Annotated in this window: 36 protein-coding genes, 1 tRNA gene, 1 other RNA gene and 1 pseudogene; 15 read left to right on the top strand and 24 right to left on the bottom strand. The window is 61.4% G+C overall.

Features of this window, described 5'->3' with window-relative positions:
• Window positions 1-240: 240 nt before the first annotated feature.
• A complete protein-coding gene (locus ACWXWJ_RS08485; RefSeq protein ID WP_473964131.1) occupies window positions 241-2,910 on the top strand; it encodes an MMPL family transporter in 2,670 nt (889 codons plus the stop codon).
• 58 nt (window positions 2,911-2,968) lie between these two features.
• Here the strand turns inward: ACWXWJ_RS08485 and tgt are convergent, their stop codons facing one another.
• Both tgt and ACWXWJ_RS08475 read right to left on the bottom strand, forming a co-directional pair.
• Entirely contained in the window at window positions 2,969-4,549 is a 1,581-nt protein-coding gene (gene tgt / locus ACWXWJ_RS08480; protein WP_473964130.1) for a tRNA guanosine(34) transglycosylase Tgt, read from the bottom strand.
• Between the two features lie 460 nt (window positions 4,550-5,009).
• The gene (locus ACWXWJ_RS08475; protein WP_473964129.1) at window positions 5,010-6,119 is read right to left on the bottom strand and encodes a hypothetical protein; all 1,110 of its coding nucleotides are present in this window, start codon (window positions 6,117-6,119) and stop codon (window positions 5,010-5,012) included.
• 95 nt (window positions 6,120-6,214) lie between these two features.
• Between ACWXWJ_RS08475 and gluQRS the strand changes: the two genes are divergently transcribed.
• The gene (gene gluQRS, locus ACWXWJ_RS08470; protein WP_448307742.1) at window positions 6,215-7,219 is read left to right on the top strand and encodes a tRNA glutamyl-Q(34) synthetase GluQRS; all 1,005 of its coding nucleotides are present in this window, start codon (window positions 6,215-6,217) and stop codon (window positions 7,217-7,219) included.
• On the opposite strand, the gene ACWXWJ_RS08465 is transcribed toward gluQRS, so the two are convergent.
• Together ACWXWJ_RS08465 and ACWXWJ_RS08460 are read right to left on the bottom strand one after the other, a co-directional pair.
• Window positions 7,216-8,061 (bottom strand): crotonase/enoyl-CoA hydratase family protein, encoded by an 846-nt coding sequence (locus ACWXWJ_RS08465; protein ID WP_473964128.1) that lies wholly within the window; start codon window positions 8,059-8,061, stop codon window positions 7,216-7,218. The genes gluQRS and ACWXWJ_RS08465 overlap by 4 nt on opposite strands.
• 106 nt (window positions 8,062-8,167) lie before the next feature.
• Window positions 8,168-8,256: transfer RNA gene (locus ACWXWJ_RS08460), tRNA-Ser, on the bottom strand.
• A gap of 164 nt (window positions 8,257-8,420) precedes the next feature.
• Here ACWXWJ_RS08460 and ffs point away from each other — a divergent pair.
• Window positions 8,421-8,515: signal recognition particle sRNA small type (gene ffs, locus ACWXWJ_RS08455), an RNA gene on the top strand.
• A gap of 36 nt (window positions 8,516-8,551) precedes the next feature.
• On the opposite strand, the gene ACWXWJ_RS08450 is transcribed toward ffs, so the two are convergent.
• Complete coding sequence (locus ACWXWJ_RS08450; protein ID WP_011274287.1) at window positions 8,552-9,595, bottom strand: magnesium and cobalt transport protein CorA; 1,044 nt, start codon at window positions 9,593-9,595, stop codon at window positions 8,552-8,554.
• Window positions 9,596-9,839: 244 nt separating this feature from the next.
• Between ACWXWJ_RS08450 and ACWXWJ_RS08445 the strand changes: the two genes are divergently transcribed.
• The 6 genes from ACWXWJ_RS08445 (at window position 9,840) to ACWXWJ_RS08420 (ending at window position 16,208) form a co-directional block, all read left to right on the top strand.
• A complete protein-coding gene (locus ACWXWJ_RS08445; RefSeq protein WP_473964133.1) occupies window positions 9,840-11,084 on the top strand; it encodes an aspartate aminotransferase type Ic in 1,245 nt (414 codons plus the stop codon).
• A gap of 62 nt (window positions 11,085-11,146) precedes the next feature.
• Window positions 11,147-11,833, top strand: coding sequence for a hypothetical protein (locus ACWXWJ_RS08440; RefSeq protein ID WP_473964132.1), 687 nt, complete (start codon window positions 11,147-11,149; stop codon window positions 11,831-11,833).
• Between the two features lie 44 nt (window positions 11,834-11,877).
• A complete protein-coding gene (locus tag ACWXWJ_RS08435) occupies window positions 11,878-14,520 on the top strand; it encodes a DNA polymerase III subunit gamma and tau (protein WP_473964127.1) in 2,643 nt (880 codons plus the stop codon).
• A 132-nt stretch (window positions 14,521-14,652) separates the two neighbouring features.
• Window positions 14,653-14,967 (top strand): YbaB/EbfC family nucleoid-associated protein, encoded by a 315-nt coding sequence (locus tag ACWXWJ_RS08430; protein WP_293790906.1) that lies wholly within the window; start codon window positions 14,653-14,655, stop codon window positions 14,965-14,967.
• A gap of 30 nt (window positions 14,968-14,997) precedes the next feature.
• Window positions 14,998-15,717 (top strand): recombination mediator RecR, encoded by a 720-nt coding sequence (recR, locus tag ACWXWJ_RS08425; protein WP_293790905.1) that lies wholly within the window; start codon window positions 14,998-15,000, stop codon window positions 15,715-15,717.
• A gap of 59 nt (window positions 15,718-15,776) precedes the next feature.
• Entirely contained in the window at window positions 15,777-16,208 is a 432-nt protein-coding gene (locus ACWXWJ_RS08420) for a DoxX family protein (protein WP_473964126.1), read from the top strand.
• On the opposite strand, the gene ACWXWJ_RS08415 is transcribed toward ACWXWJ_RS08420, so the two are convergent.
• The 3 genes from ACWXWJ_RS08415 to ACWXWJ_RS08405 all read right to left on the bottom strand — a co-directional run bounded on the left by ACWXWJ_RS08415 (window position 16,205) and on the right by ACWXWJ_RS08405 (window position 18,838).
• Window positions 16,205-17,014: a type 1 glutamine amidotransferase gene (locus tag ACWXWJ_RS08415; protein WP_448307745.1), complete on the bottom strand. Its 810-nt coding sequence runs from the start codon at window positions 17,012-17,014 to the stop codon at window positions 16,205-16,207. The two genes, ACWXWJ_RS08420 and ACWXWJ_RS08415, sit on opposite strands and share 4 nt — an antisense overlap.
• The gene (locus ACWXWJ_RS08410) at window positions 17,015-18,424 is read right to left on the bottom strand and encodes a MurT ligase domain-containing protein (RefSeq protein WP_448307746.1); all 1,410 of its coding nucleotides are present in this window, start codon (window positions 18,422-18,424) and stop codon (window positions 17,015-17,017) included.
• Window positions 18,425-18,490: 66 nt separating this feature from the next.
• On the bottom strand, window positions 18,491-18,838 hold the full coding sequence (locus ACWXWJ_RS08405; protein ID WP_005292343.1) for an ArsR/SmtB family transcription factor: 348 nt from the start codon (window positions 18,836-18,838) through the stop codon (window positions 18,491-18,493).
• A 105-nt stretch (window positions 18,839-18,943) separates the two neighbouring features.
• On the opposite strand from ACWXWJ_RS08405, the gene arsB reads away from it, so the two are divergent.
• Window positions 18,944-20,050: an ACR3 family arsenite efflux transporter gene (gene arsB / locus ACWXWJ_RS08400; RefSeq protein WP_293790902.1), complete on the top strand. Its 1,107-nt coding sequence runs from the start codon at window positions 18,944-18,946 to the stop codon at window positions 20,048-20,050.
• A gap of 3 nt (window positions 20,051-20,053) precedes the next feature.
• On the top strand, window positions 20,054-20,473 hold the full coding sequence (locus ACWXWJ_RS08395) for an arsenate-mycothiol transferase ArsC (RefSeq protein ID WP_473964125.1): 420 nt from the start codon (window positions 20,054-20,056) through the stop codon (window positions 20,471-20,473).
• A 200-nt stretch (window positions 20,474-20,673) separates the two neighbouring features.
• On the opposite strand, the gene ACWXWJ_RS08390 is transcribed toward ACWXWJ_RS08395, so the two are convergent.
• The 3 genes and pseudogenes from ACWXWJ_RS08390 to ACWXWJ_RS08380 all read right to left on the bottom strand — a co-directional run.
• A complete protein-coding gene (locus ACWXWJ_RS08390; RefSeq protein ID WP_473964124.1) occupies window positions 20,674-22,413 on the bottom strand; it encodes a DNA polymerase III subunit epsilon in 1,740 nt (579 codons plus the stop codon).
• 66 nt (window positions 22,414-22,479) lie between these two features.
• Entirely contained in the window at window positions 22,480-24,267 is a 1,788-nt protein-coding gene (leuA, locus tag ACWXWJ_RS08385; protein ID WP_473964123.1) for a 2-isopropylmalate synthase, read from the bottom strand.
• Window positions 24,268-24,660: 393 nt separating this feature from the next.
• A pseudogene (locus tag ACWXWJ_RS08380) lies at window positions 24,661-25,506 on the bottom strand (DMT family transporter); the annotation flags it as partial.
• Between the two features lie 285 nt (window positions 25,507-25,791).
• Here ACWXWJ_RS08380 and ACWXWJ_RS08375 point away from each other — a divergent pair.
• A complete protein-coding gene (locus tag ACWXWJ_RS08375) occupies window positions 25,792-27,057 on the top strand; it encodes an aspartate kinase (RefSeq protein ID WP_293790898.1) in 1,266 nt (421 codons plus the stop codon).
• Window positions 27,058-27,146: 89 nt separating this feature from the next.
• Window positions 27,147-28,226 (top strand): aspartate-semialdehyde dehydrogenase, encoded by a 1,080-nt coding sequence (locus ACWXWJ_RS08370; RefSeq protein ID WP_473964122.1) that lies wholly within the window; start codon window positions 27,147-27,149, stop codon window positions 28,224-28,226.
• 3 nt (window positions 28,227-28,229) lie between these two features.
• Here the strand turns inward: ACWXWJ_RS08370 and ACWXWJ_RS08365 are convergent, their stop codons facing one another.
• The 3 genes from ACWXWJ_RS08365 to ACWXWJ_RS08355 are packed head-to-tail and all read right to left on the bottom strand — an operon-like array spanning window position 28,230 to window position 31,595.
• Window positions 28,230-29,504 (bottom strand): ferrochelatase, encoded by a 1,275-nt coding sequence (locus ACWXWJ_RS08365; RefSeq protein ID WP_473964121.1) that lies wholly within the window; start codon window positions 29,502-29,504, stop codon window positions 28,230-28,232.
• 34 nt (window positions 29,505-29,538) lie between these two features.
• Window positions 29,539-30,948 (bottom strand): TIGR01777 family oxidoreductase, encoded by a 1,410-nt coding sequence (locus tag ACWXWJ_RS08360; protein ID WP_473964120.1) that lies wholly within the window; start codon window positions 30,946-30,948, stop codon window positions 29,539-29,541.
• Window positions 30,949-30,968: 20 nt separating this feature from the next.
• Window positions 30,969-31,595, bottom strand: a complete 627-nt coding sequence (locus tag ACWXWJ_RS08355) for an RNA polymerase sigma factor (RefSeq protein ID WP_473964119.1) — start codon at window positions 31,593-31,595, stop codon at window positions 30,969-30,971.
• Between the two features lie 77 nt (window positions 31,596-31,672).
• On the opposite strand from ACWXWJ_RS08355, the gene ACWXWJ_RS08350 reads away from it, so the two are divergent.
• Together ACWXWJ_RS08350 and ACWXWJ_RS08345 are read left to right on the top strand one after the other, a co-directional pair.
• Window positions 31,673-33,304, top strand: coding sequence for a catalase (locus ACWXWJ_RS08350; protein WP_473964118.1), 1,632 nt, complete (start codon window positions 31,673-31,675; stop codon window positions 33,302-33,304).
• A gap of 161 nt (window positions 33,305-33,465) precedes the next feature.
• Window positions 33,466-33,891 carry an organic hydroperoxide resistance protein gene (locus ACWXWJ_RS08345; RefSeq protein ID WP_473964117.1) on the top strand — a complete coding sequence of 142 codons (426 nt, stop codon included), beginning with the start codon at window positions 33,466-33,468 and terminating at the stop codon, window positions 33,889-33,891.
• Between the two features lie 128 nt (window positions 33,892-34,019).
• On the opposite strand, the gene ACWXWJ_RS08340 is transcribed toward ACWXWJ_RS08345, so the two are convergent.
• The 10 genes from ACWXWJ_RS08340 to ACWXWJ_RS08295 all read right to left on the bottom strand — a co-directional run bounded on the left by ACWXWJ_RS08340 (window position 34,020) and on the right by ACWXWJ_RS08295 (window position 45,834).
• Window positions 34,020-34,421 carry a Na+/H+ antiporter subunit G gene (locus ACWXWJ_RS08340; protein ID WP_293790891.1) on the bottom strand — a complete coding sequence of 134 codons (402 nt, stop codon included), beginning with the start codon at window positions 34,419-34,421 and terminating at the stop codon, window positions 34,020-34,022.
• A complete protein-coding gene (locus ACWXWJ_RS08335) occupies window positions 34,422-34,700 on the bottom strand; it encodes a monovalent cation/H+ antiporter complex subunit F (RefSeq protein ID WP_473964116.1) in 279 nt (92 codons plus the stop codon).
• Complete coding sequence (locus tag ACWXWJ_RS08330) at window positions 34,701-35,582, bottom strand: Na+/H+ antiporter subunit E (protein ID WP_473964115.1); 882 nt, start codon at window positions 35,580-35,582, stop codon at window positions 34,701-34,703.
• A gap of 3 nt (window positions 35,583-35,585) precedes the next feature.
• On the bottom strand, window positions 35,586-37,268 hold the full coding sequence (locus ACWXWJ_RS08325; protein ID WP_473964114.1) for a monovalent cation/H+ antiporter subunit D family protein: 1,683 nt from the start codon (window positions 37,266-37,268) through the stop codon (window positions 35,586-35,588).
• Window positions 37,268-37,756 carry a cation:proton antiporter subunit C gene (locus ACWXWJ_RS08320; RefSeq protein WP_293790887.1) on the bottom strand — a complete coding sequence of 163 codons (489 nt, stop codon included), beginning with the start codon at window positions 37,754-37,756 and terminating at the stop codon, window positions 37,268-37,270. The genes ACWXWJ_RS08325 and ACWXWJ_RS08320 overlap by 1 nt, the downstream gene beginning before the upstream one ends.
• The gene (locus tag ACWXWJ_RS08315) at window positions 37,753-40,989 is read right to left on the bottom strand and encodes a DUF4040 family protein (protein ID WP_473964113.1); all 3,237 of its coding nucleotides are present in this window, start codon (window positions 40,987-40,989) and stop codon (window positions 37,753-37,755) included. Before ACWXWJ_RS08315 ends, ACWXWJ_RS08320 begins: the two co-directional genes overlap by 4 nt.
• A 215-nt stretch (window positions 40,990-41,204) precedes the next feature.
• Window positions 41,205-41,975, bottom strand: a complete 771-nt coding sequence (locus tag ACWXWJ_RS08310; protein ID WP_473964112.1) for an ABC transporter ATP-binding protein — start codon at window positions 41,973-41,975, stop codon at window positions 41,205-41,207.
• Between the two features lie 65 nt (window positions 41,976-42,040).
• Window positions 42,041-43,165 (bottom strand): FecCD family ABC transporter permease, encoded by a 1,125-nt coding sequence (locus tag ACWXWJ_RS08305; protein ID WP_293790884.1) that lies wholly within the window; start codon window positions 43,163-43,165, stop codon window positions 42,041-42,043.
• A complete protein-coding gene (locus tag ACWXWJ_RS08300; protein ID WP_448307760.1) occupies window positions 43,162-44,379 on the bottom strand; it encodes an ABC transporter substrate-binding protein in 1,218 nt (405 codons plus the stop codon). The genes ACWXWJ_RS08305 and ACWXWJ_RS08300 overlap by 4 nt, the downstream gene beginning before the upstream one ends.
• 102 nt (window positions 44,380-44,481) lie before the next feature.
• Entirely contained in the window at window positions 44,482-45,834 is a 1,353-nt protein-coding gene (locus ACWXWJ_RS08295; RefSeq protein WP_473964111.1) for an MATE family efflux transporter, read from the bottom strand.
• Window positions 45,835-46,328: the final 494 nt, after the last annotated feature.

Below are 46,328 nucleotides of genomic sequence, written 5' to 3'. Positions count from 1 at the left end.
GTGGTGTGTGGTCTGGGGTTATGGTGGCATGCGGACACACTTTTCTTTACTTAACCCGTTTTCTTTTAGTTGTGGGGCGCTGCAGAGCCCGCCAGCCTGGTTGGAAACTTCTGCAACACGCGTAACATTGGTAACATTCCACCTGCGGATTTAGCTACGGTAGGATGTATATTTCGAGAACTATCTGCGAATGTTGCGCAGCTCAACTACACACCTCACAAGCCGGCGGAAGGTCAACCAGTGGCGAAAATCCTGTTTAACCTTGGGCGATGGTCCTACCTACACAAAAAGCGGGTGATCGCCGCCTGGCTACTGCTCCTCGTCGGCATCGCCGCAGCCGCCCTCGGGTTCCAAAAGGGCTTCAACGACGTTTTTGAAATCAAAGACGTCCCCTCCACACATGCCACCGAGATGCTGCAGGAGAAATTCCCAGGCACCAAGAACCCGGCTGAATCCACCGACGTCAACGTAGTCTTTGAAGCCCCCGACGGGAAGAAACTCGAAGACCCAGAGCTGATGGCGGCGATGGATGAGACTGTGGCGTCGCTGAAGAACAACGTGCCCGACTTCAAAGAGGGCATGCAGTTCGGCAACCCCGTAACCCTCAACAAGAAGCTCGGCACGATGCTGGTCGAGCAGATGACGAAGCAAGGGCTGCCCGAAGCTACCGCGAAGTCCGACGCCGAGAATCTGCGGATGTACTCCGCCGACGGGCGCTACGGCACCATGTCTTTCAGCTACGATGTGCCCCTGCCTGCCGACGTGACCAAAGAAGACCGCCAGGCGGTGTACGACGCTATCCAGGTCTCGCGCGACGCGGGCATGACCGTGGAGGTCGGCGGCCCCGGCTTCGGCGATCCGATCGCTGTCGAACCGATCTCCGAGATCGCGGGCGTGGTGGTCGCGCTCGTTATTCTGGCCTTTACATTTGGCTCGCTGCTGGCGGCGGGATTGCCGCTGATTACCGCGATTGTGGGTGTGGGTATCGGCGCACTCGTGACGGTGGGGGCGACGGCATTCCTGCCGTTGAACTCCATCACCCCGACGCTGGGGCTGATGATTGGCCTGGCCGTTGGCATCGACTACGCGCTGTTCATCATGTCGCGCTACCGCGACGAACTGCGGCAGGGGCGCTCGCGCCCGGATGCGATTGGTTTGGCCTCAGGCACCGCGGGTTCGGCAGTGGTGTTCGCCGGGCTGACCGTGACCGTCGCGCTGCTGGGCCTGCGCCTGGCGAACATCCCATTCCTGTCGTACATGGGATACTTCGCGGCCGTTAGCGTGGTTGTCGCCGTGGTCGTGGCGCTGACGTTCCTGCCTGCTGTGCTTGGTGCGTGCGGCTCGCGGGTCTTTCGTAAGGACGCCACGTTCGGGTCGCAGTACGCCTCCGCCCTCGCGGGGGAGGATGCGGCGCACGGGTACTTCACCGGTGGTCCAGCGGGGCTGGGCAACCGAAGCGGGCGTGCTGTACGCGCTGATGCAGAGGGCGACGGGGCTGGCGCAACCGCGGCGGCTACGGCGCGCGCGGTGCGCGGCGAGCGCCAGCGCGTGGACGACAATAAGCGCAAGCACGGCTTGGCGAGCCGGTGGATCAGGATGGTGTACAACTTCCCTGGCATTTCCATTGCAGTGGTCATGCTGGCGTTGGCAGCGCTGACCCTGCCCGCGCTGAATCTGCAGCTTTCGCTGCCGAATGACAAGACGTCCAACGTGGACTCCACCCAGCGCAAGGCCGCCGAGATGACAGAGGCCGGCTTTGGGCCAGGGCGCAACGCCCCGTTCCTGGTGGTAGTCAACGGCGAGAATGCAAACCCGGATTCGCCCGCACTTGCCACCTACATCACCGGCCAGGCGGACATGCAGGCCAACAAGCCGGCTGAGGGCGAGGCTGGGCAGGGCGAGGCAAGTCAGAGCGCGGCTGAACAGGGCGAGGCTGGGCAGGGTGCTGGCGACTTGCGCAAGGCCGCCGCGCAGGCGTCATTCATGTACACGATGGAGAACCTCGGCAGCAACATCCATGTGAAGCATGCACAGCTGATCGGCCAGAGTGAAGACGGGCTGACCGCGCAACTGCTGATCACGCCCGAGGGCGGGCCGACCGACGAAGGCACCGCCGCATTGATCCATGCGTTGCGTAGCCAACAGAGCGTGATCGAGAACGAAACCGGCGTGGACATGGGCATCACCGGCCTGATCCCCATTCAGCAGGACGTTACGACACAACTTTCAAACGCCATGCCGGTGTACTTGGCGCTGGTTGTCGGCTTGGCGCTGGTTCTGCTGCTGATGATTTTCCGCAGCATCACCGTGCCGATCATGGCCGCACTCGGGTTCCTGCTCTCCGTCGGTGGCGCCTTCGGCCTGACCGTGCTGGTGTGGCAGGAAGGCTGGGGCGGCCTGTGGGACTCGCCGGGACCACTGATCAGCTTTATGCCGATCTTCCTCATCGGCGTGACCTTTGGTCTGGCGATGGATTACCAGGTGTTTATCGTTTCGCGCATGCGAGAACGCTTCAAGCACGAATCCTTCGAGGCTGCCAAAAGCTCCAAGTACACACCCGTGGAAGACTCCGTGATCTTCGGCTTCGGCATGGGTGCGAAGGTTGTGACGGTGGCGGCGCTCATTATGATCGGCGTATTCGCCAGCTTCATTTTCCAGCCACTGCCGTTCGTGCAGATCTTCGGCTTCGCACTGGGCGCTGCCGTGCTATTCGATGCATTTCTGGTGCGCATGACATTCATCCCCGCCATGATGATGCTGCTTGGCAAAGCCACCTGGTACATGCCCAAGTGGCTGGATCGCGTGCTGCCGACCTTTGACATTGAAGGCTCGCAGCTGGAGCGGGACTTCCGCTCCGGCGCCATTCAGCGCTTCGACAACGAAGGCCGGGCGCTGGAGCGCGTGCGCTAGCGCGCGGGCGCGCGACATGCATTCCCGCGCCTGCCCGCCGACCATCCGGCCTGGCCCGCTAGTGCTGACCCAGACGCTCCTGCCAAGTCGGGCCGTAGTAGCGAGACATGAATTCCTCCCGGAACTCATAGAAACGCCCCTGCTCCATGGATTCGCGGATCCGGTCCACCAGCCCCACCATAAAGTGCAGATTATGCAGCGTGCACAGCGTGCCAGCGAGGAATTCCTTCGCCTTTAGCAGGTGGTGAATGTACGCGCGCGAATAATTCTCCGAGACGTAGCCGCCTACTTCGGCGTCAATAGGAGAAAAATCCCTCTTAAACCGAGCGCCTATAAGATTCAGGCGACCGTCGAGCGTGTACACGCCACCGCGGCGGCCCAGGCGGGTGGGCGCGACGCAATCGAACGTGTCGGCGCCGGCCTCGATCGCGGTGAACAGGTCATCTGGCTCCGATATACCCAGCAGGTGGCGGGGCTTATCCTCCGGGAGTTCCTCGGCGACCCAGCGGACGATCGTGCCGAGGTTTTCCTTCTCCAGCGCGCCGCCGATGCCGAAGCCGCCGAACCCGCGGTTGCCCTGGGCCTCCGCCTCTCGGGAGAGCTCCACCAGGCCGCGCGCTGCCTGCCGCCGCAGATCCTCGTACTGTGCGCCCTGCACCACGCCCCAAAGGGACTGCAGTGGCCGGTGTTGGCGAATGTCCGTCAGGCGCTGGTGTTCCGCCAGGCAGCGGCGGGCCCAGCGGTGCGTGCGGGCGACGGATTCCTCCTGGTAGGAGCGTGTATTCACCAGGGTAGTCAGCTCGTCAAAGGCGAACATGATGTCCGCGCCCAGCTGGTGCTGGATCTGCATCGACACCTCCGGCGTGAAGCGGTGCTTGCTGCCGTCGATGACGCTGCGGAAATCCACGCCGTCCTCGTCCACCACAGCCATGCGCTTCTTTTGCTGCTGGATGATGTCTGCCTCGCTGCGGCCTTTTGTGTCCATGGCCAGGACTTTTTTGTAGCCCACGCCGAGGCTCATGACCTGGAAGCCGCCGGAGTCCGTGTACGTCGGTCCGTGCCAGTTCTCAAATTCCGCGAGCCCGCCGCCTTCGTCTACGATGTCTGGCCCCGGCTGCAGATATAGGTGGTACGCGTTCGAAAGCATGGCCTGCGCACCCGTCGATCGCACCTGCTCGGGCGTGAGGGTCTTCACCGTTGCTTTTGTCGCCACCGGGATGAACGCGGGGGTGCGGATCGTCCCATGCGGTGTTTCTATGACGCCCGTACGCCCCAGCGGTCCCGCTTCTCCCTTTTCGCGGGAGGGGCCGTGGGTTGTGGTTTCTCCGGTTGTGTCGTCGCTGGTGCTTGCGCTCCCGGCTACGCCTCCGTGGGCTGTGGTTTCTCCGGTTGTGTCGCTGCTGGTGCTTGCGCTCCCGGTTGCGGTTCCGTGGGTTGTGGCCTCTCCGGTTGTGTCGCTGCTGGTGCTTGCGTTCCCGGCTACGCCTCCGTGGGCTGTGCGTGTGCTGGCGCCTCGCGCGCCGAGGCTGTCAGCCAAGCGAGTGCATACCTTAAAAGACAGGTCCGCTGCAGCACTTTGGAGTCCCTGACCTGCGCGAACGTCATTGTCTGCGCCGGTGTTTTCCTGATCATCGGTCATGGCACCCCAGTTTATCGTCCGCTTCGCTGTTTCCACTTTCCGCGCTGCCGATTCCCCGCCGTCCCCAACCTCGGCGCTACCGTTCCCAACCTCGGCGCTCTCATTCTCCGTCCTCGCGCCACTCACCCCGCCGTTTCTTGCTCCCTTTCGCGGGCGCCCCCCCCGAAAGCCGTCACATCAACCCCATCGGTCACACATCGCGCAGCTGCTGGCTCGGGCTAAAGTGTGGATGTCCAAAATCTACGAGTTATTGAAAGTAGCGAGTGTGCAGCACAAAATTGCGACGCTCTGACCTGTGCAAATAGATTAGTTATATTTTAAGACGTGGAATTCTGGACATTCCGCGTCGTGAGTGTCGGAAAATGTGCAAAACCTCCCCTGCTCGCCTGGCTGATCGGCGCGCCCCCGCCCCTGCCGGCGCATCAAAAATCGCTTAAACGGGCTGAGAATCGCTTAGCCGTCACGGGGCTTCCCACGCTGGCACGCCTCCCCGGTAGTTGGCGGCGGGAAACTCGAGCCCATGCTGCGTCATCTGCCTGTGGATCCTGCATATGTCTGCCACGGCAGTGCCGTCGCGGAAGTTATCGCGGTCCACTCGGTAAATCCGCGCACCGAGATTCTGCAGTTTGCGCTCTCGTGCCCGCTCGCTGATGATTTGCCGCGCTGCGAACACCTCTTCGTTGACCATCCCGCCAGGCAGGCCACCGGACAGGCCGCTGGACATCCTGACGGACAGGCCACCGGACAGGCCGCCGGCCTGACCGGGTTGGTACTTGCTCTGACCGTCGTATTCGATCACCAGCCCGCACGGATAGAAAAAGTCCACCCGACCTGCGAAGTAGCCCTCGTAGTGCAGCTCCACTTGTTGCATAGGCGCAGGTAGTCTGGCCTCCCAGAGCTTCACCTTCAGCGCGGATTCCCGTGGACTCTCGGACGCGCCATTGATCAGCCGAAGCGCTTCCCTCGCCTTCGCAATCCTCCGGAGTCTCCGCAGTCCGTTTGCGTCGGCGCGCAATTCCGCTATGAACTCCGGAGTTCCCAGTCCGCCCATTGCGGCTCGGGCTGCGAACTCTGCGGCCACGACTGCGTCTGCCACACTGTGCCACCGAGCGAGATCGATGATCGTATCGTTAACGCCGGTGAGCCGCACCTCCCGCAATCCGTTCGAGGTTTCTATTTGCAGCGTTTCAGCACGTTTGGCGGCGGTCGCGTGCAATGGCCGTGGGGTTCGGAGCTGCAGTTTCGCGGTTGTCCCTTCCGGCGGATGGAAGCCGATCTCCGCGTTCGGGTCAGCCCGCCTGGCGATCGGCAGCCCCCACATCAACGCTGCGGACTGTCCGCAGAGGATCCCGTTCGTGCAGCTCAGCACATGTGCAATCCCGTGTAGTCGCAGTTTATCGTCGCGCGACAGTGCCTCCCATCGCGCGCGCTCGGCGTAGATCCCCGGCGCAATCTTGTAGTACCGCTGCCCGCGCCCGAGTCCACGCCGTGCGCCGGGCGGGAGTCTCTTCCCCTCTATAAGCAGCGTTGTGGTTTTTGCTTCGTGACGCCCCCACGTCTCCAAACCCACATTCCCCCTAAAGGTCTGAACCATCCCCCTTTGGCTTAAAAGTATTGCAGACCCGCGGGTAGCCTTGCCAGGGAAGCGGAACAGGAGGCGTTGGCATGGAGGATCTGATGCAGCGAGGGGCGGGGCGGTACGCGCCCAGCCCCTCCGGGGATCTGCACCTGGGGAATTTTCGGACTGCTGTGCTGGCGTGGATGTTCGCGAAGCATGAAGGCCGCGAGTTTCGGATGCGCGTCGACGATATTGATGCTCAGAGGTCCTCTGAAGCCGCTGCGCATCAGCAACTACTGGACCTTTCCACTATGGGGATCACTTACGATGGGGAAATTCGGCGTCAACAAGAAACCTGGTCGGAGTACGAAAAAGCGTTAAACGATCTGCGCGAACAAGGGCTCGTGTACGAGTGCTATTGCTCGCGGAAGGACATCGCGGAGGCAGTTCGTGCGCCGCACGCCGCACCGGGGGCATACCCGGGAACGTGTCGAGACTTAGGAGAGTCGGCGCGGGCGGCGAAGCGCGCGGAGCTGGCGGAGCGGGGGCGCGTACCGGCACTGAGACTGCGCGCGAGCGTTGAAGAATGGGAAGTCCGCGAAAGCTTTGCTGCAGGCCGGCGTGGGGGCGGAGCGTACCGCGGGGTGGTGGATGACATGGTGCTGCGGCGCGGTGGAAACGCTCCCAAGGGCGCGGGCAATGCCGGCGCTGTCGGCCACGAGGCGGTGAACCGGGATTACGCCTACAACCTGGCAGTTGTCGTCGATGATGCGCTGGCCGGGGTGGGGCAGGTTGTGCGCGGGGATGACCTGCTGAGCTCCGCCCCTCGGCAGGCGTACCTTGCGCACCTGTTGGGACTTCCACCTGTGGAGTATGTACACGTTCCGCTGGTGAGGGGACCCGACGGGAAGCGTTTGGCGAAGCGGGACGGGGCCGTCACGCTTCGGGACTTCCCCGGCGGGGCGGAAGGGATGTTGCTGTGGATCGCGGAATCGCTGGGGCCGGCGGTGGATATCCGCGCGGCCGGAGGGGTGCAACCCGCCGAGCTGCTGGCGACCTTCGAGCCGGAGCTGTTGCCCCGCGAGCCAGTCACCTGGACACCTGTGGATTAGCGCACCGCGCGGGGGCGGAACTTCGGCGGGACCTTCTTCTGCGCAGCCTTCCGCGCTATAGCCGCATTTTTGCTGACCAGCAGCCGTGCCTGGCGCAACCGCTCCTTGGCGAAGGTACGCCGCGGCCCAAGTTCCCACGTCTCGTCGACCAGCTTCTTCGCCAAGGCCACCGAATCCGGCGAGCGTTCGATGATCTTTCGCGCTAGTTCTTCTGCTGCTGCCAGCGGATCCTCGGCCACCTCGGCCAGACCTAGCTCCGCGGCGCGTTCCCCGGAGAAGATCTCCCCGGTCATGGCCAGCTTCTTCACCACGTCAACCGGCAGCAATTGCTTGAGGGACATGATCCCCGACATGTCCGGCACCAGGCCCCATTTAGCTTCCAACACGGACCAGTGGGCGTCATTGCTAGTAAACCTAAAGTCCGCACCAAGAGCGATCTGGACACCACCGCCGAAACAGTAGCCCTCTACCGCGGCAATCACCGGAAACGGCAGACGACGCCACGCCCACGGCGCTTCCTGGAAAGTGTTGGTGCCGCGCAGGGGACGCGGGATGAAATGCGAAAGCATACGGGGTGGGCTTTTCAGGGTATCCGCGAAGTCCAGACCGGAAGAGAAATTGCCATCTGTGCCGGAGAGGATGACGGCGCGGACGGAGCGGTCGCGGCGCAGCGTGTGAGCGGTATCGATGAGCTGCTGGAGCAGGTCGATCGTCAGAGAGTTCAGCTTGTTGGGGCGGTTCAGGCGGACGTGAACGAGGCCGGGAATGGACTCGGAGTATTCCGTGGTGACGAGAGGGGCAGTGGTGGGGGGAGTGCTCGTCGGCGTGCTCGGTGCGTTCATGCATTCCAAACTAAGGCACGGGCCGGGGAGTGCGGGCGGGTTTGGTGAATCAGTGGGAATGCGAAAAGGGCGCCCCCGAAAAAGTTTCGGGAGCACCGGTTTCAGATGGCGGAGGATGTGGGATTTGAACCCACGAGGGATGTGACTCCCGCACGCGTTCCAGGCGTGTGACATAGGCCGCTAGTCGAATCCTCCATGCCGAACGGCAGAGCTAAAAGCAATGGCTCTGACGTACTCGTGACAGGTTACACAACGCGGCCTGTGGTTTCCAAATCGGGTGCTGGCGCCTGGAAAGTGGGCGTCAATAGGGAAGAAGAGTAGGCCTTTGGAACAACGAGCGCACGTGCGTTACTATGGGCAACGGATTCCGCGCGGCGTGTATCTTGTGAACTCCCCCAGGGCAGGAATGCAGCAAGGGTCAACGAGCTCTGACGGGTGCGCGGGGTCCCCTTTTATCTATAACCGGGGGACTTGGGGCTCGGGAGCTGGGCTATAGCCAGTTGTTGTGTTTAAACCACCACCACATCAACGCGACTACGCCAACCATCGCCGCTAAGCAGACGTAGTACGCGTAGTGCCACTGCAGCTCAGGCATGTTTTCGAAGTTCATGCCGTACACACCCGCAATCATTGTCGGGGCGGCGGCCATACCGACGACCGCGGAAATCGTGCGCATATCTTGGTTTTGACGCAAGGAAATGATCGCCGAACCCGCCTGAATAAGGGACGATAGGCGCTCGTCGAAGGAATCGATCTTGTCCTTTGCCAACATGGCGTGATCCAGCACATCGCGGAAGAAGGCCCGAATCTGCTTGGACGTGAGATCCTTATGATTTTGAATCAACGCGCGCAGGGCGGGGATCAGTGGGTCGATAGCATGCCGCATTTCCAAGATCTCGCGCTTGAGGGTGTAGATGTTCTCGATGTCGAACTCGTCCCGGAGGGTGAAGACTTCCTCTTCGAGATCATCGACCCGGGTTTCGAGCTGTTCGGCGATGCGTGTGTACTCGTCGACTAGATAATCCGAGATAGCCCACGCAATAGAGAGCGGCCCTTTGCTGCGTAGCTCCGGGGCCTGGTGGAGCCGCATCTCAGGGTTGGGGAGATCCGTGCCGTGGGAAATGACGATGATGAACTTCCGGCCAATGACCATCTGCACTTCGCCGGTTTGAATGATGTCGCGCCGGTCGATGATGTCCTGGTTATCCGCATATTGGACGGAGCGGATGACAGAAAACAGCTGATCCTCGTAGCGCTCCACCTTTGCACGCTGGTGGGCATTGACGGCGTCTTCAACAATCAGTTCGTCGACGCCATAGCGCTGGGCGACACGCAACATCTGTTCCTCGGAGGGCTCCTCCAGGGTCACCATGACAAAGTCCTGACTGGTGCCATCCGACAGCTCCTCGATGTCCTTGAGAGCCGTGATGTAGTTGGCCTGACCTGGGTACTGCTTGCCCTGTACATAAAGGCGACACTCGCGGATAGCTCGTTCGACGGGGACCCGGATCCGGTTTGGTTCGTGCTTTGCCATGGTGAGTCCTTTCCAACTAAACCCGGTGGTTCGCGCGGTGCTACACCGCTGCTTGTCCCTCGCAGCCTGTCGATATCCTAACCGTCAGCCCGTAGCACTGCAGATGTGGGTGCCGGTGCGCTGTCCGAGGGTTCAGTTAGACTTGCACACAAAGCTAAATCCAGTACGGCTAAATCCAGTACGCCACAAGCGGGAGAGACATTTTATGAACATCGATAACGTCAACACCGACCTCCTCCTCAGCATGAAAGAGGATGTGCGCCAGGCTTACGAAGAACTACATTCTAAGGGCTTGAACCTGGATCTCACGCGCGGCAAGCCGTCGGCGGAGCAGCTCGATTTCTCGGTTGATCTGCTGAGCCTGCCGGGGGAGAACTTCACCTCCCCTTCGGGATTGGATGTACGCAACTACGGCGGTGGCGTAGGACTGACCGAGATTCGCGAGCTGTGGGCCGATGTGCTGGGTCTGCCGGTGGAGAACGTCATCGCTGGCGATTCCTCCAGCCTGAACATCATGTTCGACCTCATCAGTTGGGCATACACCTTCGGCACAAACGATTCTGAGCGTCCATGGTCTGCGGAAGAAAAGCTCAAGTGGATCTGCCCTGTGCCGGGCTACGACCGCCACCATTCCATTACGGAACTATTCGGCTTTGAGATGGTTACCGTCGATATGACAGACGAAGGCCCCGACATGGATCAGGTACGCGAGCTGGCGAAGGATCCGGCGGTCAAGGGCATGTGGGCCGTGCCGATGTTCGCCAACCCGACTGGTGTGACCTACTCCCAGCAGACTGCGGAGGCCCTGGCTGCAATGGAAACCGGTGCGCCGGATTTCCGCATCGTGTGGGACAACGCCTACGCAGTCCACACCCTGACCGACGAGTTCCCAGAGATCATCAACATCCTCGACGTAGCCGAGAAGGCGGGCAACCCGAACCGTTTCTGGGCTATGTCTTCCACCTCCAAGATCACTCTCGCGGGCTCTGGCCTAGCCTTCTTTGCTTCCTCCACGGAGAACCTGGAGTGGTACAAGAAGATCGCGAACGTGCGCGGTATCGGGCCGAACAAGGTCAACCAGCTTGCCCACCTACAGTTCCTGAAGGATGCCGAGGGCGTACGCGACCTCATGCGCAAGCACGCAGGTTCGCTGGGACCGAAATTCACCCGTGTGGTGGAGATCCTGGAGCGCCGCCTGGGCGAGGCCAATGTTGCCGAGTGGACCGTGCCGGAGGGTGGCTACTTCATTTCTGTGAACCTGCTAGATGGCACCGCTTCTCGGGTGGTGGAGCTGGCCAAGAAGGCCGGCGTGGCCCTCACCGCAGCGGGCTCTACATACCCGCTGAAGCAGGATCCCAACGACCGCAATCTGCGCCTGGCTCCCTCCATGCCGACGATCGAGCAACTAGAGGTTGCCATGGATGGCTTCGCCACCTGTGTGCTTTACGCCGCCATTGAGATGGTCGAGCACGCCGCCGGGCAGCGCTAGATCCCACTGGAACCAACCAAGGGTTAGCCCCACAGTGAGCGCCATTAAGCAGGAGGATCGCCATTAACACCGAAGAAACATTCGTTTGGGTTCAGGGGTTGCTGCCCGGCGAGCCGACCATCGCACGCCGCAGGATCAACGATTCCTTCCCCGAGTTCGCTGTCGCCGAGGTGTTTCTTGGTGACGCCCCCACGGATCAAAACCCCTCATCCCAGGATGGCGCTGTAGAGGCCGTGCTGGCTGAGACGGTTGCCATGACCATCGACGCGGGGCGCATGGAATCCGGCCTGCAGACCGAGGACGGTTCCGATCTGCGCGTCGAATTGCTGACGGTGGTCAGCGGACACGACGATACCGCTGCTGATTTGTTGGCACATGCAGCCTCGATGATCTCCCAGGATCCAACTCACTGGCCGCCGCAACCCGGCACGCTCCTGCCCGACGTTGTCCAGCAGATGGACGCGGAATCCGAGCGGAAGATCACCGCCCGCAATGGCCTGTTGGTTGTGCCGTACGTATGGGACGATGGCGTGCCGCACGTTCACGAAGTCACCTCTGGCGGAGCGAGCCGCCACTCCAAGGAAGATGACGCGGACGTGGAGTTCACGCACCCTGGCCGACTGACCATCGCAGCTCAGCTGGTGATGCTCACCGATGAAGAGCTGGAGCTGGCGCAGACGGCCGGTGTAGCCGCGGTGCAGGAGCGGTTGGTACGTGAGGGCGTCAATATCAATAACATCTGGCGCTAGACCAACCGTAATGGGTCGTCGCAGGCGGAATGTAGGCTAGGTTCGTGGCACTTTATAGGAAATACCGTCCGGCAACATTTGCCGAGGTCGTGGGGCAATCTCACGTGACCGAACCGCTGTCCGTGGCGCTGGATAGCGGGCGGATTAACCACGCATATCTGTTTTCGGGGCCGCGCGGTTGCGGTAAGACTTCCTCCGCGCGCATTTTGGCGCGCTCTCTGAACTGCGTAAAGGGGCCGACGTCTACGCCGTGCGGGGTGTGCGAGTCTTGCGTATCGTTGGCGCCGGGCGGGCCGGGAAACCTGGACGTCACAGAGCTGGACGCGGCGACGCATAACGGTGTGGACGATATGCGTGAACTGCGCGAACGTGCTTTCTACGCGCCAGCGGAATCGCGCTACCGGGTGTTTATTATCGACGAGGCGCACATGATCTCCACGGCAGGTTTCAATGCTCTGCTGAAGATTGTGGAGGAGCCACCGGAGCACCTGATCTTCATCTTCGCCACGACTGAGCCGGAAAAGCTGCTGCAGACGATTCGTTCGCGTACCCACAACTATCCCTTCCGCTTGCTGGCACCGCCGGATATGCGCGGGCTATTGGAATCGGTGGTGTCCGGTGAAGGCGTGCCGGTGGAAGATGCCGTATATCCGCTGGTTATCCGTGCGGGCGGCGGGTCGCCACGCGATTCGCTATCCATCATGGATCAGCTGCTCGCCGGTGCCGGGCCGGAAGGCGTGACATATAACCGCGCGCTGGCTCTGCTGGGAGTGACGGATTCCACCCTGATCGACCGTGCCGTGGACGCGCTGGCGGAGCATGACTCCGCGGCATTGTTCGCCGTAGTCGACGAGGTGATCGATGCAGGCTATGACCCGCGCAGATTCGGCGAGGACTTGTTGGATCGTTTCCGTGACTTGTTGGTCGTGCAGGCTGTGCCGGATGCCTTTGACCGGGGGCTGGTAAATGCGCCGGAGGAGTCCCGTGAGACTTTGCGTGAGCAGTCGGAGAAGATGGGGCAAGCGACGCTGACCCGCTGTGCTTCCCTGGTAAATGAAGGGCTGGCACAAATGCGCGGGGCGACGGCGCCGCGACTGCTGCTGGAGATTCTATGTGCCCGCATGGCGCTGCCCGCTGCGGGTATGACAGTGGAAGCACTGGCGCAGCGCGTGGAGGCTTTGGAAAAGGGGCGCGGAGGCGCAGCTACCAGCGCGGGTACCGGCACCGGTGTGCGCGGTAGTCGAGCGGAAATGTTTGCGCGCAGGAGGAAAGCTGCGACCCAGCCGGATCAGCCAGGCCAACCAGCACAGGAAGAACAGCCCGACGAGCAAGCGCAACAGTCGCAACAGCCGCGGCAGCTACAGCAGCCACAGCAAACACAGCCTGAGCAGCCTAAGCCCGAGGAGACTGGTGCACCGGTCACAGAACCGATTGCAGAGGAAGAATCCCCGGCAATCGCTGAGGCGCGCCGGGCTCGGGACATCATGCAACGCCACCGCAGAGCCGGAGCTGCGGAACAAGCAGGATCAGCTGGACCAGCAGAACCAGTGGTACCAAAGGAGCCGACGGAACCAGTGGCTCCAGCCGCTCAGGCAGAGCCTGCTGCTACGGCAGAATCTACGGAGACGACTGACTCCGCTCCCGCCGAGCCTGCACCGACGGCAATGGACTCGGAAACGTGGGCGCGGATCATGGATGCCGTCCATGACAAGGACCTGAGCGCCTGGATTGCGCTACGGGGAGCAACCCCGCGTGCAACCCAGCCCACTGCGGGCGAACTGCATGTGAACCACCACACCGGATCGTTGGCGCGCCTTGTCGGTGGGCAGAAAAACGCAGGCGTCTACTCGGAGGCGATCAAAACCGTCACGGGGAGCCCAGCCCGCATCGTGGTCTACGTCAGCGGAAAACCTGTTGGGGACGAAGCCGCAGGAGGCGATGTAAAGGGAAAAGCTGAACCGGCGGAGGCTCAGCCCGCCGCCGGTGAGGATCAGGAAACAGCCCCGACGTCCACGGCGCCCACTGCCACTCCTTCCTCCACCCCGGTGAACCCCGTACCAGCGGAAACCCCGATGGATGCGGTAGCCTCCCGCAGCGCCGCCAACAGCACCCTGGAACGAGCCCGCGCGATGGAAGAAGCGATGCGCAAAGCCTCGCACTCTCACCGCAACGGTGGCGCCACGGCCAAGGTCAACGCTAAATCCAATGCTGATGCCAACCAAACGGATACTCCTGCGCAGGACGATCCGAACTCCGGCTGGCGTGCGCGCGCCGAGCGAGCCAAAGCGCGCAAAAAGTACAACATGGAAAATGGCTTTAACGGAGTGCCTTTGCCCGATGAGCCGCCTGCTGATGCTTTTGCCGACGGACCAGTCGACGCCTGGGACGGCAGCGCTGCCGCTTCCGTTGCCAACCCCGCCGACTCAGCTCGGGACTATGCGGCCGATGCTCCGCTACCGCCGGAACCCATGGAGGCCGAACCTCAGCCAGCGGAGAACCTCCCGCAACCCCAACGTGAGATTGGGGGAAAGGAGAGCGAGGGGGCGTCACAAAGAAATGAACAAAGAGAACGCGACGAGCTGCTCGCAGACATCGAGCGCGCCCCCGGCGAGCGCGATCACCGCACACCATTGGAAATCGCAGGTGAGCTGATCGAAAAGAGCCTCGGCGCGGAGCGAGTTCGCTAAGCGTGAACACCACAGCGACCACACGCGACGGCGCCTAACACGCCTGTCGGGACCGACCGGTAGAGTTGTGGAAGAGCAAAATCCAAGCATGGAAAACACCCCATGATAAACACCAACGAAAGGTAAAAACACATGAGCCAGCCAGACATGAACCAGCTAATGCAGCAGGCACAGCAGGTACAGGCACAGCTGCAGGAAGCACAGCGCGAGATCGCAGCTTCCACCGTTAAGGGCGAGGCAGGCAACGGCCTGGTCACCATCTCCGTCGCCGGCACCGGCGAGGTCACCGACATGGAGATCGACCCCAAGATCGTCGACCCAGAAGATATCGACACCCTCAAGGACCTGCTGCTCGGCGCGTTCAAGGATGCGAACCAGAAGTTGCAGACCCTGGCTGAGGAGAAGATGGGCCCGCTGTCCCAGGGCATGAACGGCCTGGGCTTCTAAGCCTTCTAAGAACTCCAAAGAGAGATCTAGTTGTTCGAAGGACCACTACAGGACGTTATCGACGAGTTCTCACGGCTCCCCGGCATCGGGCCAAAAAGCGCACAGCGCATCGCCCTGCACCTGCTGAATGAGGAGCCGGAAGATATCGAACGCTTCCAAAGCGCACTCGGCCGCCTGCAGCGCGGCGTGACGTTCTGCCGTATCTGTCACAACATCTCCCAAGAGGACGTGTGCCGGATCTGTGCGGATTCCCATCGCGACAAGAGCATCATCTGCGTGGTGGAGGAGTCCAAGGATATTCAAGTCATTGAGCGCACCGCGGAGTATCGCGGGCGCTACCACGTGCTCGGCGGGGCGCTTGACCCACTCAACGGAATTGGGCCAAAGGAACTCAACGTAACCCCCTTGGTGCAGCGCATCGGCGGGGCACTGCCGGATGTTGCGCTCGGCGCGAAGGGCAGCGGTGCTTCACTTAGTGACGCCACATCCACCGTCGGTGACGGTTCCCGCACCGGCGACGTGGAAAATGATATCGAGTATGACACAGCCCCCGAGATCGCCGAGGTTATTATCGCCACCGACCCCAACACGGAGGGCGAGGCAACGGCCTCTTATCTAGCTCGCCTGCTGCGTGACTTCCCCGGGCTGAAGGTCACCCGCCTGGCCTCGGGCATCCCGATGGGCGGGGACTTGGAGTTCGTCGACGAGCTCACGCTTTCCCGCGCGTTTGCGGGGCGCACCGCGCTGTAGCCTCTATACCCCTGTCGCCTGTATACCCCCTGTCGCACGGCGGGACTACAGTGGCGCTCATGAGTAAAAACCCTTTGCACAACGCCATCCGTCCGCACCACCTGTCCCGCGCGGCCGGCATTCGCTCCGCCGTATGGGGAACCGTCTTCGGCATCGCAGGCGTGCTGCACTTTGTTAAGCCGGAGGACTTCGACCAGATCGTTCCAGAGGAACTCCCCGGCACCCCGCGCGCCTGGACGCTCGGCTCCGGAGCCATGGAAATCGTCCTGGCCACCAGCATCGCGGCATGTAGCCTGAAGCCCGAATGGCGCCGCGCGCTACGCAGTACAATCGCCCCCGCCGCCGCACTCTTTCTAGTCGGCGTGCTCCCCGGCAACATCAAGATGGCCTGGGACTGGCGCGCCAAACCGCAGCCTGCGCGCGCCATCGCCTTCGCGCGCGTCCCCCTTCAGCTGCCGATGATCCTTAGCGTGGCCAAGCTCGGTGCTTAGAGGCGCTCCTTTCTTAGCGACGCCACCTCACGGTTCAACTGCTCCGCCAGCTCACCCTGGAACTCGGGCAGCTCGTTGAGTGCAACCCCCATCGCGCGGGCGAGCAGCCAGTCCGCCAACTGCGGATTCCTGGCCAGCACGGGGCCATGCATGTACGTTGCCACAACCGAACCCTGCACCGCGCCTTCGGCGCGAGTCTGCCGGTGAGCATCCTCGCCCGATAGCCCGGCGGTCTCCGCACCATGGCTGTCGGTGTTGCCCGTGCCCCGGGTAAGGCGCCCCAGCGGCTCGGCATCCGCGCCCAGGATGGTGGCACCCATGTGGTTGGCAAACCCCGTCAGTGGTTCGGTCAGGCCTGTTTCCCCGCCGATTACGGCGGAGGCTGCCGGGGTGGAGGCGATTTCGCCGATCATGCGCTCGGCGAGTTGAGACGTGGTGGCGTCGATAAGCCCCAGTCCCTCAACGGTGCGACCGTGGCTGGTGAAAGACTCGCCAAACACCTGTAGACCAGCACAAATGGCCAGCACCGGGCGGCCGGCAGTGACGGCCCGGGTAATGCCACCATCGCTGATAAGGTGCTCGGCGGCCAGAACCTGCGCGGTATCCTCGCCGCCACCGACGGTGTAGATGTCGAAGGTCTCTGGGACGGGCTCTCCCAGGTGGATTGGCTGGATCTCCGCCGATATTCCGCGCATACGGGCGCGCTGCCGCAGCACCAAGGCATTGCCATCGTCGCCATAGGTGCCGAGCACGTCGGGCAGGATCAGGCCGATGTTGAGGTCTGCAGGTTTGTTGACGCTGCTCATTTACGCTTCCCCTTCCTTGTCCAGCACCCGCTTCAAATCGCGGAACGCTGTGTAGTTCGCCAGAACCTCCACGCGGCCCGGCGGGCAGGAACGGATCGCCTCGACCGTATCCTTAATCAAATTGTGCTCGACGGCGGCGTAGCCCAGGCGAACAGCCAAATCAGTACCGCGCTCGCCGGCGGCCACCACGTGCACGCCCTCGAAGTTCTCGAAGCGAACGTCCCATAGCCACGACAGGTCCTGCCCGTCGGCAACCTGGCCATTTACGCTGATCACGAGGCTATCGGCGGTGCGATCCACCATGGAAAGTGCCTCTTGCCAACCGGCTGGGTTCTTCGCCAGCATCAGGCGCACCTCGTGGTCGCCGAAGCGCACCACGGAGTAGCGGCCTGCGACATTATCCACCTTCTCAGCCGCGGCGATGGCCTGCTCGGTGGGGATCGGACGGTGCAGCAGTTCTCCCGCGGCCACAGCCGCTGCGACGGCCTGCGTGGCATTGCCGCGGTTCGCGTTGCCGGGAAGGGTTAGATTCATGGGGTGCAGTTGGCCCTCACGGTCGATTAGCCCTTCATCCGTGATTCGCCAATCGGGGGTTGGCCTGCGGAATTCGCGACCGTCCGGGAGTTTCTTTGCGGCGAACCAGTCCACCACGCCATCCTCGCCGGTGCGGTGGATGATCGCGCCTTCGGTGCGCGGGCAGCTGGTGGAATCGCCCGCCCACCCAAAGCCGGCGCTGACCCACTGGACGTTTGGGGAATCCCAGGCGGCGGAGGTGACAGAAACGTCGTCGCAGTTCGCGATGATCTGCATGTGTGGGCGTGCTTCCACGCATGCCCGCAGTGCCCGTTCGATCTTGTTGATCTCGCCCACGCGGTCCAATTGGTCGCGTGAGAGATTCAGCAGCACCAGTACATCTGCGTCCAATTTCTCAGCAATGCTGGGGACGTGCAGCTCATCGACTTCGAGAACCAACGCTTCGGCATCGCGCCCGGCGAGTAGAGCGCTAATAACACCAGCATCCATGTTGTCGCCGCCCTCGTTGGTGCAGACGGTGGCTGCAGAGCGAACGGCGCTGGCCAGCATGCGTGTGGTTGTAGACTTGCCATTCGTGCCCGTGACCAGCACCGTTGGTCGCTTCACGCCACCTTTGCCCGGCCCTAGGCTCGCCATCAGCTGCGGATCGATGGCCCCGCCGACCAGGCCGCCGATCATGCCGCCGGCTCCGCGGCCCGCTTTTCTTGACGCCCACGTGGCCAGTTGCGCCATGCGGATCGCCACGGAGCTGCGGATCCGCTGCAGGCTGGAGCGACGTGCGCCGGCGGGCTGCCGTTCTCCGTGCTGCGTGGAGCGCTGCGTGGCCGTGCGCTGTTCAGTGCCGGGCTGAGCGCCGGTTCGATCTGATTTACCCATGGGGACTAAGTGTACCCGCAGAGGCGTGCTGGAATTTGGAGGCTGGTGCGCCGGAGATGGCGAGCGTTAGTCCATTTGGAGAACAGCGCGAAGTTCAGCGAAGAGTTCGGGCTTTACTAGGTGTGTAACAGTGCGACCTGTTCGGGCCTTGCGGAGCAGACCTGCATCGGTAAGCCGTTTTAGGTGATGTGAGACCGTGGGCTGGCTTAGTCCCGTGATGTCTGTTAGCTGGTTTACGCTGATTGGTTCGCAGCCTTTGGCTGCCAGATGGGAGAGTATTTGCAAGCGGGCGGGGTCGGATAGGACCTTGAACAAGGTGGCATAACGGGTGGCCTCGGGATCCGATAGCGGTCCTTTGCTCAAGGAGCAGCATGTGGAGATGTCTGCGAGCGGAAAAATCTGCGGGGTGGCCATACGGGCATCTTATATTGACAGATATCAATATGTCATTTATATTGACGAGCGTCAATATGTCACTTGGTTTTATATCGACGTGTGTCAATATCTAAGGAAGGTTGCATGACAGCTTCGTTGCGTCCACGGATGTCCTTTTTGGATAGGTTCCTGCCCGTGTGGATTATCCTCGCGATGGTTGCTGGGCTGCTCGTTAACCGGGTGGTGCCAGAAATCGGAACGAAGCTAGGGGAACTGGAGGTGGGAGGGATCTCGCTTCCGATCGCACTCGGCCTGCTGGTCATGATGTATCCGCCGCTAGCGAAGGTTCGCTACGACAAAACCCGGCAGATTGCGGCGGATAAGCGCCTGATGGCGGTTTCCCTCGCCCTCAACTGGGTCGTTGGGCCCGCGTTGATGTTCACCCTGGCCTGGGTATGTTTGCCCGACGAGCCTGAGCTGCGCACCGGGCTGATTATCGTCGGCCTAGCCCGGTGCATCGCGATGGTTCTGGTGTGGTCGGAGCTGTCCTGCGGGGATAGAGAGGTGACCGCCGTCCTTGTGGCGATCAACTCTGTGTTCCAAGTGCTCATGTTTGGAGTGCTGGGCTGGTTTTATCTGCAGATTCTCCCTGGCTGGCTGGGGCTTCCTACAACCTCGGCAGACTTTTCCTTCTGGTCGATCGTGGTATCCGTCCTGGTTTTCCTGGGTATCCCGTTGACGGCTGGCTTGGCTTCCCGCGTGCTCGGGGAGAGGCTGAAGGGGCAGCAGTGGTACGAGGAAAAGTTCTTGCCCGCGGTTTCTCCCCTCGCGCTGATCGGCCTGCTTTATACGATCGTGCTTCTGTTTGCGCTGCAGGGAGAGCAGATTACGGACCACCCGTGGACGGTGGCTCGCACGGCGGTCCCGCTGGTGGCCTACTTCGCTGGAATGTTTGCCCTGGCGCTGGCTGTGTCCAAGGCTGCGGGGTTGAATTACGCCCAGTCGGCCTCTGTGTCTTTTACCGCTGCGGGCAACAACTTCGAGCTTGCCATCGCCGTGTCTATCGGTACTTTTGGTGCGACCTCTGCGCAGGCACTGGCTGGAACGGTCGGCCCGCTGATCGAGATTCCGGTGCTAGTCGGTCTGGTCTACGTCATGCTGTGGGTGGGGCCTAAGCTCTTCAACGGCGATCCGACACTGCCCGTGCGGCACAGCAGTCCAGCACGTTCCGTCTCGATGGGGGAGGATTAAACCATGAGCAATAAACCTAAGGTGCTTTTCATCTGCGTAGGCAACGGCGGCAAGTCGCAAATGGCGGCCGCTTTGGCGGACAAGCATGCTGGCGAGGCCATTGAGATTCATTCCGCTGGCACCAAACCGGCAACGAAGCTCAACACGGAGTCGGTGGAATCCATCAGCGAGGTCGGCGCGGACATGTCCGACGGCCGCCCAAAAGCAGTAGACCCGCAGTTGCTGCGAGAGGCTGACCGGGTGGTCATCCTCGGCAAGGACGCTCAGCTGGAGCTACCCGCCGACGCGCAGGGGACCCTCGAGCGGTGGGTTACTGACGAGCCTTCCGAGCGCGGTATTGAGGGCATGGAGCGCATGCGACTGGTGCGTGATGACATTGACGCTCGCGTGCGCGCACTTATCACCGAGCTGAAGGGCGACTAACCGGCGCCGAGCTGCCAGCTGGCTTTTGGGAGTGATGTCCAAAATTCCAGGTCTTAAAATATAAATAATCTATTCACGCAGGTCAGAGGGTTACGTTTTTGGGCTGCAAATGAGCTACTTTTAATAACTCGTAGATTTTGGACATTGACGCTCTAGCCGCCCCCTGCTCCGGCGCCTTCGAGGGGGCGGGGCACACCGGGCTAGTTTCCGCCGTTGGCGGAACCCCCGGAACTCTTGCGGCGCCGACGCCTCCGACGATTTCGCTTGCCGCTGGGTCCCGGGATTTGCCCCTCGTGGCCGCCAGAGGTGGCGTTGCCCTTGTGGCCGGAGTGGCCGGAGCTGCCAGAGTTGGCGTTGCCCTTGTGGCCGGAGTGGCCGGAGTTGCTCGGGCGACCGTTCTTGTTCGACTCCTTAGACTTGCCGGATTTCCCCGAACCCGACCCGCCAGCGCCGCGCCCACTGGAGCCCGACCCGCTAGCGCCCGACCCGCCACGCGGACCTGCCAGCCCACTGGTCCGGGGACGCGCGCCGGCACCCGGCTTCGTTGGCTTGGCCTCCTTCTCACCGGGCTGCACATTAGCCAGCAACGCCAGGAAGTCCTCATCGCGCACCAGCGGAATGCTCTTCCGGTCAGCGTGCATCGCCTTACCGCGCAGCTCGTAGTTCTCGTTGCACACCACAAGCGAGCTGCGACGATTTAGCTTTTCGCTATACGCCAGACCCGCGGCAACACCTTGGCCAATCAGCTCGTCCGGGTCGATTGCCACGTCCGGGCTGACCACAAACTCCATACCTTCAACTAGCGGCTCCCCGCTCTTCCACACGCCAGGATTCACGAAAGGCCGGGGAGAATTAGCGGCGTCAATACGAAGGCCACTGCGCCGCAGCCCGAACTGATCGGCTGCGAGGTCTTCGGGATCCAGCACCGTCAGCTCGCCGCCTCGCTGTTGTGCGACCGCGAGAGCCGCGGTGAGTCGCGCGTTTGCTTCCAGCAGCTCGTCGGGGTCGATCTCTCTCTTGGTTAGTGACGCCGCCGCACCAACCTCCGGCAGTGCTGTCGCAGGGACGTGCACGGCGGACCTACTGGAGCTTCCAGATGCGTTTGTGCTGGTAGAAGCCTCAGTCTGGGAAGCGTCACCGGCAATACCGTAGCTGGCGACGATAGCGCGCAGACGAGGGTCGGTGGAATCGATGGCCTGGCGGCGAGCGGTGGCGAGCGTGTCGATGATGGAAACCGGTGCGGGCATTGGAATGCGCCGACCCCCGCGACCGCGGCCACGGCTGCGACGGCCACGGTTCGCGGAGCGTTGTACCAGCTTGAACTCATGAGTGAGGAAGCCCCACACATAATCGGACTCATGCATGATGAGTGTGCGCCCGTCCAGCGCCTGGTGGATCAGCTGCGCGCTGGAGTTAAAGCCGAGAGCTTGGGAAAGCTCGTTGACCTGGTAACCGTGGAGGTGCCAGGGGCCTGCGTCCTCGCCGGGGTTGAGGTGGCGGGTAAGCGCAGTGACCTCCTGGCCGATGTTGATGGTGGGCAAGTCGGCTGTGTCGGTGACGCTGGCAGCATTGTTCGTCGTGGGGGCTGCGCCGGAGCCGAAGAACACCACGGAAAGGGCCACCAGACGAGAGGTCTTCGGGTGGATACCGGACGTGGAGATGCTGACAGCAGCGAACGGCGCCTCTTCCAAAGACGGGAGGTCGTGCAGCGCGGATTCGAGTTCCTCGCGTGGGCTCGACTGGTCGGCGTTTTCGGGGGAGTCAGGGGAGGAATCAGCGTCTACGTCAGCGCGTGAACCAGCGTTATGGCTTGCACTCACATCCGAAAAAGTTACAGCGAGAGAACCTGCCGGGCGGCTAACCCTCCGGCGCGGGCGCCGGCGGCGGCGCGCGCCGGTGTGCTCGGGGCCGGGGACGGCCGAGTGATCGTTCTCATTCATGGATTACATACTACCCAGCAGGGTGGGGTCTCCTGTGGCCAGGCTTCAGCCCGGCAGACAGGGGCTTTAAGCACCCTGGGAAACGCCCGCAGCAGCGTCTTGGGAACGGTTCACCGCAGAGGTAATGGCCTTCAGTGAGGCGTAGGTAATAGAGCTTGCAATGCCCACACCCCAGTACTTTGCGCCGTTAACCTCCGCCAGGACGTAGGCTGCAGCTTCGGCGTCATCGCCCGAGGTACGAGCGTGCTGGCTGTACTCCTGCACCTCCACGTCGTAGCCCAGCTCTTCCAGCGCGTTGCAGTATGCGCTGATCGGACCATTTCCGCGGCCCTGCACGGTCTGCGGTTCGCCCTTGAACTCGATCTGGCCGGTGACCTTGGCTTCCTCACCCTCACTTTGGCCGCCGTCGACGGTCAGAGAGATCGTCTCGATCGGGGAGACGCGATCCAGGTATTCGCCGGAGAAGATATCCCACATGGCCTTCGGGTTTACCTCGCCGCCTTCGGCATCGGTCACAGCCTGTACAACGGAGGAGAACTCCACCTGCATTGGCCGCGGCAACTGCAGGTTGTGGTCAGTCTTCATGATGTAGGCCACGCCACCCTTGCCGGACTGAGAGTTCACGCGGATCACGGCCTCGTAGGAACGGCCAACGTCCTTCGGATCGATCGGCAGGTAAGGAACCTCCCAGGTATCTTCCGCGAGAGCGTCCAGACCCTTGTTGATCGCATCCTGGTGAGAGCCAGAAAACGCAGTGAACACCAGGTCGCCACCGTAGGGGTGGCGCTCCGGCACGCGCAGCTGGTTGCAGTATTCAACGGTGCGGCGTACCTGGTCGATGTCAGAGAAGTCGATCTGCGGATCCACACCTTGGGTCAGCATGTTGAGCCCCAGGGTCACCAGGCAGACGTTTCCGGTGCGCTCGCCGTTGCCGAACAGGCAACCTTCAATTCGATCCGCACCGGCCATATAACCCAGCTCGGCAGCGGCCACGCCGGTGCCGCGGTCGTTATGCGGGTGCAGCGACAAAATGATGGAGTCGCGGCGGTTCAGGTTACGGTGCATCCACTCGATGGAGTCCGCGTACACGTTCGGGGTGGTCATCTCTACCGTGGAGGGCAGATTCAGGATGATGGGGTTCTCCGGCGTCGGATCCATAACCTCCACGACTGCATCGCAGACTTCCTTGGCGTAGGCGACCTCGGTGCCGGTGTAGGACTCCGGGGAGTACTCCCAGCGCCAGTTGGTATCCGGGTAGTCGGCGGCGATGGACTTGATCAGCTCGGCGGCGTCGGTGGCCAGCTTCTTGATAGCTTCCTTGTCTTTGCGGAACACGACCCTGCGCTGCAGCTTCGAGGTGGAGTTGTAGAAGTGGACGATGACGTTCTTTGCGCCCTCGCAGGCTTCGAAGGTGCGGCGGATCAGGTGCTCACGGGCCTGCACCAGCACCTGGATGGTGACGTCATCGGGGATCATGTTGTTCTCGATGATCTCGCGGACGAAGTTGAAATCGGTCTGGGAGGCGGAGGGGAAGCCGACCTCGATCTCCTTGTAGCCCATGTCGACCAGCAGCTCGAACATGCGGCGCTTGCGCTCTGGGCTCATCGGGTCAATCAGAGCCTGATTGCCGTCGCGCAGGTCCACGGCGCACCACTGCGGAGCGCGGTCGATGACCTTGTCCGGCCAAGTGCGATCCGGCAGGGTGATTTCCTCTACCTCTTCGAAGAACGGCTGGTAGCGCGCGTGCGGCATGGTGGAGTTGCGCTGCTTGTTCCAGGCGGGTTGATCCGCGGGGATCTCGCCGTTGGGGGTATTGATGCGGGCGGGTGCGGAGATGAAAGTGTCGTTAGACATAGGTGGGGGCTCCTGAAAAGACGGGGAAGAAGTTGTTGTTCTTTGTTGTGATTCCCGACCGGCAACACCAAACTCCGCGACGGGGTGCCGGTCGGTGGGTGAGCTGTTTGCTCACTATCGCTTAAAACCTTTGAGCCCCGCCGCGTCACAGAAGCAGGTTGTGCGCTGGCGTAGTCATGTTTCCGACTATAACCCGACTATTAGCTACGTCACATGAGAATGATGTTTTGTCCCACTATTTGGGATATGTGTCCCTCATTGTGGGGTGGTTGTTGTGCTGTTTGGTGACGCCGTCATATCAGTTGCCCCAGTTTCGGCGGTCGCATTAGTCGCGCTAGTCGTGGTTGTATTGGTCGTCGTATTGGTCGTTGTATTGGTCTCTGTGTCGCCATCCTCTTCGAGAGACTTCCGGCTGAGAATCACTGTCGAGATCAGCATGACGGCGATCGCGGCTGCCATGTAGGCGTATTCCCATTCTGTGATGCGGAACTTCTCGCCCAGCACGATATATCCCAGAATGAACGCAAAAATCGGCTCCACTACCGTCATTGCGGGCAGGGAATTCTTAAGCGGGCCGGCGTTAAATGACGCTTGTTGTACCGCCGTACCCACTGCTGCGAAAGCCATGAGCGTCCATAGCTCCCAGGAGGCGAGAAGTGCGGGCGCCCCGGAATCGCTAAAGACGTCCACCACAGCCTTCGATAGCACGGCCACATAGCCCATGATCGCGCCGGTGATGGATCCCAAAATCAGCGCGCGCAGCGCCGCTGCCTGCTCCAACGCGTAAACGAAGAAGGCTAGTAGAACCACTGCCCCAATGCCCAGGCAAATAAGCCAGACCGTTAGATCGGGCTCGCGGTGTCCAGGTGCGGGGTTGCCGCGTATCACCAGCACAGCTACTGCTGCGGTTAATAGTCCCGCCCATGCGGTTTCGGACGCCGATATCCGTCGTCCGTCGTACTTCGCCGACAGTGGCAGGGTGAACATCAAGGAGAGGACCAGGATCGGCTGTACTACCAGCAGTGTTCCAAATGCCAGCGCAATGATCTGCAGTAAGTATCCAAAAAGGGCGCTGGCAACACCGACCCACCACATGGGCTGTTTGATGGCATCCATGATGGCGCCGCTGCGGTTTTCGCCGGAAGCGATAGCGATGCGGTGGCGTACCACCGTCCCCCAGGCGATGGTGAGGGCTGAGCCGAGGGCGAAAACAACTGCAAGAGCGTTGTTTTCGATCATCGCGCCCCCTTACCTTTTCTATGCCGTTTCTATCTGCTGTGTTATCTGTACTGCGTTGTTATCTGTACTGCGTTTTTCTCAAAGCTTTACTGGGGTAACTGTATCGGACTCGGGGAGGGGAGTCGATTATTGGTCAGTGGCGCGCGTGTTACGTAAGTGGCGCATGTGATTGTCTGGGGTGGGGCGTCATAAAGAAGAAATAGTTCCCCGAAACCTAGCCTCAACCAAACAGACCAACTAGTCTAAAATCTGATTAAGACTAGAACCGGAAGGTGGCAACAACCAGTGGCGCTCATCGTTCAGAAATACGGCGGCTCCTCGCTGGAAAGCGCGGAGAGGATCCGGCGCGTAGCCGAGCGAATCGTGGAAACCAAGAAGCAGGGAAACGACGTGGTCGTCGTGTGCTCTGCCATGGGAGACACCACCGATGATCTGCTGGAGCTTGCCGAACAGGTCAACCCCGTGCCGCCCGCACGCGAGATGGACATGCTGCTGACCGCCGGTGAGCGCATCTCTAACGCGTTGGTCGCCATGGCTATTAACTCCTTCGGTGCCGAAGCGCAGTCCTTCACCGGTTCCCAGGCAGGTGTGCTGACCACCGAGCGGCACGGCAACGCGCGCATCGTCGACGTGACGCCGGGGCGCGTGCAGGAAGCGTTGGACAACGGGAAGATCTGCCTGGTCGCGGGTTTCCAAGGTGTGAACCGCGAGACGCGCGATGTCACCACCCTGGGCCGTGGCGGATCGGATGCCACCGCCGTCGCGCTCGCCGCCGCGCTCAACGCCGATGTGTGCGAGATCTACTCCGACGTCGACGGCGTGTACACCGCGGATCCGCGCATCGTGCCGAATGCGAAGAAGCTCGACACGATCTCTTTCGAAGAAATGCTGGAAATGGCAGCCGTCGGTGCGAAAGTGCTGATGCTGCGCAGTGTGGAGTACGCTCGCGCATTCGATGTGCCCCTGCGCGTTCGCTCCTCATACAGCACCGACATCGGCACCCTCGTCTCTGGATCAATGGAGGATATTCCCATGGAAGAAGCAGTACTCACCGGCGTGGCCCACGACCGCTCTGAAGCTAAGATCGCCGTCCTCGGTATCCCGGACTCCCCGGGGGAAGCGGCGAAGGTTTTCCGTGCCATCGCTGATGCGGAAATCAACATCGATATGGTCGTGCAGAACATCAGCAAGATCGACAACAACCGCACCGACATCACCTTCACCTGCCCACGCACGGATGCAACCCGCGCGATGCAGCTGTTGAAGACCATCAAGGAGCAAAACGACTGGCAGGACCTCATCTTCGACGATCACGTGGGCAAGGTGTCCTTGGTCGGCGCGGGCATGAAGTCCCACCCCGGCGTAACCGCCGACTTCTGCGAGGCTCTGCGCGATGTAGGTGTCAACATCGAACTGATTAGCACCTCCGAGATTCGCATCTCCGTGCTGATCCGCGACACCGACGTGGACAAGGCCGTACGCGCTATCCACGATCGTTTCCAGCTCGGTGGCGATGAAGAAGCCATTGTGTACGCTGGGACGGGACGCTAAAGTAGTCAAAACAGCAGCTCACATGTGCTGCATGGGCAGCTGAAGAGCGCTAAGCAACACCCCGAAAGATAGAAGAGGTAGATCCCCGAATGACCACCATCGCCGTCGTTGGAGCAACCGGCCAAGTGGGCCGCGTCATGCGCGACATTCTCGTCGAGCGGAACTTCCCGGCGGACAAGGTGCGATTCTTCGCCTCCGCCCGCTCGGCGGGTAAGGCCCTAGAGTTCCGTGGCGAGCAGATCGTCGTCGAAGACGTCGCAGCCACCGCCACTGAGGATTTGCGTGGTATCGACATTGCCCTGTTCTCCGCAGGCGGCGGAACGTCCCGCGAGCACTCCCCGCGCTTCGCTGAAGCTGGTGCGATCGTCGTTGATAACTCCTCGGCATTCCGCAAGGACCCGGAGGTGCCGCTGGTGGTCTCCGAGGTCAACCCGGAGGATGCCAAGCACACCCTAAAGGGAATCATCGCCAACCCGAACTGCACCACCATGGCTGCCATGCCCGTGCTGGGCGTACTGCACAAGGCCGCGGGGCTGAATCGCCTACACGTCAGCTCCTACCAGGCGGTTTCCGGCTCTGGACTGGCCGGAGTGGACGCGCTGGTGCGTCAGGTGCTGGATAACCTGGGCAGTGATGTCAACGGCGAGGCCGACAATGGCGAGGCCGATCAGTCCGAGGGGCTGCGTAAGCTGGTCCACGACGGCTCTGCCCTGCACGCCGACAACCTGGAGCCATATGTAGCGCCCATTGCCTTCAACGCACTGCCGCTGGCTGGCAATCTCGTGGACGATGGTTCCGAGGAAACCGATGAGGAACAGAAGCTGCGCAACGAGTCCCGCAAGATTCTGGGAATCCCCGAACTGCGCGTCGCTGGCACCTGTGTCCGCGTGCCCGTCTTCACCGGTCACACCATGACGATCCACGCAGAATTCGACCGCGAGATCACCCCGGATACCGCCCGCGAGCTGCTGGCCGAGGCTCCGGGTGTGAAGGTAGTGGACGTCCCCACCCCACTGGCTGCCACGGGCATCGACGAGAGCCTGGTCGGACGCGTCCGCCAGGATCAGACCGTCGACGGCAATCGTGGCCTCGTGCTGGTCGTCGCTGGCGACAATCTGCGCAAGGGCGCGGCTCTGAACACCATTCAGATCGCGGAGCTGCTGGTTTAGCGGCTAAACCTCGCTACCGCAGCAGCCCGGAGCACACGGCTTGCCGTTGAACGTGTGGCCGAAATCCGGAACCGTGGTCAGTTCACCGACCACTCGTGCCGCCAGGTTTCGCGCGGCCAGCTGATCTTCAGAGAGGTTGGAACTGGGGGCGTCGCTACCAACAACAAGATCGACGACCATCTCGGCGAAACCGGCGGTCAAGCCCGGAGTGGCAACACGCACGAAGGGGATGCCCGCCTTCGCAGCGGCATCGCGTGCCTCGGTATCCAGGTCCCACTGCACCTCCACGTGATCGGTAATGAAACCGACCGGGCACAGCACGATAGCGCGTTTATTGCCAGCCGCAGCGCGCGCCTCAATATGGTCGCACACATCCGGCTCAAGCCACGGCACATGCGGGGAGCCGGAACGTGACTGCCACACGACCTCGACGTCGAGGTTCGTGCCGACGCCGACATCAACCCCTACCGTTTCACCCGTGTGAGCAGGGCCATCCCCGCGGCCGCCGACGTTATCGTGCCGAGCCAAATGGCCGGTCCAGCCGTAATCCGCGCCGCTGCCGGGGTGGTCGGCGAAGCTGCTGGACTGCTGAATCAAGCGCGAAGCATCCAACACCTGCTGGGAGTACAGATTCCCGCCGAACTTATGCGGACCGGCGGCCTTATCCGCCACAGTCGGCACGGAGTGCGCGGTGAAGATCAGGTCAGCCTCCTCCGCGATGTCTGCGCCATAGTCAGCCCGCAGCTGAGCGCGGGCAGTATCCACTGCCTGGGAGAACTCTGCGATGAAAGTAGGGTGGGAGTGGAACTGCGGAATTCGCTCCACGGTCGGGGGTTGCAGGCCAGCTTTCTCGCACGCATCGATCGCCCTGCGCAGATCTTCCTGGTACTGCGAACAACCCGAGTAACCACCCCAAGCACTGGTGGCGAATACGTAGACGTGGCGGATGCCATCACGGGTCATTTGCTGCAGCGTGTCCTCTACATAAGGCTCCCAATTGCGGTTGCCGAAATAGACGGGAAGGTCGATGCCGCGCTGGGAAAGCTCAGCCTCGATATTGCGAATCAGCTGCTTATTTTGGTCGTTGATCGGGGAGCGGCCACCAAGCGCAAAGTAGTGCTCGCCTACCTTTTCCAGGCGTTCGCGGGGGATGCCACGGCCACGTGTGACGTTTTCCAGGAAGGGCACCACGTCTTCGGACTTCTCCGGGCCGCCGAAAGACAGCAGAAGGAGAGCGGAGTCGGGGGCGATGGGCTGGTTGCTGGCGCTCGTGCTCATGTAGACAAGCCTAGCCCTAGCTACCTGACATTCCTTAAACCAGCTGCGCGTCTTCTCGCCCCAGTTCGTGCCACAGCGCAGCCTCCGCAGTGCGGTAGCGGAATGGGTGGCCCAGTTCCTCCAGGCGCTTCGGCACCACGTGTTGGTCGGCCAAGGCCAGCTCTCTAGCGCCCTGCTTTCCCAGTAGTACTTCCGGGGCCTGTCTGGGCACGGGGATCAGCGGGAAACCACCTCCGACCTTCGCCAGGATCTGTGTGAACTCGGCATTCGTCAGCACTTGCGGGCCCACCGCGTTTACCGGGCCGTGAAGGTTCGGGTCGATGGCCGCACGGTGGTACACATCCACCACATCGTCCAGAGCCACCCATGCGAAGTGCTGGCTGCCGTCACCTAGATGCCCACCGCCCATGCGCACGCTGGTGAGCAGTAAATCCAGCATTTGGGAACCGCCGCCCAAAACCAGCCCACTGCGAACATTTACTACCCGCTTACCCGCTGCACGAACCGGTTCGGTTGCCTGCTCCCAACCCGCTACGATTTCCGCCAATACGCCACCGCCCTGTTCTGCGGATTCGTCCGCGAGGGTGGCGCGATCATTGCCGTAAAACCCGACGGCAGAGGCACACACCATCGTCTCCACGCTAGGGGTTTCCGCCACCAGTCGCGCCAGCTTCTCGGTCGGGCCCAACCGCGAATCGCGTACTTTCGCCACATGCTGGTCGGTGAACCGGCCTGCGATGGGGTGGCCACCCAAGTGGATCAGTACGTGCACTCCGTCGAGCAGACCGCGCGCCGGGTTTTCTGGGTTCCACTTCCGCACCGTATCGCTTAAGCCCTTACCCCCAGCGCCGTGGGCGCTGCCATTGCCGCGCTGCAGACGAATTACCTCATGCCCCGCCAGTTCCAATAGTGCGCACAGTTGCGTTCCTACCAAGCCACCAGAGCCAGTGACCGCGATGCGTAGTGGATCCTCGTGCAAACGCCGGGCGAACTTCAAGTGCTGCACATCAGCCTGCAGCTGGTTCTGCCGATATGCGAACACCCCCTCAAAAGCCTTTTTCGCAGCCCACCTCGGCAGATTGGTGTGCACGGTGTCAGTGATGACTGTCGCCGCTGCCTTGCCTTGTGTGTCCGCAGCCCGGAACTCATGTGTGTGCTCCCACCCCGTGAGCGTGCCGAGTGCCGGGGTTGCGCACACATCGCGAAAAGCCCGCCGATCCGGTGCAGCTCCCTCATAACCTCCAGCCTGGTGCTGTGCCACCCAGGTCACCCCGCCGGGCAGCGCAAACGTCGTCACCCCATCGCGCAGGGACTCTGCCTGTTCGATGAGTTTCATGCGCGTGAAACCTGGCGTCAGACGACGAACGATTCCTGGGCGCCCGTGCAGCGCCCAGACGTCGTCCAAGCCCAAAGGAATGCGGTGAGAAAAGGCGATGGTGCTCATGCCCGCCACCTTATATAAAGCTAGGCCACCCCGAAGCGGCGCTTCGGGCTCTTCTGCCCTTCCTTGGTGACGCCACCGTGCCCCTCGCCGGCCATCTCAACCAAATCCGCACGTGCGCGAGCTACACGGGAACGGATCGTGCCGACGCGCACATTCGCGATCTTTGCGGCCTCGGCGTAGGTGTAGCCCAGTACCTGCGTAAGGATCAGGGCCTCGCGCCGGTCGGCTTCGAGCCGGTCGATGAGGGTGCGGGTGTCCACCCATTCCGCCCAGCTCTGACCGCCAGTGGTCTCGGCGGCGGGAGTGGAGCTGGTGGCGTCCTCGATCTCCATGGCAGAGCTGCGAGGACGAGCCATATCGTGGCGAACACTATCGACCCACACGCGGCGGGCTAGGGACAGGATCCAGGTGCGTGCCGTGGAACGCGCAGCGAAACGGGGGAGGGCACTTAAAACCCGCAGGTAGGTCTCCTGCGTTAGGTCATCCGCGCGGTCTGTATCTGCGAGGTGTGCCAGGAGGCGCCAGACGTCGTCGTGTGTTGCAGAAATAAATTTCGTGAGTGCCTGGCGGTCGCCACTGGCGGCGCGCAGGGCGAGATCGGTGACAGCGGCATCGCGTGCCTGGCTGTCTGGTGCCTGGCTGGTCATGGAGTGATCCTAACACGCGGTGCGCGGAATTCTGGCAAGGTGGGTTGAAGAGCCGACTCAGGTATCAGGAGGTACCCATGACTGCTACAAACGACAAACACAACAGCACAGAGGCCATCACATCCGCGAAGGACGTTGCGTCCCGCGGCGTGTGCCCCTACTCCGGAGCTTCGACCAACGTGAACGGTTCCCCGGTCAGCACCGAGGAGCACTCCGCGACGGTGGGCGAGCAAGGCCCGCTGCTGCTGTCCGACGTGCACCTGGTGGAAAAGCACGCGCACTTCAACCGCGAGCGCATCCCAGAGCGCAATGTGCACGCCAAGGGTTCCGGCGCCTTCGGCGAGCTGACCGTCACCGAGGATGTCTCCAAGTACACCAAGGCCGATCTGTTCCAGCCGGGTCGCGTGACCCCGATGCTGGCCCGCTTCTCCACCGTTGCAGGCGAGCAGGGCTTCCCCGATGCGGTACGCGACGTGCGCGGATTCTCGCTGAAGTTTTACACCCAGGAAGGCAATTACGACATCGTGGGCAACAACACCCCGGTGTTCTTCCTGCGCGATGGCATTAAGTTCCCCGACTTCATCCGTTCCCAGAAGCGCCTGTCGGATTCCGGTCTGCGCTCGGCGGATATGCAGTGGGACTTCTGGACCCGCTCCCCGGAGAGCGCACACCAAGTGACCTATCTGATGGGTGATCGCGGTATCCCGACCGATTTCCGTCACATGGACGGCTTCGGCTCCCACACCTACCAGTGGATTAACTCTGCCGGCGAGCGTTTCTGGGTGAAGTACCACTTCAAGACCCGCCAGGGTTGGAAGTTCTACAGCGATGACGAAGCCGCCGAGGTCATTGCTTCCGGTAACTTCGATTCTTCACGCCAGGATCTTTATGACGCCATCGAGCGTGGTGACTATCCGACGTGGGATGTAAAGGTACAGATCATGCCTGTTGCCGAGGCCGAGGGCTACCGTTGGAACCCCTTCGACCTGACCAAGACGTGGTCGCAGAAGGATTACCCGTTGATCCCGGTCGGCCACTTCACGCTCAACGAGAACCCGCAGAACTTCTTCGCGCAGATCGAGCAGGCTGCTTTTGCACCCTCGAACCTCGTGCCGGGTATCGGCCTATCCCCGGACAAGATGCTGCTGGCTCGCGCCTTCGCTTATGCCGATACGCAGCGCTACCGACTGGGTGTGAACTTCCACCAGCTGCCTTCTAACCGCTCCGTGGTGGCAGAGAAGAACTACTACACGGCCAAGGACGGCGCGGGTAACCAGGAGTTCCCACCGGCAGGTACGCCCGTGTACTCCCCGAACCGCTTCGAGCGCCCCGAGGGCGCCAACGACGTCAACGATGGTTCCGGCGCCGTCGAGCAGGGAGTTGGTGCTGGTGAGTCACAGTACGGCTTTGGCCGGGGCCAAGAATCCGCCCGCACTGCCGCCGAGGAGTTGGGTCTGTTTGATGACCTGCACGGCACCGACCTCACCCGTGGCGCCTATGTCCGCCACCCGGAGGATGATGACTTTATCCAGGCAGGCCAGCTGGTGCGCGAGGTCTTGGATGACGCTGCCCGGGAGCGCCTCGCCGGCAATATCGCAGGCGCTATGGAGGGTGTATCTGACCAGGTGGCAGAACAGTGCTGGACTTACTGGGGCAAGGTGGACGAGAACCTGCGCGACCGGGTGAAGGAGATCTTCACCAGTAAGTAGGCGCCATACGCCCCCGGAGCCATGCGGAGGCGCGAGGTAAGCGAGTTCACGTAGGCTGGGCGCCGAGCGGTGGCGACAAGATCACCCCGCCCAGAGCGAGCTTTAGAAATAACGCTAGAGATCACTTCGACAAGCAGATTGAAGAAAGGACTGTTCTTCACATGAGCGACGTACTGTACACAGCAAAGGCAATTTCTACCGGCGGTGGCCGCGACGGCCACGTCGCTACCGATGACCGTCAGATCGATCTGGACGTTCGCCCGCCGCAGGCACTGGGTGGTTCCGGCGAGGGCACCAACCCGGAGCAGATTGTATCCGCCGGTTGGGCAGCATGCTTCAACGGCGCTCTGCAGAAGACCATCAAGGAAGCCGGCGTCGAGATGGAGCAGACCCCGGAGGTTACCGTCGAAACTTCCCTGAACAAGGTTCCGGAGGGCTTCCGTCTGTCCGCGAAGATCACCGCCACCATCTTCGGCGTGGATCAGGCTAAGGCCGATGAGCTGGTCGCTGACGCACACGCGTTCTGCCCTTACTCCAAGGCCATGCGCGGTGAGATCGACGTGGAAGCCGTTGCCGTCGTCGGCTAAGAGTTTTTAGCTTTCGCGGGAGACCCCCGTACAGCGAATCCAAAACAAGGGAGCCAGCCCCCAACCTTTGCGTGGGCGCTGGCTCCCTTGATGTTTGCGAGACTGGGAATCTCGCTCTGCCTGGAAGGCTACTTCGGCTCCTTCGCTTTTTGACCGCCAGACAGCGGCACCGTGTGATCCCAGTGCGTGGCGTGCAGCGCACGGCCCATCACATACGAGCCGACAGCACCCACCACCAGCAATGCGGTAATAGCCACAATGGCGCGGATCAGCTCACCTAGAATGAATCCCTCCGTCGACCAGGAGTACACAAGGTTGGAGCAGATCAGCAGCGGAAGTCCCACGCCGACAGCTGGACCTACCATGTTGACCTGACTGAGGGCGTCCGGAGCAAGGTACATCGCGCGGGCAGAAACAAAGATAAAGATGGACCCCAGAATGGCAAGCACACCTGCGGTAATTGCGCCGAGCCACCCGGGCTCACTGAACTCGACCATGTCGCCGGCAGCGGCGAGGAGTGTGGTGGACATTTAGCGCCTCCCTCGGGAAATGATGCGGGCATAAGCGATCGTCGACAGTGCGCCGAACAATCCGGCGAAGAGCGCGACCTCGTAGGTGATTGCTGTGCGGTGAAAGATCGAATAGCACAGGAACAACCCGGCCATCGCCATGAATACCATGTCGGAAAGGACGGCGCGGCGGGCGTCATTATGGGTAGACACCGCGCGCCACAGCACCGTAAACAGGGCGATAACAACGATGGCGGCGGCGATGCTCACCAGGATGTTGAGTAGGTCCTTGGGCTCCATCTACTTGCCTTTCTGCTTCGGGGTTTTCTTGGCTCTGCCTGGGTGTTCCTTCGGATACAGCGGATCGTACAAAGTCTCTCCGGGTTTGGTGCGGCCCTCCCGGTCGGGTTGCGACGCCCCCAGGTTGTCCCCGCGGAAAGTATCAATATCGGGGGTGGCGTTCGAGATCCGCGCCTTGGCGCGTTCCGCATTTCGGCGGGCGATTTCGTAGCGCTCCTTTCGATCCATTTCCCGCACGTCGGAGGGGTTCTTCTCTTCCTCATCAGACTGCAGGATCGCGGCAACGAAGGCAGCGGCGTGTGGGGTGGAATCCACCTTCTCCACATCGAAAACCGTCTCGTCGGAGGCGCGGCCGCCACGGGAACCTCGGAAACCGCGCGGACCGGGGCGCCCCTTCTCCACCAGGTACTGCACATCGAAATTCAGCGGCTTTTCCTTCACCGAAGGAGCGAGGTGCTCCTCCATATCCGCCAAGCTATCCAGCAGTTCCTGGGGATCTGAACCGTACATGGCGTGCACTGCCAGGAAGCGTTGTACGTGGTACAAACCGTGAGTGTTGAATTCCGAACGGGCTACGGCGAATGCGTCCTTTGAGTTGCGTTCGCCCGCCACCGCGTCGTAGTCAACCTCTTTCGGGCCGGTTACACCCAAGGACAGGGTGCCGGGGGTCATGGTGATCGAAGCGATGAAAGCGGCGATATCCCGCTCGCTGGTTACGCGCAACGGGTAGTAGATCACCACCGGTGCGATATTGCGGCCAGTGCCGAGGGTATCGATGGCCATCACTACAGATTCCTTGATGATCTGCCCCGTCAACCAGGTGGCGTACCACAGCGCGTGGCCGGTGGATTTCACCGCGTGGACAATACTGAACTTTGCCATGGCTTAGTGTTCCTCCCCGTGCTGGGTCGGTTGCTCTTGGTTCTCCCTTTCGACACGCTCCTTAAGGGCGTCATCGTTCGTCGAACTCCGAGCGTCCGTAGGGACGTTATCCAATCCGCTTGGCCCGGGCGGCAGAACTACGCCGATGGCCTCGTCTGGATCGCCGAGCACCGCTTCAACGTAGGCCGTCGTATCGGTTAGGTTGTCGGCGGCTTTGTTGATCTGCTGGAAGACCGGACCGGCACCGATGAACATGCCGACGGAAATCAGCATCATCACTGCCGACGGCCATACGTAGCGGCTCGGCACGCGCAGCTCCGGGTTGGTTTCGTTGGCGTTCATTTGTCGTCCCCAGAACACCTCGCGCCATACGTAGATCATGGAGACCAGGGCACCAATTGAGGAGATGATGATCGCGCCGATGGCTACCCATGTCTTCCATGTACCGTCCTGAGCTACTCCGAAGACGAGGGCGAGTTTGCCCCAAAGGCCGGAGAACGGAGGTAGGCCGACAATCGCCAGGGCGCCTGCGGCGAAGACAATGGAGACGAAACGGTCGCGGCGTAGCAGGCCCGACAGTTTGCGCACACGGCCGGAACCGTAGGTCTCCTCGATCGCGCCGGAGGCCATAATCAGTGCCCCGGCGACGATCATGTGGTGCAGCATGTAGAACAGCCCGGCGCTGATCATCAGGCGCGCATTATCGCTCAAGAACGCCAGGCTGATCAGGATGAATGGGATGCCATTGACCATTTGATAGGCAAGGACGCTGCGCATTGTAGTTTCGCCAAGGCCGGCAAAGCCACCGATCAGCATGCCCAGCACCATGATCACCAGGATGGCCCACGACCAGGTGGGATCCCCCTCGAAGACGGTTAGGTACACGCGGAAGATGGCGTAGATGCCGACCTTGGTATGCAGGGCGGAGAATAGTGCCATCACCGCGGGGGAAGTTGAGGGGTAGGCGCGGGGCAGCCAGGTGTGGACTGGCGCCACACCCGACTTAACGGCAAGTGCTAGCAGCACCATGCCAAGGGGGACTACCAGTTGCCATTGATTGCCGAACACTCCCTCGGCGAATTCGGTGCCGCGCGGCCCGGCGGCGCCCGCCAGAGCCGCGAGGTTGGTGGTGCCCACAACTGCATAGACCAGCACCACGCCGGAGAGCAGCAGCAGGGAGGTCACCAGGTTCACGACAATGAACATCCTGCCCGCGGCCAGGCGTGCCCACGTGCCCGTCATGGCCAGCAGGCCGAAGGAGGGCATCAACATGACCTCGATAAACACAAAGAGGTTGAACAGATCCGCGGTAAGCAACGCACCCCACACACCGCCGATAAGCATCAGGGTGAGGGCAGGGTAGAAGCGGGTTCGTGTCTCCCCAACCACGTCGGCAAACCAATTGGCGACAAGAGCGACGACGGAGGTCGTCAGGATCATGATGCCCGCCAGATTGTCGGCGGCCAGGGGGATGGAGATACCACCGATAAAGCCGCCGACGTTATCGACCATCACCGTATGGGGTTCGCTGACCTTGGTCAGTACCCACAGGCTAGCGCCGATGCCGAACATGGGCACCAGCAGGCCGAGTGCGCGACGCACAGCACTCCATGGAGCCATCGCAGCGACGGCAGCAGAGAGCAGTGGAACGGCGATAAACAGGCTAAGTAGGGAGCTTCCGGTCATTACTTCTGTCCCTCCTGTAGGCCATCTTCGTCCGCGCTTGAATGCACCTCGGTGTAGTCGTTCGCGCCGAGTTTCTTGGACTTGTGCTCCTCGACCACACCGCCGTGCGTCTTGGCCTCCTCGTAGTTCTTCCACCCCATCGTCTGCAGGGTGCGCAGTCGGCGGGAGGCGGTCTCTACGTCATCGGTGCCGATAGTGTCATCGTCGCGGCCAAGCGCGGCCATGGCGAGCATGACGGCGGTGGAAGCCATTGAAATCACGATCGCGGTCAGCACGAACGCCTGCGGCAGCGGGTCGGCAGCCTGCTCCGGGGTAGCCCGATCCATGAGGGGATCCGTGCGCCACGCGCCAATGCCCGCGGCGAGGATCAGCAGGTTCACACCGTGGCCCAAGAGCGTGATGCCCATGATGATTCGCAGCATTCCACGCTGCATCACCAGGTACACGCCGCCGGCGACCAGGATGGCGATGATGGCTGCGATGATCACTGTTGCTCTCCCTTCTGCTCGTCTGGTTCTTCATTGGTGACGCCGTCAGGCTCATCTGCCTGCACAGTCCCGTTGTCTTTCTGCGTCGGCACCGGTGCACGGGCCGCTTCGCGCTCTGCCCGGTGGGCTTCTTCCTCCGCCTTTGCAGCGGCTGATACCTGGGAAGGATTCAACGGAATATTGCTGCCACCAACGGTGACGGCGACTGGCGAAGGTTTCTTGGCCGGGGTTTCCTTGCCCTCGATAGGGGCGGGGCGCTTGCCCTTGGAGTTCAACCCCATCTTCTGTTTCGCGTTCTGGGCACGGAATTTCGACTTCAGCGTTGCCGGGTCCGTACCCGGCCGCTCGCGACCACCCATCTGGTTGATAACAATGACCACCAGGCCGAGCACTGCCAAGTACACACCACCGTCGAAAATCAGCGAGGTGGATACGTGCTGCCCCAGAATCTCTCCGTGGATGGGGGCGAGGAAGCCGTCACTGATGTAGCCGATCAAGCCGGTGATCAGTGCCATCGCCATACCGGCACCGACGAAGGTGTAGGCAACCTGGTCAGTGAACATCTTCTTCGCCCGAGCCTGCGCCAGGTAGTACATGAAGATGCCACAGGCCGCGATCAGGGCGGCGACGAATCCGCCGCCCGGAGCCTGGTGCCCGCGCCAGAACGTCGCGGCAGACAAGAGCGCCAGGATCGGGATCAACGGATATAGCGTCATCCGGGAGTTAATTGAGTTCAAGTGCGTGGAACGCAGGTACTTGGAGTAAAACGGTGCCAGCTCCGGAACCTTGTGGACATCCGGGAACCGAGTGGAACCAGGCGCGCGGAATAGCTCTGCGGTAGAACCCGGGCCATAGCCCGGAACCGGGGATCGCGGGATGGACTTGATCAGTGCGGCAATCACAATGCCCGCCATGCCCAGCACCGACAGCTCGCCCAAAGTATCGAAAGCACGGAACTCCACCAGGATGACGGCGACGACGTTGTTGCCGCCAGAGATCTCCGGGGTCTTTTCCAGGTACCACTGTGCGATCTCGGGTTTGTCGTGGCGGCCGATAAGCAGCCACGAGCCGAGGAAAGTAACTAGGCCAACGAGCACAGCCAGAACCGTGGCGAAGCGCGTGCGGTTGGCTCCTTCGCGCAGGTACAAGCGCGGTTGGTGGCGGATAACCAGCATCATGATGACCACCACGCAGAACTCAACCAGCAGCTGGGTCGTAGCCACATCAGGTGCGCCCAAGGTCAGCATGACCCAGGAAACACCCGCGCCAACGATGCCAACCAGCACAACGGAGGCCAGACGCGAACGCGTTCCGATCATCGCCAATACACCCAAGCCAACGATCACCAGCCCCACCAAGTCGACGACGTTGTCGATTCCCTCGACCCGCGGGCTCAAATCCGCCAGACCCTCGATACGCCCCGGCCCCAGCAGAGCAAAGCCCGCCAGCAGAATCAGCATGGAGAAGATCCACACCACGTGCCGGTTGGGGTTCACAGAGTTCGCCAGGCGGCCAAAAGCGCGCCCGAACTTCGTGGAACGTTCGATGAATGCGGTAATCATCTCCGCGCCCGTTGCCACCCCGAGTCGCTTGCCCTCGAGCGGCTGGAGCAGGGGGCGTCGATAAATAACAACAATAAGACCCACGACCAGTACCGCGACAGAGATACCCAAAGGCACCGTCAGTCCATGCCAGAGCGCTAAGTGCGTATGCGCATGGCCGAGCCCTGTAGCCTCCACCACCTGATCGATCGTCTCATCGAAGATACCCATGAACGCGACAACCGGCAGCGATAGCACGCCGGGCAGCACGGCAGGCAGCCATAGATTCACCGGGGCTTCCTTGACATGCGAGACATCCTTGGGCCCGTCGACAAAGGCACCCAGCACATAGCGGGCGGAGTACACGAGCGTGGCAAGTGCGCCGATACCCGCCGCGACCAGCAGGACGATGACGCCCACATTGCTCAGTGGCGCATCTTCGAAGGCAGTGAGCATGCCTTCCTTCGAAACGAAGCCGAAGGTTGGGGGAATCGCTGCCATTGACGCCGCCGCGATCACAGCGGAAACGAAAGTGAAAGGCATCTGGCGCCACAGCGGGCCAAGGCGGCGAATATCGCGCGACCCGGCTTGGTGGTCGACCACACCGGCGATCATGAACAGGGAGGACTTAAACAACGCATGGGCGGCGGTATGAACCAGCGCGGCGCTGATAGCGAAGGGAGTGCCCACGCCGATGGTCGCGACGATCCAGCCCAACTGGGAGACAGTGGAGTAGGCGGTGAGCTTCTTTAGATCCGTCTTTTGGATCGCGAACACGGCGCCCATGATGGCGGTCGTCATGCCGATGACGATGAGCAGCGTATGCCAGGCCATGACGCCCTCGAAGAGGCCGGAGAAGCGCAGCAGCAGATACACGCCCGCCTTCACGACGGCGGCGGCATGCAGAAAGGCAGAGACCGGGGTGTCAGCGGCCATGGCCTCGGGCAGCCAGAAGTGGAAGGGGATTTGTGCGGCCTTTGAAAACGCGGCAAGGGCGATAAGGACGGCGACGATAGCCAGACGCACGTCCTGGCCGTCCCAGGCGGGGGAGTGCAGCATGGCTGTGAGATCCGTCGTGCCCGTGGTGACCACACCGATACCGAGTGCCGCCAGCAGGAACAGACCACCGACAAAGGTCAGCAGCAAGGTGCGGATCGAACCGGCCTCGCCGCCGGAACCCGAGCGGGCGATAAGGAAGAACGAAGCCAGGGAGACAAGCTCCCAGCCGATGAACAGCAGCGCTACGTCGTCCGCCAGTACCAGTAGTAGAACTGCCAGCATAAACGAGGTCATGAGCACGTAGAAGCTCATGATTTTGTCGCCCCTGTGCAGGTAGGCGGCGGAGTAGATAAAGACCACGGCACCGATAAGGAGAGCCAGGAGGGTGAAGAACAGCCCCAGAGAGTCCATCTTCAGAGACAGATCGAGGGCTGTTGAGTTGCCCGTGGATGCTGCGCCCACGCTTGCGTTACCTGCGCCGCCCGCTCCGGATAGGAAATTTTGGATCCAGGTGACAGACCACGTGGCAGTCTCGCCATTCAAGACCGGGTCGGCATGTTTGATCACGTACCCCGCGAGCGCCAGGAAAGTCAGGCCCAAGGGCCAGCCGGCGTTTCGGTCAAGAGTCTTGACCAACAGGGGGACGAGGATGAGTGCCACCGCTATGGTGACGGGGACGGCCAACAATGCCACGTGTCTACAACACCCTAACCAACGAGTTCGACGACGATTTCTTAGGCAAACACATAATCGCCTTCAACGTCCCGAACTACGGAGCCGATCGATCGCTCCTAGTGTCCCCAAGATGCGCGGGAGTGTGGCTCCGGGGGCTAGAAAAAATTGGGCGGTCCGTCACGTCGGAACATGAACGGAAAAAATTTATGTGACTCGCCAAGTTTAGCAGACCCTCAAATGGCTCTTGACGTGGTGATCGCTACACTCCCATCGCCGGTGGGCGTGACAGTTCCATCGACTCGGTAGACTTCTCGCAACATGTTCTCGGTGAGTACTTCCTCCACGGCTCCGTGTGAGTAAACGGTGCCATTGTGGAGCACTACGATACGATCGGCGAAACGCGCTGCGTGCGATAAGTCGTGCATCGTGACCACTACCGCTGCGGGCGCCTCGACGGCGTAGGTGCAGATATGCTTCATCAGTGTCAGCTGATTGCGTAGGTCGAGGGCGCTGGTTGGTTCGTCCAACAATAGGGCTTGGGGTCGGCGCACGATCGCCTGGGCGAAGCTCACCAGTTGGCGCTGCCCACCGGATAGCTGGGACATCGTCCGGGCTTGGAGGTTTTCCAGACCCAGTCGTGCGAGGACCGTACTGACTCGATCCTGTGTAGTTGTGGCCACTCGCAATCCTCTGAACCCTGTGCGGGAGTGTTGGAGCGCCAGTAGCACCGATTCAAACACTGTAAGGGTGCTTTCCGGCGGGGGATCCTGTGGCAAATAAACCGCGTCAGGTCCGGTGACGCTGCCACTGAATCGGCACAGCTGAGCCATGCAGCGCAGCAGGGTGGATTTACCAGCGCCATTGGGGCCTACAAGGGCGGTGACGGTTCCGGCGTTGATCCCCGGAAGAGACACGCCATTCAGGATCTGCGCTGCTCCGTGGGAAAAACTGAGGTCGGTGACCTGCAGCGCGGTGGCTGACGGAACCGTGGCGGGCTGTTCCACGAGGTTGTCCTTTCTGGGGTGAGGGAGGGGCTGGAGCGAGAAGAAGTGGGCGCGGCGAGGGGGTATTAGGTTGGAGAGGAGACGGTTCGGGGGCGGCGCAGAACGATGAGGACGACGAACGCCGGCACGCCCACAATCGCCGTGATGATGCCGACGGGCAGGATCGCGCCGGGCTGGATCAGCTTGGAGACCACGGAGGCTGAGGTAAGCAAGAGCGCCCCGGAGAAGATGGATGTAGTGAGGAAAAAGCGCTGATCCTCGCCGACAAGCATCCTGGCGATGTGCGGGCCGACGAGGCCGATAAAGCCAATCGTCCCGGCCATCGAAACGGCAGTCGCAGCCATGAGGGAGACGCCCACCAGTGTGAGCGTGCGCAGCCTGTTGACGTTGATTCCCATGGACCTGGCGCGGTCGTCTCCCATTCGAAACGCCGTCAGTGTCCACGCGTTGCGGTAGAAGAACGCGATGACGATCAGCGAGACGAGTGCCAGGAGGCCGATCTGGGGCCACGTGGCGCGCGTGATACTGCCCATCGTCCAGAAGACCACCTGTTCTAGCTGGGTCTGCGAGGCGAGGTATTGCATCAGTGCCAGGAGAGCGTCGAAAAGGAACACGATTGCAATGCCTAGCAAGATCATTCCCTGCGTGCCGGCGCTCTTTGACCGGGAGAAGAGGACAATCACCGCGCATGCTGCGATCCCGAACACCCACGCGCTGCCGGCCATCCCCAGCGTTGCACCAATTCCTGCGGCGGTGAATCCGGAGACGGTGGCGAAGGCGGCGCCGAAGCTGGAGGCGGCGGAAATACCCAGTGTGTAGGGCTCTGCGAGGGGGTTGCCCAGGATGGTTTGCATCTCTGCACCAGCGGCAGCGAGGGCAGCGCCGATGAGGACCGCCGTGATGGTCATTGGCAGGCGAATATCAAAGATGATCTGTCGGTCAACAGGGCGGGAATCGCTGGGGTGAAATAGCACATATATCGCCTCATTAGCAGGCATGCTGCTGCCGATGAGGAAATCTGTGGCGGTGACTGCACATAGCAGAGCCGCGAGCCCGGCGATGATTGCCACCTTGCGCCTGCTGGCTGCTCGGTACCAGCTCACGCCGGGACGTTGACGTTGCGGGATGCTGTCTTTGTGATCCTTCCCGTTTACGGCAGGGATTGACCGTGTCGGGGCGACGTGGCTCATGGCAAACCAGTCCAGAAGGTGCCGCTCGCCTCCACGGGGAGGAATTTTTCGTGCAGTTCCTTCATGTCAGCCTGCGGGTCAATGTCGGCAAACAGGTCGGGGTGCATGGCCTTGGCGAACCACTCGATGGCCAGGTAGTTGTACGGAGAGTCGTAGAAGTGATGCCACGCGGCGTAGGCTCTCTTGTCCTTGACGGCTCGCATTTCCTTGAGGACAGGTTGCCCGTTAACGACGCGCTGAAAATCCCGGGCTGCCTGATCGGCGGACTCGTCGTAACCGAGGGGGATAAAGCCAGTCTTTTTTGGCTGCTGCTTGGCATCAGTCCAGTCAGCGCCGGTGGCGATGATGACGTCCGGGTCTTTTCCGGCCAGCGCTTCGGGGGAGACTTGGCCTTGCTTACCTTCAATCATGTCGTCTCCCAGGTTCTTTCCACCTGCTGCGGTGACTAATTGAGCCAGGTTGGACTTGGCGAAAGTGGAGCAGCAGTCGAAGTAGCCGGGAGCTCGCCAAAGGAAGGTTGGGGTGGGAGTGGCCTTGGCTTTTTCCAACCGGTCGTGAACCATGTCCACCTTGGATTCGTAGAACCGGGCGTACTTCTCCGCCTCCTTTTCGTGCCCGAGTACTTTGCCGAGCAAGCGCACACTTGGTGCGGTGTTTTTTACTGGGTCAGTGAAGTAGTCGACGGCGACGGTGGGGATTCCGGCCTTGTTAAGACCGTCGACGATGCCGGCGTCTTGGGCGGCGTCGAAACTGTTCGCGGAGACAATGAAGACATCTGGGCGGGATTCCAGGGCCTGCTCGACGGACATCGAGCCATCGTAAACCTCACCGGTCTGCTTAATATCCCCGATCTCGGAGAATCTCTGTTGGTACTTCTTGTAAGTGCCGGGGTCGTTCTGCTGCAAGTCATCGGGCCAGGCGACGATCCCCTGGAGCGGGTTTTCCTTGTTGAGGATAGCGGTGGTGTAGAGCATTCTCTGTCCGCCCATGAGAACCCGCTCAACCTTCTTCGGAACCTCGACATTGCGCCCGAGGATGTCGGTGATCTGCTGTTTTTCTCCGTTGGTTGCGGAGTTCGTTCCATCACTGGCGCTACAGGCGGCGGTCATGAAAAGGCCGGTGGCGGCGACCGCTGAGACGACTGCGCGAGCTAGGCGAAAATGAGGGCGCATGGGGGAGCGGGGGCTGCGAGTTCTAAGTGACGTGAGGGTCAACTGCGTTCCTTTCTTTGGGTCGACTTACTTAGGTTAGTCACACCTTATTTAGATGGCAATGCTTGGAAGAGAATGTCGTCATTTCGCTGCCCCACACCCCCGTTAGCTAAGTGAAGCGAGGCGTCGAAAAAAGGCTCGTAGTAGCAGCACCGCAGTGGTGGCGAAGCCGACAATCAACCCCCACCACACGCCGTAGCCCTCCCATTTCAGGAGCTTGCCCATCACCAGAATCCCGGGTACCCCGACCAGCCAGTATCCAATGAGAGTGCAGCGCAGCCCGGAAGTAGTGTCCTTGAGCCCTCTCAGTAATCCCACCGCCACATTCTGAATTCCCTTAGAGAACTGCTGCAACACCGCGAGGCACAGAAGCAGGACGGCGATATGGAAGGTGGTGGCGTCGGCATCTCCCAGGAACGGGCTCAGCACCCAGCGCCCCAGTAGGAGCCATAGTGCGCCCATAACCCCCAGGTACGTGACCACGACGAGTAATACGCGCCGGGTCACCGCGCGTACCGCGTTGGCACCTTCGGCTCGTGCCCTCGTGATGAGCACCGACCCGCCGTGGGAGAAGCCGATGCAGACCTGGTAGACGATGTATGCCAGCTGGTTTACCACGTTATGTGCCGCCAACATCTGCGGACCGAGGGTTCCCATCACCAATCCGGCGATTGTTGTAATCGCCGCCTCCGAGCCATAGGTCAGACTGACTGGTACTCCGAGACGCACTAGGTGGCGTATAGTCTCCCCATCGCCTGCGCGGGGAAAGACGTGAAAATAGGGTTGCAACTCGGGTAAGCGCAGCACTATCACACGGAAGGCCAACAGGGTTAATAGTTGGACGATAGTCGTGGACAGTCCGATGCCCGCCACTTTCCATGCATCCGATGTCGACAAAGCCATAAATGTCCAGTTCAGAGCTATGTTGACGAAGATTGATACCAGTGTGATGCCTAGAAGAGAGCCTGGTTTCCGCATGCCTACGGCGAACTGGCGCAAGACATTGAGCCACAACATAGGGATGAGTCCCGGCGCCAATGTGAGCGTCATGGCGAAGGTGAGACGGGCGACCTGCTCGTCGATGGGCAGAGCAAGAACCAGTGCCCCGAAGGAGATGGCTAGTAGCGCGCCGAGAATTGAAGTACCCGTGCCCACGGCGAAAGAGGAGCGCACGGCTCGGCGGATCCTCTCCGCGCTTTCCTCGGAAGGTGGATCTGAAGGATCCTTCCGCTCCATCTCTGCCGCAGCTTCGGCTACGAGATTTGAGCTGGCTGTCACCATACCCACGCACATCGTGCGGATCTGGTTGTAGAGCTGCATCGCCAGGCCACCGCCGGCGATCGCCATTACGCCCACGGATTGCAACATCAGAACGTCCGTGGTGGTCAGCGCTACCCCAGCAAGCTGCACCCCGGCGATGGGAAGAGAAATTCCCAGGACTTCGCGATACTTCTGCATGGAGCTCAACCTCGCGGCTACCTTCATCTCCGCACCGCGCTGCAGGTCTGCAAGGTCTGCACTCCTTCATGGATTGCTGCCCCGGCGGTTCCTCCCACCAATAATCCGTGTCGCCGGGCGAGTACACGCGAGGTGGCGAACATTATTTCCTCATGTCCCATTCTCCTAGGTTCATGTGTGGTTCCGCAGAATGCGCTGTCCGTGCCCACGACGGCGACGAGCACGTCAACGCTGTCCCGGTATGAACCGGAATTGGCTGAGCGTTCCATAGTTGTGCGTGTTGAACCTTGTCTCGTGAGGGGGAAGTTTCCATTTGTCCCGGGCTGCCTGCGACGCAATCCCGGTGCCTCCAGAGGTGGCGATCACTTTGAGGGAGTGATCTTTTCGTGTAGCAGATGTTAGGTAAGGCTAGGCTACTAAACTCCGGGGCTAACTGGGTTAAGTAAAGAAAAGTGTGTCCGCATGCCACCATAACCCCAGACCACACACCACAA

The organism is Corynebacterium sp. p3-SID1761, from assembly GCF_055862885.1.
The sequence above is the reverse complement of the archived record's forward strand: the minus strand, read 5'-3'. Positions and strand labels throughout refer to the sequence as shown.

What these genes read in the sequence shown, in the direction of transcription:
- tgt (WP_473964130.1), bottom strand. Translation starts at nt 4,549, where the DNA reads ATGACCGATGATCAGGAAAACACCGGCGCAGACAATGACGTTCGCGCA.
- gluQRS (WP_448307742.1), top strand. Translation starts at nt 6,215, where the DNA reads ATGGAGGATCTGATGCAGCGAGGGGCGGGGCGGTACGCGCCCAGCCCC.
- ACWXWJ_RS08465 (WP_473964128.1), bottom strand. Translation starts at nt 8,061, where the DNA reads ATGAACGCACCGAGCACGCCGACGAGCACTCCCCCCACCACTGCCCCT.
- ACWXWJ_RS08450 (WP_011274287.1), bottom strand. Translation starts at nt 9,595, where the DNA reads ATGGCAAAGCACGAACCAAACCGGATCCGGGTCCCCGTCGAACGAGCT.
- ACWXWJ_RS08445 (WP_473964133.1), top strand. Translation starts at nt 9,840, where the DNA reads ATGAAAGAGGATGTGCGCCAGGCTTACGAAGAACTACATTCTAAGGGC.
- ACWXWJ_RS08430 (WP_293790906.1), top strand. Translation starts at nt 14,653, where the DNA reads ATGAGCCAGCCAGACATGAACCAGCTAATGCAGCAGGCACAGCAGGTA.
- ACWXWJ_RS08420 (WP_473964126.1), top strand. Translation starts at nt 15,777, where the DNA reads ATGAGTAAAAACCCTTTGCACAACGCCATCCGTCCGCACCACCTGTCC.
- ACWXWJ_RS08415 (WP_448307745.1), bottom strand. Translation starts at nt 17,014, where the DNA reads ATGAGCAGCGTCAACAAACCTGCAGACCTCAACATCGGCCTGATCCTG.
- ACWXWJ_RS08410 (WP_448307746.1), bottom strand. Translation starts at nt 18,424, where the DNA reads ATGGGTAAATCAGATCGAACCGGCGCTCAGCCCGGCACTGAACAGCGC.
- ACWXWJ_RS08405 (WP_005292343.1), bottom strand. Translation starts at nt 18,838, where the DNA reads ATGGCCACCCCGCAGATTTTTCCGCTCGCAGACATCTCCACATGCTGC.
- arsB (WP_293790902.1), top strand. Translation starts at nt 18,944, where the DNA reads ATGACAGCTTCGTTGCGTCCACGGATGTCCTTTTTGGATAGGTTCCTG.
- ACWXWJ_RS08395 (WP_473964125.1), top strand. Translation starts at nt 20,054, where the DNA reads ATGAGCAATAAACCTAAGGTGCTTTTCATCTGCGTAGGCAACGGCGGC.
- ACWXWJ_RS08390 (WP_473964124.1), bottom strand. Translation starts at nt 22,413, where the DNA reads ATGAATGAGAACGATCACTCGGCCGTCCCCGGCCCCGAGCACACCGGC.
- leuA (WP_473964123.1), bottom strand. Translation starts at nt 24,267, where the DNA reads ATGTCTAACGACACTTTCATCTCCGCACCCGCCCGCATCAATACCCCC.
- ACWXWJ_RS08370 (WP_473964122.1), top strand. Translation starts at nt 27,147, where the DNA reads ATGACCACCATCGCCGTCGTTGGAGCAACCGGCCAAGTGGGCCGCGTC.
- ACWXWJ_RS08365 (WP_473964121.1), bottom strand. Translation starts at nt 29,504, where the DNA reads ATGAGCACGAGCGCCAGCAACCAGCCCATCGCCCCCGACTCCGCTCTC.
- ACWXWJ_RS08360 (WP_473964120.1), bottom strand. Translation starts at nt 30,948, where the DNA reads ATGAGCACCATCGCCTTTTCTCACCGCATTCCTTTGGGCTTGGACGAC.
- ACWXWJ_RS08355 (WP_473964119.1), bottom strand. Translation starts at nt 31,595, where the DNA reads ATGACCAGCCAGGCACCAGACAGCCAGGCACGCGATGCCGCTGTCACC.
- ACWXWJ_RS08350 (WP_473964118.1), top strand. Translation starts at nt 31,673, where the DNA reads ATGACTGCTACAAACGACAAACACAACAGCACAGAGGCCATCACATCC.
- ACWXWJ_RS08345 (WP_473964117.1), top strand. Translation starts at nt 33,466, where the DNA reads ATGAGCGACGTACTGTACACAGCAAAGGCAATTTCTACCGGCGGTGGC.
- ACWXWJ_RS08340 (WP_293790891.1), bottom strand. Translation starts at nt 34,421, where the DNA reads ATGTCCACCACACTCCTCGCCGCTGCCGGCGACATGGTCGAGTTCAGT.
- ACWXWJ_RS08335 (WP_473964116.1), bottom strand. Translation starts at nt 34,700, where the DNA reads ATGGAGCCCAAGGACCTACTCAACATCCTGGTGAGCATCGCCGCCGCC.
- ACWXWJ_RS08330 (WP_473964115.1), bottom strand. Translation starts at nt 35,582, where the DNA reads ATGGCAAAGTTCAGTATTGTCCACGCGGTGAAATCCACCGGCCACGCG.
- ACWXWJ_RS08325 (WP_473964114.1), bottom strand. Translation starts at nt 37,268, where the DNA reads ATGACCGGAAGCTCCCTACTTAGCCTGTTTATCGCCGTTCCACTGCTC.
- ACWXWJ_RS08305 (WP_293790884.1), bottom strand. Translation starts at nt 43,165, where the DNA reads ATGAGCCACGTCGCCCCGACACGGTCAATCCCTGCCGTAAACGGGAAG.
- ACWXWJ_RS08295 (WP_473964111.1), bottom strand. Translation starts at nt 45,834, where the DNA reads ATGCAGAAGTATCGCGAAGTCCTGGGAATTTCTCTTCCCATCGCCGGG.